Annotated in this window: 53 protein-coding genes and 1 pseudogene (1 of these 54 only partly in view); 30 read left to right on the top strand and 24 right to left on the bottom strand. The window is 64.2% G+C overall.

Going from position 1 to position 56,316, the window contains the following annotated elements:
* Positions 1-53: 53 nt before the first annotated feature.
* The gene (locus tag BG60_RS36935) at positions 54-278 is read right to left on the bottom strand and encodes a hypothetical protein (RefSeq protein WP_075583515.1); all 225 of its coding nucleotides are present in this window, start codon (positions 276-278) and stop codon (positions 54-56) included.
* On the opposite strand from BG60_RS36935, the gene BG60_RS17690 reads away from it, so the two are divergent.
* The 10 genes from BG60_RS17690 to BG60_RS17735 are packed head-to-tail and all read left to right on the top strand — an operon-like array spanning position 277 to position 9,475.
* On the top strand, positions 277-1,539 hold the full coding sequence (locus BG60_RS17690) for a molybdopterin-binding domain-containing protein (protein ID WP_008354327.1): 1,263 nt from the start codon (positions 277-279) through the stop codon (positions 1,537-1,539). The genes BG60_RS36935 and BG60_RS17690 overlap by 2 nt on opposite strands.
* The gene (locus BG60_RS17695) at positions 1,536-3,230 is read left to right on the top strand and encodes a formylmethanofuran dehydrogenase subunit A (protein ID WP_008354326.1); all 1,695 of its coding nucleotides are present in this window, start codon (positions 1,536-1,538) and stop codon (positions 3,228-3,230) included. The genes BG60_RS17690 and BG60_RS17695 overlap by 4 nt, the downstream gene beginning before the upstream one ends.
* A gap of 3 nt (positions 3,231-3,233) precedes the next feature.
* Positions 3,234-4,175, top strand: a complete 942-nt coding sequence (gene fhcD, locus BG60_RS17700; RefSeq protein WP_008354324.1) for a formylmethanofuran--tetrahydromethanopterin N-formyltransferase — start codon at positions 3,234-3,236, stop codon at positions 4,173-4,175.
* Positions 4,172-4,993, top strand: coding sequence for a formylmethanofuran dehydrogenase subunit C (locus BG60_RS17705; RefSeq protein WP_008354323.1), 822 nt, complete (start codon positions 4,172-4,174; stop codon positions 4,991-4,993). Before fhcD ends, BG60_RS17705 begins: the two co-directional genes overlap by 4 nt.
* Positions 4,994-5,039: 46 nt before the next feature.
* Positions 5,040-5,612 (top strand): cytochrome b, encoded by a 573-nt coding sequence (locus BG60_RS17710; RefSeq protein WP_008354322.1) that lies wholly within the window; start codon positions 5,040-5,042, stop codon positions 5,610-5,612.
* Complete coding sequence (gene pqqB / locus BG60_RS17715; protein WP_008354321.1) at positions 5,609-6,529, top strand: pyrroloquinoline quinone biosynthesis protein PqqB; 921 nt, start codon at positions 5,609-5,611, stop codon at positions 6,527-6,529. Before BG60_RS17710 ends, pqqB begins: the two co-directional genes overlap by 4 nt.
* A gap of 22 nt (positions 6,530-6,551) precedes the next feature.
* Entirely contained in the window at positions 6,552-7,298 is a 747-nt protein-coding gene (pqqC, locus tag BG60_RS17720; RefSeq protein ID WP_008354320.1) for a pyrroloquinoline-quinone synthase PqqC, read from the top strand.
* Complete coding sequence (pqqD, locus tag BG60_RS17725; RefSeq protein WP_008354319.1) at positions 7,295-7,603, top strand: pyrroloquinoline quinone biosynthesis peptide chaperone PqqD; 309 nt, start codon at positions 7,295-7,297, stop codon at positions 7,601-7,603. The genes pqqC and pqqD overlap by 4 nt, the downstream gene beginning before the upstream one ends.
* A 4-nt stretch (positions 7,604-7,607) precedes the next feature.
* Positions 7,608-8,804: a pyrroloquinoline quinone biosynthesis protein PqqE gene (gene pqqE / locus BG60_RS17730; RefSeq protein WP_008354318.1), complete on the top strand. Its 1,197-nt coding sequence runs from the start codon at positions 7,608-7,610 to the stop codon at positions 8,802-8,804.
* On the top strand, positions 8,801-9,475 hold the full coding sequence (locus tag BG60_RS17735; protein WP_008354316.1) for a response regulator: 675 nt from the start codon (positions 8,801-8,803) through the stop codon (positions 9,473-9,475). The genes pqqE and BG60_RS17735 overlap by 4 nt, the downstream gene beginning before the upstream one ends.
* Here BG60_RS17735 and BG60_RS17740 read toward each other — a convergent pair.
* The gene (locus tag BG60_RS17740; RefSeq protein ID WP_051079096.1) at positions 9,421-10,425 is read right to left on the bottom strand and encodes an ATP-binding protein; all 1,005 of its coding nucleotides are present in this window, start codon (positions 10,423-10,425) and stop codon (positions 9,421-9,423) included. The genes BG60_RS17735 and BG60_RS17740 overlap by 55 nt on opposite strands.
* 176 nt (positions 10,426-10,601) lie before the next feature.
* Here BG60_RS17740 and BG60_RS17745 point away from each other — a divergent pair, with 176 nt between their 5' ends.
* Positions 10,602-12,905 (top strand): TonB-dependent receptor, encoded by a 2,304-nt coding sequence (locus BG60_RS17745; protein ID WP_033535974.1) that lies wholly within the window; start codon positions 10,602-10,604, stop codon positions 12,903-12,905.
* 236 nt (positions 12,906-13,141) lie between these two features.
* Here BG60_RS17745 and BG60_RS17750 read toward each other — a convergent pair whose 3' ends face one another.
* From BG60_RS17750 to BG60_RS17760, 3 genes are all read right to left on the bottom strand, one after another.
* Positions 13,142-14,212, bottom strand: coding sequence for a beta-propeller fold lactonase family protein (locus BG60_RS17750; RefSeq protein WP_033535973.1), 1,071 nt, complete (start codon positions 14,210-14,212; stop codon positions 13,142-13,144).
* A gap of 172 nt (positions 14,213-14,384) precedes the next feature.
* A complete protein-coding gene (locus BG60_RS17755) occupies positions 14,385-14,912 on the bottom strand; it encodes a DUF3280 domain-containing protein (protein ID WP_235366178.1) in 528 nt (175 codons plus the stop codon).
* A gap of 53 nt (positions 14,913-14,965) precedes the next feature.
* Positions 14,966-17,161, bottom strand: coding sequence for a SulP family inorganic anion transporter (locus BG60_RS17760; RefSeq protein WP_008354311.1), 2,196 nt, complete (start codon positions 17,159-17,161; stop codon positions 14,966-14,968).
* Positions 17,162-17,406: 245 nt separating this feature from the next.
* On the opposite strand from BG60_RS17760, the gene BG60_RS17765 reads away from it, so the two are divergent.
* The 3 genes from BG60_RS17765 to BG60_RS17775 all read left to right on the top strand — a co-directional run bounded on the left by BG60_RS17765 (position 17,407) and on the right by BG60_RS17775 (position 18,703).
* Positions 17,407-17,730 carry a hypothetical protein gene (locus BG60_RS17765; RefSeq protein ID WP_008354310.1) on the top strand — a complete coding sequence of 108 codons (324 nt, stop codon included), beginning with the start codon at positions 17,407-17,409 and terminating at the stop codon, positions 17,728-17,730.
* An 11-nt stretch (positions 17,731-17,741) separates the two neighbouring features.
* Positions 17,742-18,113: a VOC family protein gene (locus BG60_RS17770; RefSeq protein ID WP_033535972.1), complete on the top strand. Its 372-nt coding sequence runs from the start codon at positions 17,742-17,744 to the stop codon at positions 18,111-18,113.
* Positions 18,114-18,454: 341 nt separating this feature from the next.
* Positions 18,455-18,703, top strand: a complete 249-nt coding sequence (locus tag BG60_RS17775) for a hypothetical protein (RefSeq protein WP_008354307.1) — start codon at positions 18,455-18,457, stop codon at positions 18,701-18,703.
* 6 nt (positions 18,704-18,709) lie between these two features.
* Here the strand turns inward: BG60_RS17775 and BG60_RS17780 are convergent, their stop codons facing one another.
* Both BG60_RS17780 and BG60_RS17785 read right to left on the bottom strand, forming a co-directional pair.
* Positions 18,710-19,303: a J domain-containing protein gene (locus tag BG60_RS17780; RefSeq protein ID WP_008354306.1), complete on the bottom strand. Its 594-nt coding sequence runs from the start codon at positions 19,301-19,303 to the stop codon at positions 18,710-18,712.
* A gap of 88 nt (positions 19,304-19,391) precedes the next feature.
* Complete coding sequence (locus BG60_RS17785; protein ID WP_174447733.1) at positions 19,392-19,712, bottom strand: hypothetical protein; 321 nt, start codon at positions 19,710-19,712, stop codon at positions 19,392-19,394.
* A 104-nt stretch (positions 19,713-19,816) separates the two neighbouring features.
* On the opposite strand from BG60_RS17785, the gene BG60_RS17790 reads away from it, so the two are divergent.
* The 3 genes from BG60_RS17790 (at position 19,817) to BG60_RS17800 (ending at position 22,573) form a co-directional block, all read left to right on the top strand.
* A complete protein-coding gene (locus tag BG60_RS17790) occupies positions 19,817-20,365 on the top strand; it encodes a phosphonate degradation HD-domain oxygenase (RefSeq protein ID WP_008354304.1) in 549 nt (182 codons plus the stop codon).
* A gap of 117 nt (positions 20,366-20,482) precedes the next feature.
* The gene (locus BG60_RS17795) at positions 20,483-21,892 is read left to right on the top strand and encodes a DHA2 family efflux MFS transporter permease subunit (RefSeq protein WP_033535971.1); all 1,410 of its coding nucleotides are present in this window, start codon (positions 20,483-20,485) and stop codon (positions 21,890-21,892) included.
* Positions 21,893-21,997: 105 nt separating this feature from the next.
* Positions 21,998-22,573, top strand: coding sequence for a transglycosylase SLT domain-containing protein (locus tag BG60_RS17800; RefSeq protein WP_008354302.1), 576 nt, complete (start codon positions 21,998-22,000; stop codon positions 22,571-22,573).
* A 91-nt stretch (positions 22,574-22,664) separates the two neighbouring features.
* Here the strand turns inward: BG60_RS17800 and BG60_RS17805 are convergent, their stop codons facing one another.
* Both BG60_RS17805 and BG60_RS17810 read right to left on the bottom strand, forming a co-directional pair.
* Positions 22,665-23,015: a hypothetical protein gene (locus tag BG60_RS17805; RefSeq protein WP_008354301.1), complete on the bottom strand. Its 351-nt coding sequence runs from the start codon at positions 23,013-23,015 to the stop codon at positions 22,665-22,667.
* Between the two features lie 111 nt (positions 23,016-23,126).
* Positions 23,127-23,444 (bottom strand): hypothetical protein, encoded by a 318-nt coding sequence (locus BG60_RS17810; RefSeq protein WP_033535970.1) that lies wholly within the window; start codon positions 23,442-23,444, stop codon positions 23,127-23,129.
* Between the two features lie 151 nt (positions 23,445-23,595).
* On the opposite strand from BG60_RS17810, the gene BG60_RS17815 reads away from it, so the two are divergent.
* Positions 23,596-24,303, top strand: a complete 708-nt coding sequence (locus BG60_RS17815) for a hypothetical protein (protein ID WP_241484865.1) — start codon at positions 23,596-23,598, stop codon at positions 24,301-24,303.
* A gap of 205 nt (positions 24,304-24,508) precedes the next feature.
* On the opposite strand, the gene rarD is transcribed toward BG60_RS17815, so the two are convergent.
* On the bottom strand, positions 24,509-25,486 hold the full coding sequence (gene rarD, locus BG60_RS17820) for an EamA family transporter RarD (protein ID WP_008354297.1): 978 nt from the start codon (positions 25,484-25,486) through the stop codon (positions 24,509-24,511).
* A gap of 374 nt (positions 25,487-25,860) precedes the next feature.
* On the opposite strand from rarD, the gene egtD reads away from it, so the two are divergent.
* Complete coding sequence (gene egtD, locus BG60_RS17825) at positions 25,861-26,829, top strand: L-histidine N(alpha)-methyltransferase (protein ID WP_033535963.1); 969 nt, start codon at positions 25,861-25,863, stop codon at positions 26,827-26,829.
* Here the strand turns inward: egtD and BG60_RS17830 are convergent.
* From BG60_RS17830 to BG60_RS17850, 5 genes are read right to left on the bottom strand one after another with little or no spacing between them, the layout of a single operon-like run.
* Entirely contained in the window at positions 26,826-27,122 is a 297-nt protein-coding gene (locus BG60_RS17830; protein ID WP_008354295.1) for an acylphosphatase, read from the bottom strand. The genes egtD and BG60_RS17830 overlap by 4 nt on opposite strands.
* A 48-nt stretch (positions 27,123-27,170) precedes the next feature.
* Positions 27,171-28,310, bottom strand: a complete 1,140-nt coding sequence (locus BG60_RS17835) for a hybrid sensor histidine kinase/response regulator (RefSeq protein ID WP_008354294.1) — start codon at positions 28,308-28,310, stop codon at positions 27,171-27,173.
* 22 nt (positions 28,311-28,332) lie between these two features.
* The gene (locus BG60_RS17840) at positions 28,333-28,929 is read right to left on the bottom strand and encodes a chemotaxis protein CheB (RefSeq protein ID WP_008354293.1); all 597 of its coding nucleotides are present in this window, start codon (positions 28,927-28,929) and stop codon (positions 28,333-28,335) included.
* Positions 28,930-28,931: 2 nt separating this feature from the next.
* Positions 28,932-29,777: a CheR family methyltransferase gene (locus tag BG60_RS17845; protein ID WP_008354292.1), complete on the bottom strand. Its 846-nt coding sequence runs from the start codon at positions 29,775-29,777 to the stop codon at positions 28,932-28,934.
* Entirely contained in the window at positions 29,774-32,920 is a 3,147-nt protein-coding gene (locus BG60_RS17850; RefSeq protein WP_081851862.1) for a response regulator, read from the bottom strand. The genes BG60_RS17845 and BG60_RS17850 overlap by 4 nt, the downstream gene beginning before the upstream one ends.
* A gap of 161 nt (positions 32,921-33,081) precedes the next feature.
* On the opposite strand from BG60_RS17850, the gene hpnA reads away from it, so the two are divergent.
* The 4 genes from hpnA (at position 33,082) to BG60_RS17870 (ending at position 38,868) form a co-directional block, all read left to right on the top strand.
* Positions 33,082-34,092: a hopanoid-associated sugar epimerase gene (gene hpnA, locus BG60_RS17855; protein ID WP_008354289.1), complete on the top strand. Its 1,011-nt coding sequence runs from the start codon at positions 33,082-33,084 to the stop codon at positions 34,090-34,092.
* 244 nt (positions 34,093-34,336) lie between these two features.
* Positions 34,337-36,583: an NADP-dependent isocitrate dehydrogenase gene (locus BG60_RS17860; protein ID WP_008354288.1), complete on the top strand. Its 2,247-nt coding sequence runs from the start codon at positions 34,337-34,339 to the stop codon at positions 36,581-36,583.
* Between the two features lie 150 nt (positions 36,584-36,733).
* Positions 36,734-38,245 (top strand): tetratricopeptide repeat protein, encoded by a 1,512-nt coding sequence (locus BG60_RS17865; RefSeq protein ID WP_008354287.1) that lies wholly within the window; start codon positions 36,734-36,736, stop codon positions 38,243-38,245.
* Positions 38,246-38,349: 104 nt separating this feature from the next.
* Complete coding sequence (locus BG60_RS17870; protein WP_008354286.1) at positions 38,350-38,868, top strand: hypothetical protein; 519 nt, start codon at positions 38,350-38,352, stop codon at positions 38,866-38,868.
* A gap of 10 nt (positions 38,869-38,878) precedes the next feature.
* On the opposite strand, the gene BG60_RS17875 is transcribed toward BG60_RS17870, so the two are convergent.
* Positions 38,879-40,081, bottom strand: a complete 1,203-nt coding sequence (locus BG60_RS17875; RefSeq protein ID WP_008354285.1) for a glycosyltransferase — start codon at positions 40,079-40,081, stop codon at positions 38,879-38,881.
* A 15-nt stretch (positions 40,082-40,096) separates the two neighbouring features.
* Here BG60_RS17875 and BG60_RS38255 point away from each other — a divergent pair, with 15 nt between their 5' ends.
* From BG60_RS38255 to hpnH, 3 genes are all read left to right on the top strand, one after another.
* The gene (locus BG60_RS38255) at positions 40,097-40,417 is read left to right on the top strand and encodes a hypothetical protein (RefSeq protein ID WP_152563215.1); all 321 of its coding nucleotides are present in this window, start codon (positions 40,097-40,099) and stop codon (positions 40,415-40,417) included.
* Positions 40,418-40,511: 94 nt separating this feature from the next.
* A complete protein-coding gene (ispH, locus tag BG60_RS17880) occupies positions 40,512-41,474 on the top strand; it encodes a 4-hydroxy-3-methylbut-2-enyl diphosphate reductase (RefSeq protein WP_008354283.1) in 963 nt (320 codons plus the stop codon).
* 13 nt (positions 41,475-41,487) lie between these two features.
* On the top strand, positions 41,488-42,642 hold the full coding sequence (gene hpnH, locus BG60_RS17885) for an adenosyl-hopene transferase HpnH (protein WP_008354282.1): 1,155 nt from the start codon (positions 41,488-41,490) through the stop codon (positions 42,640-42,642).
* Positions 42,643-42,708: 66 nt separating this feature from the next.
* Here hpnH and BG60_RS39555 read toward each other — a convergent pair.
* The 3 genes and pseudogenes from BG60_RS39555 to BG60_RS17895 form a co-directional block, all read right to left on the bottom strand.
* Positions 42,709-42,816 (bottom strand): annotated as a pseudogene (locus BG60_RS39555) (PIN domain-containing protein); the annotation flags it as partial.
* 79 nt (positions 42,817-42,895) lie between these two features.
* Complete coding sequence (locus BG60_RS17890; protein WP_008354281.1) at positions 42,896-43,090, bottom strand: YbdD/YjiX family protein; 195 nt, start codon at positions 43,088-43,090, stop codon at positions 42,896-42,898.
* Between the two features lie 11 nt (positions 43,091-43,101).
* Entirely contained in the window at positions 43,102-45,186 is a 2,085-nt protein-coding gene (locus BG60_RS17895) for a carbon starvation CstA family protein (RefSeq protein WP_008354280.1), read from the bottom strand.
* Between the two features lie 195 nt (positions 45,187-45,381).
* On the opposite strand from BG60_RS17895, the gene BG60_RS17900 reads away from it, so the two are divergent.
* The gene (locus BG60_RS17900) at positions 45,382-46,809 is read left to right on the top strand and encodes a cache domain-containing protein (RefSeq protein ID WP_008354279.1); all 1,428 of its coding nucleotides are present in this window, start codon (positions 45,382-45,384) and stop codon (positions 46,807-46,809) included.
* Positions 46,799-47,437, top strand: a complete 639-nt coding sequence (locus tag BG60_RS17905) for a response regulator (RefSeq protein ID WP_008354278.1) — start codon at positions 46,799-46,801, stop codon at positions 47,435-47,437. The genes BG60_RS17900 and BG60_RS17905 overlap by 11 nt, the downstream gene beginning before the upstream one ends.
* Before the next feature lie 27 nt (positions 47,438-47,464).
* Here the strand turns inward: BG60_RS17905 and BG60_RS17910 are convergent, their stop codons facing one another.
* Positions 47,465-48,082 (bottom strand): MlaC/ttg2D family ABC transporter substrate-binding protein, encoded by a 618-nt coding sequence (locus tag BG60_RS17910; RefSeq protein ID WP_008354276.1) that lies wholly within the window; start codon positions 48,080-48,082, stop codon positions 47,465-47,467.
* 213 nt (positions 48,083-48,295) lie between these two features.
* Between BG60_RS17910 and hpnN the strand changes: the two genes are divergently transcribed.
* Together hpnN and BG60_RS17920 are read left to right on the top strand one after the other, a co-directional pair.
* On the top strand, positions 48,296-50,956 hold the full coding sequence (gene hpnN / locus BG60_RS17915; protein ID WP_008354275.1) for a hopanoid transporter HpnN: 2,661 nt from the start codon (positions 48,296-48,298) through the stop codon (positions 50,954-50,956).
* Positions 50,953-51,927: an MlaA family lipoprotein gene (locus tag BG60_RS17920; RefSeq protein WP_008354274.1), complete on the top strand. Its 975-nt coding sequence runs from the start codon at positions 50,953-50,955 to the stop codon at positions 51,925-51,927. Before hpnN ends, BG60_RS17920 begins: the two co-directional genes overlap by 4 nt.
* Positions 51,928-51,971: 44 nt before the next feature.
* Here the strand turns inward: BG60_RS17920 and BG60_RS17925 are convergent, their stop codons facing one another.
* The 4 genes from BG60_RS17925 to hpnE all read right to left on the bottom strand — a co-directional run.
* The gene (locus tag BG60_RS17925) at positions 51,972-52,445 is read right to left on the bottom strand and encodes an acyl-CoA thioesterase (protein ID WP_008354273.1); all 474 of its coding nucleotides are present in this window, start codon (positions 52,443-52,445) and stop codon (positions 51,972-51,974) included.
* A 128-nt stretch (positions 52,446-52,573) separates the two neighbouring features.
* Positions 52,574-53,230 carry a phosphorylase gene (locus tag BG60_RS17930; RefSeq protein ID WP_051079095.1) on the bottom strand — a complete coding sequence of 219 codons (657 nt, stop codon included), beginning with the start codon at positions 53,228-53,230 and terminating at the stop codon, positions 52,574-52,576.
* 26 nt (positions 53,231-53,256) lie between these two features.
* Positions 53,257-55,236, bottom strand: coding sequence for a squalene--hopene cyclase (shc, locus tag BG60_RS17935; protein WP_034472252.1), 1,980 nt, complete (start codon positions 55,234-55,236; stop codon positions 53,257-53,259).
* Positions 55,236-56,316: the 3' portion of a hydroxysqualene dehydroxylase HpnE gene (gene hpnE / locus BG60_RS17940; RefSeq protein WP_008354270.1), read on the bottom strand. Its footprint extends 194 nt past the window's final position; 1,081 of the gene's 1,275 nt are visible here — the last part of the coding sequence; the start codon falls outside the window, past its right edge — the gene reads right to left on this strand; its stop codon occupies positions 55,236-55,238. The genes shc and hpnE overlap by 1 nt, the downstream gene beginning before the upstream one ends.

Genomic DNA, 56,316 nt, shown 5'->3' on the forward strand with positions numbered 1-56,316 from the left:
CCCGATGGGGCCTATGAGGGCACTCTTTAGGCAGCCCACGATGGACGAGAGGACTACCCAAATTGCGTGTGACCGCGGGCGTATCGGAAGCTGCTTTCTTTGCTTACTTTCTTTGCAGCAGCAAAGAAAGTGAGTGCCGCCCCGCACAGGGGCAATGCTAATAGACCGACACGAATACGGGATCCGGCGAAATCAAAAAGCGATAAGCAAAAGCGAAAAGCAAAAGCAAAAGCAAAAGCAACAAAACCGGCACAGACCTTGCTCGAAAGGTCGACCATGCCCGATACCTCCACCACGCCGAGCGCCCCGTCCGCGGCCTCAAAACCTTGGACCTGTCCGTTCTGCCCTTTACTATGCGACGACATCACGCTCGCACCCACCGCCGATCACCGCCTCGCAGCGCCGCACACCGCCTGCCCGCGTCTGGACGCCTCCCTTGCCCGCTTCGGTCCGAACGATGCAAGCCAGAAGCCCCAAATCGACGGGCAAGTCACCGACGAAAAGTCGGCGCTCTCGCGAGCCGCCGCGATCCTGTCGAACGCACATCGGCCGCTATTCGGCGGTCTCGCGACCGACGTGTCCGGCGCACGCGCGCTCTATGAACTCGCCGCGCAGTGCGGCGCGATCCTCGATCACCTCCACGGCGACACGCTCGCCGACAGCAATCGCGCACTGCAAGATCGCGGCTCGTTCTTCACGACGCTCTCCGAAGTCCGCTCGCGCGCCGATCTCATCGTCGTGTTCGCGTGCGAGCCGTCGCGACGCTATCCGCGCTTCTTCGAGCGCATCGCAAGCGAGGGCCGCGAGACAAAGTTTGTATTCATCGGATGTGACATCGATAAAGCCGCCAACGCCCAAGCCGAATCGATCCTCGCCAACGCCGATCCCTTCGACACACTCGCGCTGTGGTCCGCGCTCGTCGAAGGCGGCCGTCCGATTCCAACGCCCGAACTCGTCGCGCTGACCGAACGCATCAACGCCGCGAAGTACACGGCGGTGATCTACGAGCCCTCGGCGCTGCCGACGCAACACGCCGCGCTCGCGATCGAAGCGCTGCAACGCATCGTCAAGGCGATCAATCGCACCGCGCGCGCCGGCACGCTCGCCCTCACCAGCGACGACGGCGCCGCGTCCGTCAATCAGGCGATCACATGGCTGTCGGGCTTTCCGCTGCGCACGCGCGTCGCATACGGCTTGCCGCTCGATCACGACGCGCATCGCTATCGCTCGGAAACGCTGCTGCAGCGCGGCGAAATCGACGCGCTCCTGTGGGTGTCCAGCTTCGCGCCCGAGCCGCTGCCCGCATCGCTCGATGCGAACGTGCCCGCGATCATCCTCGCGCACCCATCGACAGCCGTCCCCGCGCGCCACGCGCCGACCGTGTTCATCCCCGTCGCGACGCCGGGCATCGACAGCGGCGGGCATCTGTTTCGCGTCGATACATCGGTGGTCGCGCCGCTCGCCGCCGCGCGCGATTACGCCTTGCCGACGGTCGCATCGATCGCATCGCAACTCGCGCAGGCAAGGAGGCCCGCATGAGCGTCACGCGCCTCAAAGGCGGCACGCTTTACGATCCGGCGAATGGCGTCGATGGCGAGAAGCGCGACATCCATATGCGCGATGGCCGCATCGTCGCCGATGCCGCGAACGAAAGCATCGACCGCGATTACGATGCGAGCGGCATGATCGTGATGGCGGGCGGCATCGATCTGCATTCGCACATCGGCGGCGGCAAGACGAATCTGTCGCGGCTGCTTCTGCCCGAGGATCATCGCGACGATCCGCGTGCCGTGCCCGATCGTCCGAACGAAGGCCGATACATGCGTCTGCCATCGTGCGGCGTGTGCGCGCCCGGCACGCTTGCCACCGGTTATCGCTATGCGGAAATGGGCTACACGGCCGCGTTCGAGCCGGCGATGATCGCGTCGAACGCGCGCCACGCGCATCTGGAAATGGGCGACACGCCGATCATCGATCACGGCGCCTACGTGATGATGGGCAACGACGAGCTCTTCCTGCAGATGCTCGCCGCGAAGGAAGACTTCGAACGTCTGCGCGATTACGTCGGCTGGACCATCGATTCGAGCAAGGCGCTCGGCGTGAAGGTCGTGAATCCGGGCGGCATATCGGCGTTCAAGTTCAATCAGCGTTCGCTGGATGTCGATGAAAAGCACGCGCATTACGGCATCACGCCGCGCGACGTGTTGAGCACGCTCACGCGCGCGCTCACCGAGCTGCGCGTGCCGCATCCGCTGCATGTTCACGCAAGCAATCTCGGCGTGCCGGGCAACATCGAATCGACGATCAGAACGATGGACACCGCCGATGGCCTGCCCATTCATCTGACGCATATCCAGTTCCATAGCTACGGCATGGAAGGCCCTCGCAAGTTTTCATCGGGCGCGCGCGCGATCGCCGATGCAGTGAACGCGCGGCCCAACGTGACGATCGATGTCGGCCAGATCATCTTCGGTCAGACCGTCACCGCATCCGGCGACACGATGATGCAGTTCAAGAACGCGCCGATGGCCCGACCGCGCAAATGGGTGCTCGGCGATATCGAATGCGATGCGGGCTGCGGCATCGTGCCGTTCAAGTACCGCGAACAGAGCTTCGTGAATGCGCTCCAATGGATCATCGGGCTCGAGATCTTTTTGCTCGTCGACGATCCGTGGCGCGTGTCGATGACCACCGATCATCCGAACGGCGCGCCGTTCACGAGCTATCCGCATCTGATCCGCTTGCTGATGGACAAGTCCTTTCGCGACGAACAACTCGACAAGCTGCACGCCGATGCGAAAACCGCGAGCGCGTTGAGCGAAATCACGCGCGAATTCTCGCTCTACGACATTGCGATCATCACGCGCGCCGGTCCCGCGAAACTGCTCGGCCTCACGGATCGCGGGCATCTCGGCGCAGGCGCGGCGGCGGACATTGCCGTGTATCGCGACGATGACGATCGCGAGCGCATGTTCACATCGCCTGCTTACGTGTTCAAGGACGGCGAGCTGATCGCGCGCGACGGCACGCTGCTCGCGACGCCCACCGGCGGCATCCATTACGTGCGCCCCGACTACGACCGCGCGATCGAAAAGCGCGTGCGCGAATTCACGCAGGCAAACCTCGCGACGCGCTTCGAGAACATCGCGATCGGCGACGATGAAATCTGCGCATGCTGCAACGGCGGGCGGCTGTTGCCCGTCGCATGCTTCGCTTCGAACGGGAGTTGACGCATGCGTATCAACGACACGCAGATCGACGACACCTTCGCCGAAGCCTTCCCGATGAAAGCGACGCGCCTCGTCATCACCGCGCATTCGTCGACGTGGGCGCGTCACGCGGCCAATTCGCTGACAGGCTTCGCGACGTCCGTCATCGATTGCGGCTGCGAGGCCGGCATCGAACGCGATCTGTCCGGCGATGAAACGCCCGATGGCAGGCCCGGAATCGCGGTGCTGATCTTCGCGATATCGTCGAAGGAGCTCGCCAAGCAGATCGCGCGGCGCGTCGGCCAATGCGTGCTGACGTGCCCGACGACCGCCGTCTATGGCGGCATCGATCCCGCCAACACACGCGCGCCGCTCTCCGACAACGCGCCGCTCGGCGCGGGCCTGCGCTTCTTCGGCGACGGCTATCAAATATCGAAAGTGCTCGACGGCACACGCTATTGGCGCGTGCCCGTGATGGACGGCGAGTTCGTCTGCGAGGAATTCACCGCGACGGTGAAAGCGGTCGGCGGCGGCAATCTGCTGTTTCTCGCGCGCGACATCGACAGCGCGCTCAATGCGGCCGAATCCGCCGTCGCCGCGATGCATCGGCTGCCGAACGTCATCACGCCGTTTCCGGGCGGCGTCGTGCGCTCGGGATCGAAGATCGGATCGAAGTATGCGGGCGCGACGGCGTCCACGAACGATGCGTTCTGCCCGACGCTCGTCGGCTTGTCGAAGAAGAGCGAGCTGACGCCGGACATCGCGTGCGTGCTCGAAATCGTCATCGACGGCTTGACCGATGCCGATGTCGGCGCGGCGATGACCGCGGGCATCGCGGCGGCGACGAAGATCGGGCGCGCCGGCGGCGTGCTGCGCATTTCGGCGGGCAACTACGGCGGCAAGCTCGGGCCGTACCATTTCAAGCTGCATGAACTGTCGAAGGATATCGACGGGAGCCGCGCATGAACGCCATCACGTTGCGCGTAAAAAATGCGCCGGGCTTTCGCGTCGACGGGTCGAAATTACTGCCCGCGACGCTGGCGGAGATATCGGCGACAGAACTGCCGCGCATCACGCTGCAAGGCGCGGGCGAAACGTGCGCGCTCGGCGATCTTTTCGACATCGCGCAGGAACCAAGCGATGCGCCCGCACTCACGATAGAAGGCGATGCGCCGTGGCTCGATCGCATCGGCGCGAACATGACCGAAGGCACGCTCGCGGTGCACGGCGCTGCAGGCGATTACGCGGGCATGAAGATGTCCGGCGGCGAGTTGAACATACGAGGCGATGCGGGCGCATTCGCCGCGTGCGAGATGCAAGGCGGACGACTGTCGATTCACGGCAACGCCGGCGAGTTCGCCGCAAGTGCGCTGCCCGGCGACATGGAAGGCATGACAGGCGGCACGCTCGCGATTCACGGCAGCGCAGGCGCGCGCCTCGCGGATCGCATGCGGCGCGGCACCGTGCTGGTCGCGGGCGATGCGGGCGATTTCGCCGCGTCGCGGCTCGTCGCGGGCTCGGTCTGCATCGGCGGGAAAGTGGGCGCACACTTGGGCTACGGCATGCGGCGCGGCACGGTGTTGCTGGCAAATGCGCCATCCCGCATTCCGCCGACGTTCACCGAAGGCGGGCGCGGCTTCGACGTCTTCTGGCTGCTGTTCACGCGCATGCTCGCGCGCGAGATCGCACCCTTTTCGCAGTTCGCTGGCAAGATATTGCCGCGACGCTACGCGGGCGATCTCGCCGTCGATGGACGGGGGGAATTGCTGATCGCCAATTCGTAGCAAGGAGATGAACAATGGACCGTTGGCACTTCCGGGGAGACACGCCATGAGCACCGCGCGGACATCAGCAACGTCGCGCGACGGCCGTATCGATGCCGCAAGCGAGCGTTACGCAGGCCCGATGATCGCGTTGCACTGGATAATTGCGATCGCAATCATCGCGATGCTGTGCATCGGCTTCTATATGGTCGGCCTGCCGCGCGGGTTGCCGTTCAAGTCGGACCTCATCAACTTCCACAAGTCGCTCGGAATCACCGTTTTCCTGCTGGTGCTGCTCCGCATCCTGGCACGTCTGGCTTATCGCCGGCCGCCTTTGCCGCCGATGCGAACGTGGCAACGCGCCGCCGCGAGCATTACGCAGGCTCTTTTATACGTTGGCATGGTGGCGATGCCGCTCACCGGTTATCTCGGCTCGTCGTTCAACAAGTTCGGCACGAAGTTCTGGGGCATCGCGCTGCCGCAATGGGGCTGGGACGACAAATCCATGCGGCAGATCTTCTTCGGCATTCACGAGTATCTGGCGTGGATCATGGCCGCGCTCGTCATCGTGCATTTTCTCGGCGCGATGAAGCATCAGTTGATCGATCGCGACGGTCTCTTGCGGAGGATGCTGCCTTGAAGATTCGCGTGCTCGGTTCATCGGCGGGTGGCGGCTTTCCGCAATGGAACTGCAACTGCCGCAATTGCGATGGCGTGCGGCGCGGCTCCATTCTGGCGCGTGCGCGCACTCAGTCGTCCATTGCTGTTACCGATAACGGCGAGGACTGGCTGGTCGTCAACGCATCGCCGGACATTCTTGCGCAGATCGCCGCAAACCCGGAATTGCAGCCCGCGCGCCGCGTGCGCGACACCGGCATCGCTGCCGTCATCACGATGGATGCGCAGATCGATCATGTCACCGGTCTGCTGATGCTGCGCGAGCGCGGCACGCCCTTGCCGCTCTATACGACGGACGCCGTGTGGCAGGACCTCTCGACGGGCTTTCCCATCACGTCGATTCTTTCGCATTACTGTGGCGTCGAGCACAGGCGCATCGCGCTCGATGGCGCATCGTTGTCCGTGCCTGAGCTGCCGCGCGTGGGCATCGACGCATTGCCTCTGTCGAGCAAGGCGCCGCCGTATTCGCCGCATCGCGATGCGCCGGAAACAGGCGACAACATTGGCCTTATGTTCACGAATCGCGCTTCGGGCAAGCGCGCATTCTATGCGCCGGGGCTCGGCGCGCTGGAGCCGCATGTGCTCGATGCGATGCGCGAAGCAGACTTGCTGCTCGTCGATGGCACCGTCTGGACCGACGATGAAATGATTCGCCTCGGCCTCACGAAGAAGACCGGCAAGGATATGGGCCATCTCGCGCAAACCGGCGCGGGCGGCATGATCGACGTGCTCGATTCGATCGATCGCGCGGGCGTGCGCAAGGTGCTGATCCACATCAACAACACGAACCCGATCCTCATCGAGGATGGACCTGAAAGGCGCATGTTGTCGGAGCACGGCATCGAGGTCGCGCACGACGGCATGACTTTCGAGCTGTGACATTCGCACTGGAGACCGTTAGATGTTCGACCCGATGCTCAACCCGACCACAGGCCCGATCTTCACGAAAGTGACAGACGAAGGCCCCGCGTGGACGCGCGACGAATTCGAAGCGCAGTTGCGCGCGAAGGGCACGGCGTATCACATTCATCATCCGTTCAACGTGAAGATGAACAGCGGCGGCTGCTCGAAGGAACAGATACGCGGCTGGGTCGCGAACCGCTTCTATTATCAGATCAACATTCCGCTGAAGGATGCGGCGGTGATGTCGAATTGCCCCGATCGCGACACGCGCCGCCGCTGGGTGCTGCGCATTCTCGATCACGATGGCTACGACGATCAGCCCGGCGGCATCGAGGCATGGGCGCGTCTTGGCGATGCGGTCGGCCTCTCGCGCGACGATCTATGGTCGCTCAAGCTGGTGACGCCGGGCGTGCGCTTCGCCGTCGATGCCTACGTGAACTTCGCACGGCGTGCGCCGTGGCAGGAGTCGGTGTGTTCATCGCTTACGGAGATGTTCGCGCCGCAGATTCACAAGGACCGGCTCGCGACATGGCCCGAGCATTACAAGTGGATCGAGCCCGAAGGGCTTTCGTATTTCCGCTCGCGCGTGTCGCTTGCGCAGCGCGATGTCGAGCACGGTCTCGAAGTGACGCTCGCGCATTTCACGACGCGTCAGGAACAGCAACGCGCGCTCGATATCCTGCAGTTCAAGCTCGATATTCTCTGGACCATGCTCGATTCCATCGAAAAGGCTTTTCCGCAATGAGCGATACGAACCCGACTCAACGCAAGCAGGAAGCCGTCGAAGCGCCGGACGATTCGTTGCATCCGAAACTAAAACGCCTCTTCCGGCTGCAATGGGAACCTGCGCAGAACGCGCATGTGCTGCTTTATCCGGAAGGCATGGTGAAGCTCAATCAGAGCGCATCGGAGATTCTTCTGCGATGCGACGGCACGCGCGATATCCCCGCGCTCGTCGCCGATCTGGAGCAGGCGTTCAATGCGACCGGCCTCGGCGACGACGTGCGCGCGTTCATCGCCGGCGCGCGTGCGCGAGGCTGGCTGGAGTAGCGTCATGACCGACTTGTCCGAACCGATTGCGAAGCCCGAGCACGAAGACGCAACCGTCGCGCCGCCGCTCTGGCTGCTTGCCGAGCTCACGTATCGCTGTCCGCTGCATTGCGTGTTCTGCTACAACCCGGTGAATTACGCCGATCACACGCGCGAGCTGGACACCGATCAATGGATCGACGTATTGCGTCAGGCACGCGCGCTGGGCGCCGCGCAACTCGGCTTCTCCGGCGGCGAGCCGCTCTTGCGCGACGATCTCGAAACGCTCGTCGGCGAAGCGCGGAAGCTCGGCTTTTATACGAACCTCATCACATCGGGCATCGGTCTGACGGAGAAGCGCATCAGTGCGTTGCAGGACGCCGGGCTCGATCACATACAGCTTTCGTTTCAGGACTCGTCGCAGGAATTGAACGACTTCCTTTCCAGCACGAAGACCTTCGACTACAAGAAGCGCGTCGCGAATCTCATCAAGGCGCATGGCTTTCCGATGGTGCTCAATTGCGTGCTTCACCGCTATAACCTGCCGCATATCGGACGCATCATCGACATGGCGCTCGCGATGGGCGCGGAGTATCTCGAACTCGCGAACACGCAGTATTACGGCTGGGCGCACAAGAATCGCGCGCAACTCATGCCGACCAAAGAGCAGCTCGACGAAGCCGAAGCGGTGGTCGAACGCTATCGCGGCGAGATCGGCGACCGGTGCAAGATCTTCTTCGTCGTGCCGGATTACTACGAGCGCAGACCGAAGCGCTGCATGAACGGCTGGGGCTCGGTGTTTCTCGGCATCGCGCCCGATGGCGCCGCGCTGCCGTGTCATACCGCGCGGTCATTGCCGGGCCTCACGTTTCCGAACGTCACCGATATGTCGATCAAGGACATCTGGTACGAGAGCGATGCGTTCAACCGGTTTCGCGGCTTCGGCTGGATGAAGGAGCCGTGCCGCAGTTGCGACGAGAAGGCCATCGACATGGGCGGCTGCCGCTGTCAGGCGTATCTGCTGACGCAGGACCCCGCGAATGCCGATCCGGTTTGCGACAAGTCCCCGCATCACGAGCGCGTGATCGAAGTCGTGCGCGCTGCATCGGCACGGCAGGAACCGCAAGAGCAACCCATCGTCTTTCGCAACGATGCGAACTCGAAGCGCATCGCGGCCGAGGCCTCCGGTAGTGGTTCAAAAGAAGGAGAAGACAAGCCATGACTGCCGATATCTCCGTGCTGCTGGTGGACGATCACGCCGTCGTGCGTGAAGGCTACAAGCGTCTGCTCGAACTGAGTCCCGATGTGAACGTCGCGGGCGAAGCGGCGGATGCAGCCGAGGCTTATCAGAAGTTTTGCGCGCTGCAGCCGGATGTCGTCGTGATGGATCTCGCGTTGCCGGGCGCAAGCGGCATCGAGGCGATGCGGCGCATGCTGGCGCGCGAGCCGCACGCGCATGTGCTCATTTTCAGCGTGCATGAAGAAGCGATCTTCGTGCGACGCGCGCTGGATGCGGGCGCGCGCGGTTATGTGACGAAGGCGAGCGCGCCCGATGTGCTCGTCGAAGCGGTGCGTTCGGTTGCGCGGCGCGTTTCGTATCTGAGTCCCGATGTGTCGCAAGCGCTTGCATTGCGCGCGAGCATTCAGGAAGGACGGCAGTTATCCGCGCGCGAATTCGAGGTGCTGAGATTGCTCGTGCAGGGTTATACGCTGCCGAGCATCGCGGAGAAGTTAGGCTTGAGCCAGAAGACGGTTGCGAATCATCAATCGGTGATCCGCCAAAAATTCGGCGCGGATAACGGCGTGCAGTTGGCACAGATCGCGAACCGCCTGGGGCTTCACTTCGTCGATTTCGCTTCGTCGGCGGTCGCAGGCAACGGCAGCCCCGCCTGAGCCGGCACGCGCGCGCAAAACAGAAAACCCGCGCCCGGCTCGCTCACGATCTGAAACTCGCCGCCGAGCGCTTCGACGCGCTCGCGCATGCCGATCAAACCGAGTCCCGTGCGCGGCTTCGCGAGATCGACGCCCGGGCCGTCATCGGCCATCGTCACGACAATTTCTTCCGGCGCGCGCGCCAGATAAATCTCCACGCGTGAAGTCCGTGCGAACTTCGATACGTTCGTCAGCCCTTCCTGCACGAGCCGATACAGCGTGATGTTGAGCGCATCGCTCAAATTGTCGAAATCGCCGTCGACAGCGAGCGTGAACGTCACATCGGGCAAGCGCTCGCGCCAGCCATCGACGCAATGTTCGAGCGCCGTCGGCAAGCCGAATTCATCGAGGCCGATGGGACGCAGCTTGCGAATCATCCCGCCGATCTCGCGATACACATGCGTCGCGCTTTGCATCAGCGCAAGCGACAGCCGATGAATCTCCGCCTCGCGCGTAGCCGACAAATCGCGGATACGCCCCGCATCGAGCGATATCGCGTTGAGGTATTGCCCGAGCTCGTCGTGCAACTCGCGCGCGAGATGACGCCGCTCGGTCTCCTGCGCGGCGAGCGCCTGATTCGCAAGGCGACGATTCTCCGCAAGCAGATGCTCGGCCTCTTCTTCGAGCGCGCGCCGTCTGCGCACTTCCGATTGCGCCTCGCGATAACGCCGCCACGCGAACCACGCGAAACCGATCGCGAGCACGACGAGCGTCGGCGGCAATTCATCGACTTGAAAGCGTTCGGCGCTGCGCGTCAGCCGATACGCGTACTCGCTGAAATCGAAACGCGCAAAGAGCGCGGCCGCGATCAGCGTCGCCGCGAGCACGCAAGCAAGGTCGCGCCACACCGGCGAGTGCGGCGCGCGGCGGTCGGCGTCTTTCGCGAAAGAGGGCAAGGATTCGGTCGGCATCGTGGAATGCATTCTACGCACGGCGTCATCGCGCCGTGCGGTGGGTGGAACGCAATTGGGAACGCTTCCCTGCGCGATCGGGAAAAGCTCCCGGTCCACGCGCGCTGTCTTATGCGACGCTTTCATCGAAAGAAACACGCTCGGCGCGTGAATCGAAATATAAAGAGGAGACGATGATGAAGAGCATGCCGCGCCTGCGCGCGCCCGCGCATCCGTTCAAACCCCGAGCGGGGCTGCGGCTCGTCTTCGGCGGCGCGTTCGCGAGCATCACTGTGGCCGCATGGGCGCAGACGCCGCCAGCCGATACGACGCCGACAACCGAACTGCCTTCGATCATCGTCGTCGGGACCACGCCGCTCGTCGGCGTCGGCACGCCGCTGGAGAAAGTGCCCGCGAACGTGCAAACGATCAAGGGCAGCGAGATCCAGGCGCAGCATTCGCCGACCGTCACGAACTATCTGGAGAAGAACGTCGCGAGCGTCGATACCAACGACGCGCAAGGCAATCCGTGGCAGACCGACATCAACTATCGCGGCTTCACTGCGTCGCCGCTGCTCGGCACGCCGCAGGGCTTGTCGGTGTTCATGGACGGCGTACGCATCAACGAGCCGTTCGGCGATGTCGTCAACTGGGATCTGATTCCGCAGGCCGCGATCCAGACGATGCAGATCATCCCCGGGTCGAATCCGACGTTCGGCCTGAACACGCTCGGCGGCGCGGTCGCGGTAACGACGAAGAACGGGCGCAGCAATCCGGGCGGCAACGTCGATGTCGGCTTCGGTTCGTTCGGACGCAAGTATGCGCAGATCGAGCAAGGCGGCGCGATCGGCGATCATCTCGACTATTACTTCACCGCGAACGTCACGAACGACAACGGCTGGGCCGATCACAACGCGAGCAAGCTGCGCCAGGCGTTCGGCAAGATCCGCTATACCGACGCCGACACGACGGTCTCCGTTTCGATGGGCGGCGCGGACAACACGCTGAACGGCTCGCAGACGATTCCGCGCTCGTTCATGGACAACTTCCGTCAGGCGTACACGTTTCCCGACACGAACGAGAATCAGGTCGGCTATCTGACGATCAACGCCGAGCACTACATCACGCCGAACGTGCAGTTGAGCGGCAACGCGTACTATCGCCACTATCGCAACAAGAACGTGAGTTCGAACGTCAACGACGATTTCGATCCGGACGGCGACGATGCCGACGAACTCACGCAAGCCTTCAACGACCAGTCGGTGATCGTGACGGACAGCTACGGCGCGAGCCTGCAACTCACCTTGCTCAACAGGCTCTTCGATCACGACAATCAATTGATCGTCGGCGCGGCGGGCGACTTCGCCAATTCGCATTTCACGCAGGCCGAGCAGCCAGCCGCATTCGAAGACAACCGCGCGACGATCGCCACGGGTCCGTTCGCACCGACGACCGACGCGAAGACGCACAACTCGAATCTCGGCATCTACTTCGAGAATACGTTCTCGTTCAACGAACAATGGTCGATGACGCTCGCCGGACGCTACAACTGGGCGAAGGCGACCATCGGCGACGAGAGCGGCGTGCAGCCGCTGCTCGACGGGAATCACACGTTCTCGCGCTTCAACCCGGCCGTGGGCTTCAACTGGAATCCGACGCCGAACTTCACCGCCTACGCGACGTACAACGAAGGCATGCGCTCGCCGACCGCAATCGAACTCGCGTGCGCGGACCCCGCCGCGCCGTGCTCGTTGCCCAATGACTTCATCGCGGACCCGGATCTTAAGCCGGTGATTTCGAAGACGTTCGAAGTCGGCGCGCGCGGGCGTCTCGGCAGTCATACGCAGTGGAGCGCCGCGGTCTACAGCACGACGCTCGACGACGACATCCAGTTCGTCAGCGCGCAAGGCGCGGGCAGCACGCTCGGCTATTTTCAGAACGTCGGCAAGACGCGACGGCAAGGTTTCGAACTCGCGGGCCGCACGCAATGGGGACCGGTGGGCATCGCGGCGAGTTATAGCTATGTGAACGCGACGTATCGATCGACGTGGACGGAAAGCAGCGCGAGCAATTCGAGCGCGGACGCCGATGGCAACATCACCGTGCATTCGGGCGACCGCATTCCGGGCATTCCGGCGAATACGGTGAAGATGCGCATCGACTACAACCCGTTTGCGCACTGGAACATCGGCACGAATCTCACGTATCGCAGCAATATCTTCGCGCGTGGCGACGAAAACAATCAGGACGTCAACGGCAGCGTCGCGGGCTATTTCCTGATCGATCTCGACACGACCTACAACGTGACCAAACAGTTGCAGGTCTATGCGACCGTGAAGAACCTGCTCAACAAGCGCTATGCGAACTTCGCGATTCTCGGCGAGAACTTCTTCGACGGGCCCAATCACACGTTCAACAACGGCGCGACGGTGAACGAGCAGTTTCTCGGCGTCGGTGCGCCGCGTGGCGTGTGGGTGGGGATGCGGTATGCGTGGAAGTGATATGACGTGATAGCGCGGCTCAATCCCGATACGACTTCCACGGAATGCCGCGCGCGTTGATGCCTTGCCAAAGCGCAGCCTGACAGCGAAGCCTGTCTTCCTCGCTGCGCGGATGCGTCCTGTCCCTCGCGCGCATTCGTCGTGATCGACGTTGCAATATGCGCAATGCCACGGCGCACGAATGGAAGTGGCCGCGCAATGCGGCCATTTCACACTCGGCAACGCCTCCTTGCCGCTCAACGCCCGACGATCGACCCCGCGCTCGGCGGATAAGTGACGATGCCCCACGCCAGCGGCAGATCGCCGATCTGCTTGACTTCCTTGTAGTCCGATCCGTCGAGCACGTACACCGCGTTCGAACGTCCGCAGGCCAGCAGCAGCTTCGAGCCGTCGGGCGTGAAGCTGAAGTGCCAGCAACGCTGACCGACAGGCACATCCTTCCTATGCTCGTAGGTCGAGCCGTCGAACACTTGCAAGGTCTTGTCACGCGATGCCGCGATCAGCAAGCGCTTGCCGGAAGGATCGAACGAAACGCCATACGGGCCCGTCTTCGTATCGACGGTCTTCACGGTCTTCAGGCTTTTGCCATCGAGCACGACGAACTTGTTCGCGTTCTCCAGCGTGACGACATACTGCTTGCCATCCGGCGACACCTTGATGCCGCGCGGACGCGAACCCTTGTCGAGGTTCACCGTGCGGACCGGCTTGCCCGTCCCGACGCGATACACCGACACCGTATCGTCACCCTCGTTCGTCACGAGGATCAGCTTGCCGTCCGGCGAGAACTCGACGCCTTCGGTCTCGTGCCCGCTCTTGACCGTATGCGTGATCTTCATGGTCTTCAAATCGACGATGGCGATCTCGGCGGGCGGCGAATTCGCGTCGTCGTCGTCCTTCTCCGGCTGGCCCGGTTTCGGCGGGCCGCCGCTTTCACCCGGCTCGTACGTCACATACGCATAGCCGCCGAACACGCGCACGAACTCGGGATTCTTGCCGATCTTCGCGCGCCGCGTGACCTTGCCCGTCGACGTATCGATCTCCGAGAGATCGCTCGTCGCCTTGTTCGCCACGTAAAGACGCGTGCCTTCCTTGTTGAGCGACAGCCCGCGCGGGCCGTCCTTGCCGACATCCCAGGTCGTCGCGAGCGCGAGCGTGTCGAGATCGATCACGCCGACGCCGGCGTTTTCGGTCGTCACGTAGGCGGTCGGCGCGGCGGCATGGGCGACGTTCGCCGCCAATGCAAACGCAAGCGATGTCGCGATCGCCGACGCGCAGGCAATGCGCGCCGCCTTGAATCTGACTTGCATGGTCGTCTCCAGCGGTTTCGATACCGATTGTTCGAGTTCGTGAGCGCACGCGCGCGACACGGCACGGCGCGCGTGCCGGCAGCCTCAACTTAGCCCAATCGGCGCGGCCGAGGCAACGGCATCGGCCGGGAGAAATTCCCGAATTCCGCTGGACTTTTCGCGTGGCGCCAATCTAGCGCGTCGCGGATGGATCGCTTGCAAGGAGATCGACGAGCGCCTTCGCGCCGCGCTTCCACGACAGGTCGGTGTTGCCGCGTATGTCGACGGAGCGTTGAAAGAGCATCGCGCCGCTGTTCGCGTCTTCGACGCGCAGGTTCATGTTGAGGATGAGATTGCTGATCTTCTGCACCCAGCACACGCCGACGCGCGATGTACCGAGTTCCTTCGCCACACGCAGTTCGCAGCCGTTGCACGCGTTCATGTCCTGCGTGCTTTTCAGCGTCGCGATGAGATCGCTGGCCTTCGCATTGTCGGCGACGCGAAAGAGCGCGCGCTCGCGCAAGTCGTCGCGAAACGCGCCGCTCAGCATCGCGAGGCGCGCGCTCTGAATGCGGTCGATTTCGGCGTCGTTGTAGGCGGCGTTATCGTCGATGAGGGTGCAGTCGAGCATCGCGATCGATTGCGGCGCGCTCTGGGCAAGCGCGCTCGTCATGACGATGGCGGGCGCAAGCGCGAGCATCGCGCGGACAGTGTGTGTCATGTTGAAGGCCCCGGCGTTGTGCTTCCCGGCAAAAGCAGATCGCATGCCTGTCATCACGACGCCGCGCGCAACGCTTCATCGGCGATGGCGAGCCGCGACGCCATCATCTTCACGACGAAGCGATGCCACTCCTGCGCGGTCAATGGATCGTCCCGCTCGATCTTGCGCAGCGCCGCGAGCGTGAGACGGCGCAGGCGCGCCGGTTCGTCGGCGACGACATCCGCGCTCCGTGGCGCATGCGTGTACACGGCCATCTCGCCGATGATCGTGCCCGGACCGAACGAGCGCAGCCGCACCGAACGGCCATCGGCGAGCGGCAGCGACACGGTCACGCGCCCTTCTTCGACGATGTAAAGCGCATCGCCCGCATCGCCTCGACGAAAGAGCGCCTCGCCCGCGCCGATATCGCATACGTCTAGGAACGCGGCCAGTCCCTGCAGCGCGCGCTCGCTGAAATGCGGCGCGAGCATCGCGCGGAAATCGCCGGCCGGCGCGCGCGGTTCGAGCGTGCGCGTCGTCGTGGCGAGCTGCTGCGCTTCGATCCATTCGAGGCCGGCGTCGAGCGTGTCGAACTCGTGGATGCCGAGCGAAAGCGCGCCCGTGCGCCCTAGCAGCGCGCGCGAGTTGCGCGGCAGAGCGGTCAGCACGAGATCCGCGCCGATCGCCGCGCACGCCTGACGCAGCTTCACGAATGCGAGCGACACGGACGCGTCCATGCCGTTGGTCCACGCGAAATCGAGCACGACATAGCGCACCGGACGCGGACCATGCGAGCGAATGCGCTCGCGGATGCGCTGCAACATCGAATTCGCCGAGCCGAAGAAAAGGAACCCTTGCAGGCAGACGCCGCAGATCTGATCGCCGCGATCGATCAGCAAGCGCGTTTCCTCGATGCTGCGCTCGACATTCGATGTGCGCGTGCGGCCGTCGAACTCCATGCGAACGCATCCCGCTCGACCATAGAGCAGCGCGAAGGTCACGCACGCCGCGACCACGCCCGCGACGACGCCCGCGATCACGCCATAGAACGCGATCACCGCGAGGATCAGCGGCACGAGCAGATACTCGTGCCACGTCAGCTTGCGATATGCGCCGACGAGCCAGTCCATCATCAGACGCAAGCCCATGTAGATCTGCATGCCGACGAGCACGGGCACCGGAAAGAGCGACACGAGATCGGGCGATGCGATCAGCAGGAAGAGGCACGCGAGCGCGGCGAACACGCCCGCCGCGCGGCTCGTCGCGCCGGCGCGCGCGTTGAGCATCGAGCGGTTATACGACTGATAGCCGACCATGCCGCCGAAAAGACCGCTCGCGATATTCGCGAGACCGGCCGCGCGCATCTCGCGATTGAGGTCGATGTCCTGGCCGGTGGCCGCGCCTAGCGCCGTCGAATTCATGATGATCGTGATCGCCGACACCGACGTGACGATGAGCGTCTCGGGCAAGTGCGCGACGATCGCGTGCCAGTCGATCTCGCCGCGCGCGAGCGACGACGGCAGATGCAACTCGGGAATGTGCAGCGCATGCGCCGGCACATGCTGAAGCAGGAGGCCCAAGTAGCGCGCATCGTCGGGCGAGATGCCGGCGACGCGCAACAGCACGTAGAAGAGCGCGATGCCGATAGCGAGCGTGATCGGCAATGCGGCCGCGTGACGCCAGGTGCGCGCGAGAATCGTCGCGAGTGCGCCGACGAAAAGCGCGGGCGCCCATGCAAGCCAGTGCAGTTGCGCGAGCTTAGGCAACGTGTGCCAATCGAGCGTGACGCCGGTCAGCACGCGAAACGCGCCCGCGATCAGAAGATAGCCGGTGCCCGCGAGAAACCCGCCCATCACCGGATAGGGAAGGAATTGCAGCGAACGGCTGCGTTTCGATGAACCGATCGCGAAGAGAATGAGGCCCGTCACGAGCGAGCACAGCGCGATGGCGACGAGCACCGTCAGCAGGATGACCGTGGGCGTGCCGCCGTTCGCGCGCACGCTGCTCGCGACGCCCGCCGCGACGCCGACGAGAAACGCCGTCGCGTTGCTGTCCGGCCCGCCTATGTTCATACGCATCGAGCTCGTCACCGCGATGACGAACGCAGTCACGATGCAGCTCACGAGCGCGGTGGGCACGCCAAGTTCGGCATAGCGCGCGAGATCGGCGCTGAAGATGAGCGTGCCGAGGCTCATCGCGTAGCACAGCATCATCAGCGTGGACACGGTGCCCGCGGTGATGTCGCCGACGAGCGCGGTCATGCGCGGCATCGCGCGGGCAAGGACAGTACGATGTGTCGTGGCTGGCTTCACCGCGCCTCCCGGATCGGGACAACGGCAGACGTATCCGCTTCAAGCAAGTGCGCCGGAAAGTATCCGCCGCGCGCGAAGACGCTGTCAATTTCCCGCGCCACACATACGCATTTCTTCTGACGCGAATGCGCTTCGCGGTGGCTTCATCGCGCCAACAGGAGTAACGTTGAATCGCGAGCGAACACTACACCAAGGAGGCGGTCATGCCTGACGATCCCGCTCAATGGCACGTTTTCGACTACGAAGGTTTCGAGATCCATGTGCAGCCGCAACTGAAGCCCACGCCCGAACATGCGCCGCCGAGCATGATGGAGCGCTACGTGTATGTCGGATATGTGTGCAGGCCCGGCGCGAACGCGAACACGCCGGGCGAAGCGGTGCACTTCCATGCCGACGGCGACGACGCCTACAAGCGCGCGCAGGACGCCGTGGACGATGCGCGGCATATCGGCAAGAGCATCGTCGATGGCACGCATCCGGATCTCTCGGTGCTGCCGCTCGTGTCGCATCAGCATCATCCGGGATGACGAACGACAGCATGGAAGAATCAAGCGACGAGGCACGCGTCGAAAGCGTGAGCGCGATTACGCTCGCGACGAACGACATGCCGCGCGCCGTGCGCTTCTATGAGGCGCTCGGTTTTCGCATCGTCCACGGCGGCGCGAACGAGGCCTTTACTTCGTTCGCGCTCGGCAGTTCGTTTCTCAATCTGACCAGCGAGACGCACGACCCGATTCGTTTCTGGGGCCGCGTCATCATCCATGTGTCCGATGTGGACGCGTTCTATCGGAAAGCAGTGGCACACGGCCTCGAGCCGCAATTCGCGCCACGCGATGCGCCCTGGAACGAGCGCTATTTCCATCTCACCGATCCGGACGGCCACGAACTCAGCTTCGCGCGCCCGCTCTGATTCGCACGACTCAGGCACGACGTTCGCTTTGAAACCAGTGACGGGTAACGTACGAATCGGCCATTTCATATGACCGATCGCGCACATACCCTCGCATCGCGTTGCAAGACGATGAGTTCAACAGCGCTACGCATCTTTCATCAACGGGCACGGCGAAAGACGCGTTCAAGCTCGCTGTTGCTATTTCGCCAAAACGGGCACGGCTCAGGATTTGAAGCGTAGAGTTCAAGTGCTTTGTCAAGAATGTGATGCGTCGCGGCAGGGGTTTCACTGATAGGGCTTCAATCATCGGCGTGTTCGGCCGTTATCCCTAACATGAAAGCCGCGTGCTGGAGACTGAAATGAAATGCGCGAACGAGCAGTCCCTTCGTTATCAGGTAGAAAAATGGCTCGCGCCGGGCAGCATGCCGGTGCATGTGAGGCAGTTCAGCCGCACGCGTGCCGACAGGCGGCGCTATGTATGCGTCGAGGCGTTGCACGGCGCGGTGTCGCGAGCGCTGTTCTTCTTCCGCCACGATGACGGGCACTGGTGCGTGTATCCGCCCGCACCGAAGCAAAGCAACATGCGCGGCGAAAGACTCGCGGCCTGAGGCGGTTCAGAAACGCAGGTTGTTGAGGAACTGGAACCACATCGCGCCGAGCGGATTCGACGCGTCGGCAGCCGCCGGTTCCTTCTCTTCTTTCTTCGCCGCGACCGGTTCTTCTTCGCGCTCTTTCTCTTTCGATTCTTCCCTCTCCTGACGCGATTCGTGCAGCGCGATCGCGCTATCCGCGATCTGACGCGCGGTCGACTCGTCGCATTGCGCGCCGAGCAGCACGCCGAACACGACGTCACGATTATGGCCTTGCGATGCAAAGCGCATCGCGAGCGATACGCGCTGCGCATAGAGCGCCTCGCGGGCTTCACGCTCCTTCGTTTCGCGCGCTTCGCGTTCGGCTTCTTCCTGCCGCACGCGCTCTTCCCAGCGGCGCATCTCTTCCGTGTAGATGCGGTCGTAGACCTCGCGTTGCGCGGGGTCGGAGAGAATCGCGTAGGCTTCCTTGATCTCGAGGAACTTCGCGCGGGCGACGTCTTCGTTGCCCACGTTGCGATCCGGGTGGCAACGCATCGCGGCCTTGCGATACGCGCGTTTGATTTCTTCTTCGGTGGCGTGCTCGTCCACGCCGAGCGTTTCGTATAACGTTGCCATCTTGCGTTCGGTGGGTGCGGGTCGTCGAGCATCCTAACACGCGAAAAACGGGGTCTTTTCGCGCGATGCGGCATTGCAACACGAACGGCTAGCGACCCGTGATCGCGCGTGCGGCCACGGCGCCTAACGAATCGAAGATGGCGCGCGCGGGCTTCAGATAGCGTGCGATATGCAGCCGTATGTTCACCACGCCCGCCACGAAAATAAGAAGCGTGATGAGCAGATAGTCGCGCCGCTCCGGTAGGAGGTGATAACGCGTATGCAGCAGCACGAACACGATCCACACGAACGCCGGCGCATGCAGCGTCCAATGACGCTGCGCGAAATGCCACGCGATGCGGCGCACATCGCGTCGTGAAGCGCGATCGAGGCCTGCGAGTTCGGGGCGTCGGCGGAAAGAGAAAGGCATGAGGTTCAACGCACGCTTTGCGTGCGCCATCATCGCGTCATAAAGCCTTGCGAGAATCGCGCGTCATTTCGCTCCAAGCATACCCGCCCGACCCTTTCCTTACGATGGCGCTTTCACTCGACGACATCCGTCATCTCTTCGATGAACACGGTTCAATCGCCTATAGCGGCGAGCCGGTCACGCAATTGCAGCACGCGTTGCAAAGCGCGACGCTCGCCGAGCAGGCGGGCGCGAGCCGCGAGCTGATCGTCGCGGCCTTGCTGCACGATCTCGGGCACCTGCTGAATCTGCAAGGCGAGACACCGAGCGAACGCGGCATCGACGATCTGCATCAGTACTTCGCGCTGCCGTTTCTGCGTCCGCTGTTTTCCGACGCCGTGCTCGAACCGATTCGCCTGCACGTCGATGCAAAACGCTGCCTTTGTGCGATCGATGCGTCGTATCACGCGCGGCTGTCGGCGGATTCGGTGCGCAGCCTCCAATTGCAAGGCGGCATATTCGACGATGAAACCGTGCAAGCCTTTCTCGCGAAGCCCTACGCGCGCGATGCCATCGCGCTGCGCCGATGGGACGATGAAGCGAAGGACGCGCGGCGCGTTACGCCCGCGCTGCCGCATTTCATGGAAATCGTGGCGAGCGTCGCGCTGAGTTAGGCGTCGCTGCATCGAAGAACGCACGTTCGCGTATCGCGCTAGACTGTGCGCCATGCGTCCATTCCCATTCGAAAGCGCCTTGCAACAAGCCTTCAGCGCGCATACGAGCGCCGCATCGTGAAAGGCGGCAACTTCCGCATCACCGCCGCCGTCGTCGCTTCGGCGCTCTTCATGCAAAACATGGACGGCACGATCGTCGCGACCGCCATCCCGGCGATGGCCCGCGATCTGAACGTCGACGCCGTTCATCTGTCCAGCGCGATCACCGCCTATCTCGTTGCGCTGACCGTCTTCATTCCCGCGAGCGGCTGGGTCGCCGACCGTTTCGGCGCGCGCCGCGTGTTCATGTGGGCGATCGCGACGTTCACGCTCGCGTCCGTTGCGTGCGCCGCGGCGATGAACCTGCCGCAACTGCTCGCCGCGCGCGTTGTGCAAGGCCTCGGCGGCGCGATGATGGTGCCTGTCGGCCGTCTGATCCTGTTTCGCGGCGTCAAACGCGAGGAACTGCTGCAAGCGACGACATGGCTCACGATGCCCGCGCTCGTCGGTCCGTTGCTCGGCCCGCCGCTCGGCGGCTTTCTCACCGACGCGCTCTCGTGGCGCAGCATCTTCTGGGTCAACGTGCCGGTCGGCGTCGCCGGTCTCTTTCTCACCTGGAAGTTATTGCCGCCTTCGCCGCCCGAAGAACGCACGCCGCCCGATCTGCGCGGCATGCTGATGTCGGGCGCGTCGCTGAGTCTGTTCATGATCGGCATCGAGAGCGCGGGGCGCGGCGTGCTGCCGGCCGGCGTGCCGTGGATTTGCGTCGCCGTCGGCCTGCTGCTCTTTCGCGCGACCGTGCTGCATTGCCGGCGCGCGCCGAATCCGGCCATCGACTTTTCGTTGCTTTCGATCCCCACGTTCCACGCCGCGACGGTCGCGGGCAGCCTGTTTCGCGCCGGCGCGGGCGCGCTGCCCTTTCTCGTGCCGCTGACGCTACAGACGGGCTTCGGCTACAGCGCGACGGCGAGCGGCCTCGTCACGTTCGCGAGCGCGCTCGGCTCGTTCTGCATGCGCCCGATGACGGCGCTCGCGCTGCGGCGCTTCTCCGTGCGGACCGTTTTATGCGCGGGCAGCGTCGTGTTCGCGGCCGTGCTGCTCGTCTGCTCGACGATGTCGCAGGCCTGGCCCGCCGCCGCGATCTTCCTGCTCCTGCTGCTCGGCGGACTCGGCCGGTCGCTGAGTTTCGCGACGATGGGCGCGCTCGCCTTCGCCGATGTGCCCAAGCCGCGCCTCGCCGCCGCGACCTCGTTCCAGGGCACCGCGCAACAGTTGATGAAGGCGGTCGGCGTGACGGTCGCCGCCGGCACGATTCAGGCGACGATGCTCGTTTCCGGCAGCGCGCATACCGAGCGCTGGCAACTGGCGTGCGGTTTCATCGTGACGGCGCTGGTCGTCCTGGCCTCGCTCCCGATGTTCGCGCGTCTCTCGGACGATGCGGGCGAAGGCATATCGGCGCCGGCTTCCAAGCGTGCCGAACGCACGTAATTCCTTCCGATCCGCGAAACAAAACATCAGATTTAAGACAAGTACATGATCCACAAGGCTTTTTTATGTGGCTATAATGCGATTCCGCTTTGATCTGGCCATCCGATGCGTCGTGTACTTGTCATCTTTGCCGCCCTTGCCCTCTCGCTGAACGGCGCGCCTGCCGCCCACGCACAGGACAATCCGCTCGCCGCCAGCAATCCGGTCGCGCAGTCCGCCGTCGCGCAAGACCCGAAGGCCGAGCAGGCAAGTCACAAGATTTCGGAAATGCTCACGCGCAAATTCGGCGTGGCGCGCCAAAAGGCGGAAACCATCGCTACGGCGGTCATGTCGTCCGCGTCGAAATATTCGCTGCCTCCGGCGCTTTTGCTCGCCATCATCTCGATCGAATCGCGCTTCAAGGAAACCGCCCGAGGGCCGAACAATGCAACGGGCCTCATGCAAGTGGTGCCGTCGGCGCACAAGAAACTGGTGCGCAACGTCGATCTGACGGATCCGGAAGACAACATCGAGACGGGCTCTGCCATCCTGCACGGCTATGTGAAGTCCGCTCAGGGCGATGTCGATGCCGCGCTGAAAAGCTACGGCGGTTCGCGCGCCTACGCCGAGAAGGTCAGCGTGCGCGCAAAGGCGTTCGAACCGGCCGCATCCGTCGATGCGGCGTCGGCGAGCGCTCAATAAGCTTTAATCTCGCGCGCCGCCGCCGGGCGGATGCCGCAACACGTCCCGAGGACGTCGCGGCGATCGCACCCGACTGCGCGCCGGCCTCGCTTCAATAAGCCTTCTTGGTGCCACTGCCGTCGGACTTCGTGCCGCCCGAATTCATGTTGCCGTTGTTCGGCGCACTGCGTTGCACCGTGCCCTGATCCTGGCTCATGCCGTTGGTCGCGTCGTTGCCCATGCCGCTCTTCGCGCCGGTGCCGGTCGTGCCATCCGCCGAGCCGCCCATTCCCGTTCCGCCCATACCGACGCCGCCGCCCTTGCCGCCCGCAGCCGAACCGGCGCCGGCCGAACCGTTGCCGCCTGCGCCCATCGAACCGCCGCCGCCCGCTTGCGCATAGACGCCGCCCGACAAGCCGAGTACCAGCGCGGAAATCACCAACTTCTTCGTAGTCGCGTTCATTGCAAGTCTCCCGAGTTTGCGTATCGGTCGTCGCGTATGTCGTGCAACGACCGTGTCCGCATTAGCGCAAGGGACGTGCCGCGAGTCTCATCGCGTCAGACGATCAGTGGATCAGTAGCCGCACGGCACGTACGCATTGCGATAGTTGTCGTAGCAGTAGCCAGGCGGCTGCGCCGGCTGCGCATAAACGGGCTGTGCGTAGGCGGGCTCCGCATACGCGGGTTGCTGATAGACGGGTTGCGCGTAAGCCGGTTGAGCATTGGCGACCGATGTGACCAGCGCACCGAGCACCGCTCCGCCGATCAGCGCGCCGACGATCGCACCGCCATCGCCGCCGTGGCCGCGGCCACCGCCGTGTCCGTGCGCCGAGGCTTGGCCCGCCATCGTCAGACTACCGATCATCAACAAGACAAGTGCTGTGCGTTTCATGAGCTTCTCCATTTCCCGTTTAGCCGGGTTCGTGGAAGTCATCTTAAGCAGACAGCTAAGAAATAACTGCATTACTTGGTAACCGCGCATTTCAACGATTACAAATAGGCTGATTCGTTCGGATTCCCAATCGTTAAAACCACAGTTACAAATGGAAGCGAATTCGCTACGACGTAACAGCTTTTTCAGCCGGTTCGGTAATGCAGATGCTCGCGCCCAAGCAATCCCGCCGCTTTTACCGCATGCCGTTTCATTTGCTCGCCACTGGTTACTGTTTGTCACCAGAAGAACGTCAACTGGATCGAAGCACCCGGCGTTTTCATCGTCAGCGCGGCGCACTGCGCGCCACGCGTCCTCGAATAAAAGATCAAGGGAGTTTCAAACCATGAAGAAGATCGTCGCTGCTCTCGCATCCGCCATGCTGGTCTCCACCGTATTCGCGCAAACCGCCGCCACCGACGCCGGCAAAGCGCAACTGAAGGCGAACAACGAAAAGGCCGAGGCGCAGGCGAGCGCCAACAAGAAGAAGGCCGAAGCACAGCACGACGCCGCGAAGGCGCAGGCATCGGCGAACGAGGACAAGGCATCGGCGCAAGCCGACGCCAACAAGGAAGCCGCGAAGGTAGCGCAGGCGACCACGCCGGAACAGGCTTCCGACGCTCGCGGTGATGCCGCCAAGGCACAGGCGAAAGCCGACAAGAAAAAGCACGCTGCACAAAGCAAGGCCGACAAGAAAAAGCAGGACGCAGCGAAGGATGCCAACGTGGCACAAGCGAAGGCCGACAAGGAAAAAGTCGAAGCACAAAACGACGCGAACAAGTCGGCCGCCGATGCGAAGGTCGACGCGGCGAAGAAGTAAGGGAGGCGAGCGTCCCTCGCATTGCGCATCGGGCATTGCATATCAACAAACCGGTGCGTTCGATTCAGGCGAGCCTTCGGGCTCGCCTTTTTACTTGCCTATGTTCTCGGATCAGCGCGGCACGCGTTTCGATGGCGTCGTGTTCGGGCTCGACCTCATGCGCGATCCGCACGACGCCCCCATCGAAACGCACGGGGCGCGCTGATCAATCCACGCGCTCGATTTCATCCGCGACGGTTTCATGCTCGACGCTCGCGTGATGCTCGCTCATCGGCATCGGCGATGCCTTTTTGCGCGAGCGCATCAGAAGACGCGCGCTATGCACGCCCGTCAGCACGACAGCGATCCAGATCGGCACATAAGTCCCGAGCTGGTGCGCTGAAAACGGCTCGCCGAGCAGCAGCACCGCCACGCCGACGAGCAGCACCGGTTCCACATAGCCAAGAATGCCGAATAGCGCGAGCGGCAGATGACGGCTCGCGCGCAGATACGACGCGAGCGCGATCGTGCTCAATGCGCCGAGTCCGGGAAGCAGCACGAGCCACAGATGCGGCGCGCCCGCGACCTCCGTGAACGCGCCGCGCGCGAACAGCATGAGCGCGGCGACGGGCGACATCAGCATGATCTCCACCGCGAACGACACGAGCGGGTCCGCGTTGAGCCGTCGACGCAACATGAAGTACGGCGGATAACCGAGCATCACGACGAGCGTCGGCCATGCGAACGCATGCGTGGCGATGAGCTCATGCGCAACGCCGACGGCCGCCACCGCGACGCCTGCCCACTGGAATCCATCGAGCCGCTCGCCGTAGTGAAAGCGTCCGAGCAGCACCATCGCGAGGGGAAGCAGGAAATAGCCGAGCGATACTTCGAGCGCGCGCCCGTGCAGCGGCGCCCAGAGAAAGATCCACAACTGCAGGCCGAGCAGCGCGGCCGTGATCGCGAACATCAGCAGCAGTCGCGGCGTTTTGGCGAGCCTCGCGACGAGCGCGCATAATTGCGGCCAGCGCTTTCTCACCGCGACCAGCGCGAGCGCGCCCGGCAATGTCCACACGATACGCCACGCGAAGATGTCGAGGCCGTCGAGCGGCGCGAGCCATTTCGTGTAGCCCGACATGAGCGCGAAGAGCGCGGAAGCCGCGACGGACAGCGCGATGCCGCGCGCGAGGTCATGCTGATTCATCGGGAAGTCGCTGCGCGTTGAAGGTGAATGCAAGCCGGACACAACGTGAACTGCGCATTCTAAACGCCGCGAGCGCTTTGTTTTCGGAACGCGCTTCAAAGAAAACTGCCGCGCGCGCCCGCTTTTTGCTTCCTTCATGCTTCGCATTCGGCATGAACTCTGCCGCGTGAACATTGTCTCTTGCGGTTGTCTTTTGCCGGTCATGTTGATCGGCGACCCTTGTCGGTCCGGCGCGTTCAGCCGGCCTGTCCCTCAGTCCGAGCGGCACACCGCGCGATCATCCGCCGCTCACGTCGAAGCATCCGCTGCAACAACGCGCCGTGCCATCGTTTCCCGGTGGCACGCGAAGAAAACGCCGCATCGATGGAGACGTCATGACTCAAGCTGCCCTTTCCCCCCGCTTCAACAATGCCTTCGCAGAGGCTGTGCACACAGGACTCAGCAAGCGTCCGCAGAAAGAACTGCCGTCGATGTATCTGTATGACGAAGTGGGTTCGGCCCTCTTCGAAGTGATCACCGCGCTGCCCGAGTACGGCGTGACGCGCGCCGAAGAGCGCGTGCTGAAGGACCACGCGACGGACATCGTCGCGGCGATGCCCGGCGACATTCAGGTCGCGGAACTCGGCAGCGGCAGCGGCCGCAAGACGCGCCGCATCCTGGAAGCGCTGTGTAAGAAGCAGCCGACCGCCTATCATCCGATTGAAATTTCGCGCACCGCATTGCAGTTGTGCCGGCGCGAACTGAGCGATATCGAGCGCGTGTCGATTGTCGGACATGAACGCGACTACCTCGCCGGACTCTCCGAAGTCAGCGCCAAGCGCAAGGACGGCGAAAGACTGCTCGTGCTGTTTCTCGGCAGCACCATCGGCAATTTCGCGCGGCTTGCGGCGACGAAGTTCCTGTGCTCGATTCGCGGCATGCTGCAACCTGGCGACGCGCTTCTGCTCGGCACCGATCTCATCAAGCCGCTGCCGGTGTTGATCGCCGCGTACGACGATCCGATCGGCGTGACGGCCGCGTTCAACCTGAACATGCTCGCGCGCATCAATCGCGAACTGGGCGGCGACTTTCCGATCGACGCCTTCGAGCACGTCGCGCGCTTCAATCCGGATGCGCGCAGCGTCGAGATGCATTTGCGTGCGAAGCGCGCGCTTTCCGTACGCGTGCGCGGCGCGGATCTGCGCGTGGACTTCCGCGAAGGCGAAACGATCTGGACGGAAAGCAGCCACAAATATGCGGCCGATGAAGTCGCGCCCATCGCCGCCGATGCGGGCTTCGAATGCACGCATCAGTGGCGCGACGAGGAATGGCAGTTCGCGGAGAGCCTGCTGGTCGCGCGTTAGTGCTGCTCGAAGCGCTCGTAGCGTTTCTCGATGTGGCGCTCCTCGCTGTGAAACTCGGTGACGCGGGCATGCGGCGGCCCGCGTCGCAGCCATTCGAGCATCAGATCGACCTGATTGGCCGCGCCCTGCACGACCGCTTCGACGGAGCCGTCATCAAGATTGGCGACCCAGCCGCGCACGCCCAGCGCGTGCGCCTTGCGCACCGTGTGATGCCTGAAACCGACGCCCTGCACGACGCCGCGCACACGCACGTAATAGGTTTCGATTCTCGTATCCAGATCCGGGCCCGGCATCGCGCTTACTCCTTTCCAGTGTTCATAAGCGCATTGTAGACACGCGCTTCAACTCAGGCGAAAGGGCTGCGCCATGTCGGCGTGTTCGCCCGAGCGCGGATGCGGCACGCGCGGCAGCCTCACTTCGAACACCGTGCCCGTTTCGGACGTCGAGCGCACGGATACGTCGCCGCCATGCATCTGCGCGATTTCACGCGTGATGTAAAGCCCCAGCCCGAGGCCGCTCGACTCGTTCTGACGCCGGCCCGATCGATACGGCGCAAAGATCGTCGGCAGAACGTCCGCGGGAATCTCGCCGGCGTTTTGCACCGCGATGGTGATGTCCTCGGCGTTGCCGTCGAGGCGCACTTGAATCGCCGAGCCTTCGTGGCCGTGCTGCAGCGCGTTGCCGATGAGATTCGAGAACACCTGCGACAGCAGATCGCCGTCGCCCTGCAACAGCGTGTCGCCCTGACGCAGCACGAAGATGCGCCCCTTGCCGACGCGCGCCTCGTATTCATCGACGATATTCTTCGCGAGCGTCATCAACTCGACGGCGCGCGGCTGCAGCGTCACGCGCCCGCCACGCAGACGCGCAAGGTTCAGCAACTGATCGACCATCCGCACCATGCGCATGCCGCTCGACTTGATGCGCGTGCCGATGTTCGCCACGTTCTCGTCCTGCACGAAACGCGCGAGATATTCCGCCGACGCGATGACCGCGGAAAGCGGCGTGCGCAGATCGTGACCGAGCACGGCCATCAGCATTTCGTTCGCATCGAGCAGTTGCTGCACGGTCGCGAGCTGCGTCGCGAGTTGCTGCTTCTGACGCTCCATCTGAATGAAGACATCGACCTTCGAATTGAGGATGCGCGAATCGAAGGGCTTGTAGAGAAAATCCACCGCGCCCGCTTCATAGCCGCGAAACGTGCGGCTCGCGTCCTGCGCCGTCGCCGTGAGAAAGATGATCGGCACGTGCGCGGTGCGCGGGCTGCCGCGCATCAGTTCGGCGAGCTCGAAGCCGTCCATGCCCGGCATGTTGACGTCGAGGATCGCGAGCGCGACTTCGTGCCTGAGCAGCAGCTCCAGCGCGGCGGGGCCCGACTCGGCCTTCAGCACCGACAGATCCGGCCGCGCGAGCGACGCTTCGAGCGCGGTGATGTTGTTGCGAATGTCATCGACGATCAGCACGTGGATGGGTTGCGTCATCTGGTGACTCCTTGCCTTCTTTTCATGGCTGCCGGCCGATGCATTGCGACAGCCGCAACGCCATTTCATCGAGCGTCAGTACTTCATTCACCGCGTCCTCAGCGATCGCCGCGAGCGGCATCGCCGGGGCCGAGGCCGTCTCCGGGTTCTGCGCCCAGCACGCGCCGCCCGCCTCGCGGATCGCGCGCGCGCCGCGGGCGCCGTCGTCGTTCGCGCCGGAGAGCACGATGCCGAGCAGACGTTCGCCATACGCATGCGCCGCCGATTCGAACAGCACGTCCACCGATGGCCGCGAGAAGCGCACCGGCGGATCGACCGACAGCGCGATCGCCGGCGCCGCGCCGCCTTCCGCCTCGACGAGCATGTGATATCCCGGCGGCGCGAAATACACGGTGCCGGGCGCGATCTCGTCCTTGTCGAACGGCTCTTCGACGGCCAGTTCGCAGCGCGACGCGAACAATCCCGGCAAGAGGCTCGGCTGTCCTTGCCGCACATGCACGACGATCAGCACGGGCAGCACGAACGTCTTCGGCAGCGCGGGCAACAGATGATTGAGCGCCTCGACGCCGCCCGCCGATGCGCCGATCACGACTGCTCCGATGCGATGCGCGTCGAACATCGTCACACCTTCTGGTAAAGCCGCTCGCGCGCATTGAAATCCGCGAAGCGGTCTGCATAGGTGGAAAAGCGCAGGCTTTCCTTGCTGCCGAGCCCGAGAAATCCGCGCCGCACGAGCGAATCGCTGAACAAACCGAGCGCGCGATCCTGCAACGCGCGATCGAAATAGATCAGCACATTGCGGCACGACACGAGATGCGCTTCGAGAAACACGCTGTCGGTCGCGAGACTGTGATCCGCGAACACGACGCGCGACTTGAGCGTCTGCGAGAACTTCGCCGCGCCGTACGCGGCGTGATAGTAGTCCGACAGCGAACGCTTGCCGCCCGCCGCCAGATAGTTCTGACTGAAGCTCGCCATGCGTTCCAGCGGATAGATGCCGCTCTCGGCCTGACGCAGCGCTTCGGCGTTGATGTCGGTCGCGTAGAACACGGTGCGATCCGCGATCTTCTCTTCGGCGAAGAGCACGGCGAGCGACCACAGCTCCTCGCCGGTGCTGCATCCCGCGACCCAGACCTTGATCGACGGATACGTCTGCAGAATCGGCACGACCTGCTCGCGAATCGCGCGAAAGTAGTGCGGATCGCGGAACATCTCGCTCACCTGCACCGTGAGGTACTGGAACAGCCGCGCGAACAGCGCCGGATCGCGCAGAATGCGCTCCTGCAAATGCGAGAGCGTCGGCAGGCCGAGATCGTTCACGGCTTGCGCGAGGCGTCTTCTCAGCGAACTCATCGAGTAATGCCGGAAGTCGTGCTGATAGCGCAGGTAGATCGCTTCCAGAATCAGCTTCAGTTCGATGTCGAACGTCGCTTCTTCGTCGTGACTGCCGTCGTTCGCCATGTTCATCGCTGCCGCAACCAAACCCGACATAAAGACACGAGCTTATCCACGTCGATGGGTTTCGATATGTAATCGTCCGCACCTGCCTCGAGACATTTCTCGCGATCGCTCGGCATCGCTTTCGCCGTCAGCGCGATGATCGGCAGACGCGCGTGCTCCGTGCGCTTGCGGATTTCGGTCATCGCGGTCAGGCCGTCCATTTCGGGCATCATGATGTCCATCAGCACGAGGTCGATATCGCTGCGGCGCGCGAGCGCTTCGAGCGCTTCGCGCCCGTTGCGCGCGATTTCGAGCGTGGCGCCGAGCGGCTCGATCACGCGCGACAGCGCGAAGATGTTGCGCACGTCGTCCTCGGCGAGCAGGATCGTGCGGCCTTCGAACACGTCGTCGCGCTGACGCGCCGCGCGCAGCATGCGCTGCTGCTCCGGCGGCAGCGCGCTTTCCACGCTATGCAGGAACAGCGTCACTTCGTCGAGCAGACGCTCCGGCGATTTCGCTCCCTTGATGATGATCGATTTCGAATAGCGGCGCAGGCGCTGCTCTTCTTCCTGCGACAGCAGGCGTCCCGTATAGACGATGACCGGCGGCGACGCGTGCCCGCCGCTCGTCGACACGCGTTCGAGCAGTTCGTAACCGGAGCCGTCGGGCAGCGCGAGATCCATCACGACGCAATCGAACGGCACGCGCTGCATCTCCTCGATGGCCTCCGCGATCGATCCTGCCTCGACGATGCCCACCGTGTCGCTCGCGAGCAGCGCGTGAATGCTCTGACGCAACGCCGGATCGTCCTCGACGACGAGCACGCGGCGCATGCCCTGCGACGAGCGCGCTTCGAGCTTGCGGATCGCGTGCGCCAGTTCTTCGCGCGCGCTCGGCTTCAGCGTGTAGCCGATCGCGCCGAGATGCAGCGCGACATCGGCGTGATCGGTCGCGGAGACGATGTGAATCGGAATGTGACGCGTGAGCGGATCGTGCTTGAGCCATTCGAGCACGGTGAGGCCCGACTGATCCGGCAGGCCGATATCGAGCAGAATGCCGTTCGGCTGCAGCGAACGCGCGAGCTCGACGCCTTGCGTGGCGGTCGCCGCGTGCACGCAGTCGAAATCGAGTTCGTGCGCGAGATCGTAGAGGATGCGCGCGAACGGCTGATCGTCCTCGATGACGAGAATCACGCGATCCGGACGCTTGCGGTCGGCGCGGTCGTCGGCGATGCCGAGCGGCTCCGGACTGACCATGGGCGCCGGCATCGGCTGTACCGGCGCAGGCGCAGGTGCAGGCGCAGGTGCGGGCGCGGGCGCGGCCATGGGCTGCGCTTCCCGCATGTGACCGATCGTATCGAGCTTCGCGGTGACGGTGCCTTCGTGCGCCGCGATCGGCAGCGTCACCGAAAACACGCTGCCCTGCCCAAGTTCGCTCGACACGGACACCGATCCGCCGAGCAGTCGCGAAAACTCGCGCGAAATCGACAATCCGAGGCCGCTGCCGCCGTATTTGCGGCTCGTGGTGCCGTCGGCTTGCTGGAACGCCTGGAAGATCATCTCTTGCTTGTCGCGCGCGATGCCGATGCCCGTGTCGCGCACATCGAAACGCAGCGCGTTGTCGCCGGCGCGCTCGACCGCGACCGTCACGCGGCCGCGCTCGGTGAACTTGAATGCGTTCGACAGCAGATTGCGCAGCACCTGCAAGAGCCGCTGGCTGTCGGTGACGAAGTATTGCGGCACGTTCTCGCCGTGCGCGGTGACGAATTCGACGCCCTTGTTCGCCGCGATGGGCGCGAACGATTGCTGCAACGTCTGCAGGATCGCATCGACGGATGTGTGCGCGAACTGCACGTCCATCTGTCCGGCCTCGACCTTGGACAAATCAAGAATGTCGTTGATGAGTGAAAGCAGATCGCTGTTCGACGAATGGATCGTCGCGGCGAAGCGCACCTGTTCCTCGGTCAGGTTGCCTTGCTTGTTGTCCTGCAAGAGTTTCGCGAGGATCAGCGAACTGTTGAGCGGCGTGCGCAGTTCGTGCGACATGTTCGCGAGAAACTCCGACTTGTACTGGCTCGCGCGCTCCATTTCCAGCGCGTTCGCGGTCAGTTCCTGCTGCGCCTGCATCAGCTCGGACTTTTGCCGCTCCAGATGTTGCGTGTGCTCTTCGAGCTGCACGTTGGTCTGTTCGAGCTCGGCCTGCTGCTGTTCGAGACGCGCCTGCGAATCCTGCAGCGCGCGGCCGCGCTCCTCCAGTTCCTCGTTCGACACGCGCAACTCTTCCTGCTGGACCTGCAATTCCTCGCTCTGGCGCTGCGTTTCTTCGAGCAGTTCGACGAGACGCGCGCGATACCGCGACGAACGCAGCGCCATGCCGATCGGTTCCGAGGCCATGTCGAGCAGCGCGCGGGTATCGTCGAAACGGCCTTCGTTGCCGACGAAGCCGAGTTCGATCGCGCCCACGACGTCGCCATCGGCGAGAAGCGGCGCGATCACGACGCGCGAAGCCGCCGCCGATCCCAGCGCCGAACCGGCCTTCAGATAGTGCGCGGACGCGTCGCGCAATTCGAGCACGCGCGCCTCTTCGACTGCCTGTCCGACGAGTCCCTGGCCGCGCGGTATCCTCGCTGGCGCGCTGGCATCGTCCGGCAGCGCCCACGACGCGACCCGCACGAGCGCATCGCCTTCAAGCGCGTAGACGACGCCGACTTTTGCATTCACGTACGGAATGATCGAACGCAGGATGCTCACGCCGATCGAAGCCGGAGACTGCTCGCCGCGCAATTTCTGCGCGAGTTGCACGATGCCCTGTTGCAGCCAGGTCGTGCGTTGTACGGCGAGCCGCGATTTGATATACAGATGCGCCACCGCTGCGAGCGCGAGCATGACGACGATGCCCATTGCGCGGTTGATCTGCAGCACGTCGCGGCTCGTGTTCGGATCGGTGGCGGCGAGTGCGTATCCTGCGAGCGTCAGCACGGTCGAGACGCCCGCCGTGACGATCGGCACGGCGGGGCGGTCGGCCCAGACGCAGAGCACGACGGGCAGCACGTAGAACACCCAGATCGCGATGCGGATCGGCGTGAGCACGTCGATGCAGAACACCACGGCGAGCGTGATTGCGATTGCGAGGTAAATCCAGGCGCTTAGGTTTCGAGTGTCTTGAGGCATCGCTTACCGGTTGTGTCCATGTTTTGCGCGGTCCTCGCGGCCGCGGCAGGCGAGGACCATAGCATGAGCCGCAAGCCCTTGTCACATCGGGCTTTGCAGCCTTTTTTCGGCGCGGCAATCGTTACAATCGAGGCCGCGCGGACGTTTTCAACGAGGTAAGAATGACTGATTTTTCCGGCTCTCGCGTGCTCGTCACGGGTGCTTCGGGGTTCGTCGGTTCCGCGGTCGCGCGGCTCGCCATCGAACGCGGTTTCGACGTGCGCGTGCTCGTGCGCAAGACCAGCCCGCGCAGGAACGTCGAATCGCTGGACGCGGAGATCGTCGTCGGCGACATGCGCGACGAAGCGTCCATGCGCGCCGCGCTCAGGGGCTGCCGCTTCCTGTTTCACGTCGCCGCCGATTACCGCATCTGGGCGCCGGATCCGGCCGAAATCGAACGCGCGAATCTCGAAGGCACCGAAGCGACGATGCGCGCGGCGCTGTCCGAAGGTGTCGAGCGCATCGTTTATACCAGCAGCGTCGCGACGCTCAAGGTGACGAGCTCGGGCGCGATCGTCGACGAGACGAAGCCGTCGGATGCGCAGAGCACCATCGGCGCATACAAGCGCAGCAAGGTGCTCGCGGAGCGCGCGGTCGAGCGCATGGTCGCGCAGAACGCGCTGCCGGCGGTGATCGTGAATCCGTCGACGCCGATCGGCCCGCGCGACGTGCGCCCGACACCGACCGGGCGCATCATCGTCGAAGCGGCGACCGGCAAGATCCCCGCGTTCGTCGATACGGGCCTCAATCTCGTGCACGTCGACGATGTCGCGAACGGGCACTTTCTCGCGCTCGAACGCGGCAAGATCGGCGAGCGATATATCCTGGGCGGCGAGAATCTGCCCTTGCAGCAGATGTTGGCGGACATCGCCGGATTCGTCGGGCGCAAGCCGCCGACCATCAAGCTGCCGCGCGGGCCGCTTTATCCGCTCGCGATCGGCGCGGAGCTGTTCGCGAAAGTGAGCGGAAAGGAGCCGTTCGTGACCGTCGACGCGCTGCGCATGTCGAAGAACAAGATGTACTTCACGTCGGCGAAGGCGGAACGCGAGCTGGGCTACGCCGCGCGGCCGTACGCGCAAGGTCTGAAGGACGCGCTGGACTGGTTCCGGGAGAACGGGTATCTCGCTGGATGAAGCGCCAAATCATTTCGTGAAACGTTCCGGCCATCGCGACGCGGCCGGAAGACAGCAACTCTTGTATAAGACTCGAAAAAAATTAAGTCATTGAATTCGCAAGAAAAACGCCCGTTTTGGCCAATTTCGCAAGCCGAAATTCACACGCGCGCCCTGCAAAATCAGGCAGAATAGCGGTTTGTTGCCGGAGGGGTGACGAGGCCGGCGGTTTTTTCCAACCTGTTTTCGGATGTCGAGACAAGCGATGAGTAATCAGCAACCCACCATCATCTACACCCTGACCGACGAAGCTCCGCTGCTCGCGACCAGCGCCTTTCTGCCGATCATCCGTGCCTTCACCGCGCCGGCGGGCGTCAACGTCGAGACGAGCGACATCTCCGTCGCGGCCCGCATCCTCGGCGAATTCCCCGAATTCCTGACCGACGAGCAAAAGGTCCCCGACAACCTCGCGAAGCTCGGCGAACTCACGCAGGACGCCGACACCAACATCATCAAGCTGCCGAACATCAGCGCGTCGCTGCATCAGCTGACGAGCGCGATCAAGGAACTGCAAAGCAAGGGCTACAAGCTGCCCGACTATCCCGAAGAGCCGAAAAACGACGAAGAAAAGGCCATCCGCGCGCGCTATGGCAAGTGCCTCGGCTCGGCCGTGAACCCGGTGTTGCGCGAAGGCAACTCGGACCGCCGCGCGCCGCTCGCCGTGAAGAACTACGCGAAGAAGCATCCGCACAGCATGGGCGAGTGGAGCATGGCGTCGCGCACGCACGTCGCGCACATGAAACACGGCGACTTCTATCACGGCGAAAAGTCCATCACGAACGATAAAGCCCGCGAAGTGCGCATGGAACTCGTGACGAAGCGCGGCGAAACCATCGTGCTGAAGCCGAAGGTCAAGCTGCAGGAAGGCGAGATCGTCGACAGCATGTTCATGAGCAAGAAGGCGCTCGTCGAGTTCTACGAAGACCAGATGCAGGATGCGTTCGACACGGGCGTCATGCTGTCGCTGCACGTCAAGGCGACCATGATGAAGGTCTCGCACCCGATCGTCTTCGGCCACGCCGTGAAGGTGTTCTACAAGGACGCGTTCGCCAAGCACGGCAAGCTCTTCGAAGAGCTCGGCATCAACGTGAACAACGGTCTCGTCGATCTGTACACGAAGATCGAAGCACTGCCGGAATCGCAACGCGATGAAGTCATCCGCGACATGCACGCGTGCCACGAGAAGCGCCCGGCGCTCGCCATGGTCGATTCGGCCAAGGGCATCTCGAACCTGCACGCGCCGAACGACGTGATCGTCGACGCATCCATGCCCGCGATGATCCGCGCGGGCGGCAAGATGTGGGGCGCCGACGGCCGTCCGCAAGACACGAAGTGCCTGATTCCGGAAAGCACGTTCGCGCGCATCTATCAGGAAATCATCAACTTCTGCAAGACCAACGGCGCGTTCGATCCGAAGACGATGGGCACGGTGCCGAACGTCGGCCTGATGGCGCAAAAGGCGGAAGAGTACGGCTCGCACGACAAGACGTTCGAGATCGCGGAAGACGGCACGGCGCGCATCGTCGACAACGCGACGGGCGAAGTCCTCGAAGGGCTGACGCAGGAAGTCGAGAAGGGCGACATCTGGCGCATGTGCCTCGTGAAGGACGCGCCGATCCGCGACTGGGTGAAGCTCGCCGTCACGCGCGTGAAGAACTCGGGCACGCCGGCCGTGTTCTGGCTCGACCCGTATCGTCCGCACGAAGCCGAACTCATCAAGAAGGTCGAGACGTACCTGAAGGATTACGACACGACCGGCCTCGACATCCAGATCATGTCGCAAGTGCGCGCGATGCGTTACACGCTCGAACGCGTGATCCGCGGCATGGACACGATCTCGGTCACGGGCAACATCCTGCGCGACTACCTCACCGACCTGTTCCCGATCATGGAACTCGGCACGAGCGCGAAGATGCTTTCCATCGTTCCGCTGATGGCGGGCGGCGGCCTGTACGAAACGGGCGCGGGCGGCTCGGCGCCGAAGCATGTTCAGCAGCTCGTGCAGGAAAACCATCTGCGCTGGGACTCGCTCGGCGAATTCCTCGCGCTGGCGGTGTCGCTGGAAGAGCTCGGCATCAAGAACGACAACGCGCGTGCGAAGCTCGTCGCGAAGGCGCTCGATTCGGCCACCGGCAAGCTGCTCGACAACAACAAGAGCCCGTCGCCGAAGACCGGCCAGCTCGACAATCGCGGCAGCCAGTTCTATCTCGCGATGTACTGGGCGCAGGAACTCGCGTCGCAGTCGGAAGACAAGGCGCTCGCCGAGCAGTTCGCGCCGCTCGCAAAGACGCTGGCCGAGAACGAGCAGAAGATCGTCGATGAACTCGCCGCCGTGCAGGGCAATGCGGTGGATATCGGCGGCTACTACAAGCCGGACGAGAAGAAGCTCGAAGCCGTGATGCGTCCGAGCAAGACGTTCAATGCCGCGCTCGAACAGGTGCGCGCGAAGTAAGTTGGGCTGGAGCGCGTTCTTTCGCGCTTCGGTGATGAAACCGGCATCGCCTTCGGGCATGCCGGTTTTTTTTTGCGCGCGCCGCATCCAACGATCTTTACAGACGCCGGTTCGCCTCTGCATACACTGTCCGCCCCGACAGGAAACCTCATGCAGAACGATCTCATCCAGCGCGCCAGTCGAGCTTATGCGGAGCACGCGTTTGGCATCGCCGTCGAATTGGCCGATGAAGCCATCGCCGAGAATCCGCGCAACGCCGATGCGCTTCATCTGCGCGGCCTGATCGCGCTGGCGCTGCGCAAGCCGGAAGACGCGCGAACGTGGCTCGCACGCGCCATCGAACTTTCCGCGCATCCGGGCTTTTGCAACTCGCTTTGCGTGACGCAGATGCACCTGCGCGATTTCCCGGCCGCGGCGCAAAGCGCGCGCCTCGGACTGCGCATCGCCGATGAGCGCTTTCCGGATTACGGCGACATCGCCCTGCTTTGGTTCAACCTCGGACTTGCGCTGCAACTCGACGAGCAGATGGAAGCGGCGGCGCAGAGTTATCGGCGAGCGCTCGGGCATCGGCCGGATCACGCGGCATCGCATAACAATCTGGGCGCGGTACTCAACCGTCTGGGCGATCTCGACTCGGCAATCGAGCATACGAAAGCCGCCATCGCGCTCGATCCGGACAACCTCGAAGCGCACAGCAATCTCGGCCATGCGCTGCTCGCGGCGGGACGCTACGACGAAGCATGGCCGCATTTCGAGCACCGTTGGGCAAGCTTTCAGACGGGCGGTCAGACGCTCGGCGCACGCGCGCCCGAGTTGCCGATTCCGCTCTGGCGCGGCGGCCCGCTTCCCGCCGGCGCGAGCCTGCTCGTGCTGCACGAACAAGGCTTCGGCGATGCGCTGCAATTCTGCCGCTACCTGCCGATGGCGCTGGAACGCTTCGCGCGCGTCGGCTATGTCTGTCCGGCGCCGCTGCGGCGGCTCTTCGAAGAATCGCTGTGCGCGCGCTGGCCGAACATCGTTCTCGTCGACGGAGACGCCGTCGATCTGTCCATGTGGACGCACCATTGCCCGCTGATGTCCTTGCCGATGTGTTTCGGCACGCGCATCGGCAATATTCCCGCGCCGACGCCCTATCTGCGCGCCAATTCGCAACGCGCGCGTTTCTGGGCGGAACGAATCGGCGAGCGCTCGATGCCGGCGGTCGGTCTCGTCTGGGCGGGCGGCCACACGCATTCGCGCGGCGACAAACGGCGCAGCATCGCGCCGGAAACGCTCGCGCCGCTGCTCTCGTATCGCGGCGTGCGATGGATCAGCCTGCAAAAGGCCGAGCACGCCGACAAGCAACTGCCGCCCGCGTTCGCCGGCCAGATCGCCGACTGGATGGACCGCGTCGGCGACTTCGCGGACACGGCCGCGCTCATCGACGGACTCGATCTCGTGATCGCGGTCGATACGTCGGTCGCGCATCTCGCCGCCGCGATGGGCAAGCGCGTCTGGCTGCTGAATCGCTTCGCGGGCTGCTGGCGGTGGCTGCGCGATCGCGACGACACGCCGTGGTATCCGGACATGCGCCTCTTCACGCAGACGAAGCGCGGCGACTGGACCGACGTGCTGACGCGCGTGCGCACCGAACTCGAAAACCTCGGCGAGCGCGTCGTCTGACACACGGTTGCGTGCATTTCGTTACAAGGTGTGGCGGTATCGGAGAAGTCCAGCGGGTAGAATCGGGGCCTCACTGCTAGCACGCACGTTACAGACACACTCGCATGAATCTACAAGACCAGCTCGGCGCGCTGGAGTCGAGCCTCGATACGCTCCTTCAGACCGCTGCCGCATCTGCGCGCTCATCCGCCGGCTCGCCTGCCGCTCCGCCCGCCGTATCGGACGAACCGCCCGCTTTGCGCGATGTGCGCGAACCGGTCGATGCCGACGCGCCCGCCGAACCGCCCGCGCTGAACGAGCCCCCGACGCTCGTCGTGTCGCGCCCGGAGCGCGATGCGGTCGAAATGACGATCGCGGGCAAGACGGTGAAGCTGAGCCCGGAAGGTGTGTCGGAACTGATCGAGGAATTGTCGAACGTGCGCGCGTCGATGTCGCCGGATCAGCCTGCGGGCATTGCACCGGGATGGCGCTTCGCCGCCACGAAGAATCCCGTCATGGCGACGCAGAAATACGCGAACGGCGACCGCCTGCTGGTCTTGCGCCACGCCGGGCACGGCTGGGTGCCGTTCACGTTCTCGCCGAACATGGTCATCGAGCTGTATGCCATGTTGACGAAGAAGTGAGAAGCCGCGTTTACGAACCTTCCTGCGTCGGCGCCTGCACGCGCGCCTTCCATTGCCCGCCCTTCCCGCTCCAGTACCGCACGGCCGAGCCGATCGTCGCGCTGACGTAGAACAACGCGACGAGCGGCAGGAGCGGCGCCCACAACAGCGATCTGCGGTAGTAGCGCAGCATCGGACCATAGGCGATGCACATCAGCGCCCACGCGGCGCATGCGGGCCACGCGCTCGCGCCGTATGCCAGCGCGAGCACCGGCGGCGCGAGATAGATCACCGCCATGCCGAGCACGGTGCCGGCAAGCAGCAGAGGCGAATAGCGCAATTGCGTGAACGCCGTGCGCGCGATCATGTTCCAGATGTCCCGCCAGCTATCGTACGGACGCAGCGACACGCTGTGCTCGGCGAGATCGAGGCGGATCGGGCGCGCGTCGTTGCGGCCCGCGCGATGCTTGATGCGCGCGGCGAGACTGCAATCGTCGATCAGTTCCTGCCGGATCGATTCGATCCCGCCCGCCTCCACGAGCGCCGAACGGCGCACCAGCATGCAGCCGCCTGCCGCGCCGGCGGTCGCCTTCTTCGCGTCGTTGACCCATTCGAACGGATAAAGCTTCGCGAAGAAGAAGACGAACGCCGGAATCAGCGCCTTTTCCCAAAGGGAATCGCAGCGCAGACGGACCATCAGCGAGACCAGATCGCGGTCTTCGAGAATCGTGCGCGCGACGAGTTGCGTGGCGGCATCGGCCGGATGGTGGATGTCCGCGTCCGTGAGCAGCAGGAATTCCGCGGGCAGGCCGAGCTTGTCGATCGCGCCGATGCCCTGCGACTGCGCCCACACCTTGCCCGACCAGCCCGGCGGCAGCGGCTGCGCGGTCAGGATCGTCAGACGGTCTTCGAGGCCGAGATCGCGGGCGGCGGCGAGCGCGACGTTCGCGGTGCCGTCGGTGCTGTGGTCATCGACGACGATCACATGGAACGCGCCCGCATAGTCCTGCTTGAGCAGCGAGCCGACCGCGCGGCCGATGACGTCGGCTTCGTTGCGCGCAGGCACGACGGCGACGAGCGCGGGCCATGCGCCGCGGCGCGCGATCTCGGCGTTGCCGACGGCGTGGATCGTCGTATCGGATAGCGCCGGCGCGGGTTGCGCGCGCCAGAATCCGCCGCGGGCGAACAGCAGCACGATCCAGATCAAGAAAGACAGCCAGGCGATCAATAGCATGAGTAAACGATTAGCTTGAAAACAGTGGCGCAGCCGATGGCGCGATCGACCCGGCGTTGCGCGAAAAATACACCAGGGAAACAGCGCGGCGAGCCGCTCCGCGAGGCCGCGCGGCAAGGGCGCGTGGCGCGGATCTCGACGCCATGCGGTCCGAAGCGTCCGACAGTTTACTGGGTTCTCAAAATCGCCGTATTTGCGTGTGCCGAAGCGCGTCGCGAAGTGAAGCGGGCATTGAGCACCCAAAAAGGGAACGCGTTAGAATACGCGGTCAACTTCGGCGCGCAGACCGATCCCACCGTGTCTTTTTTTCCGGTCTGCTTTCCCCGGCCTTCCTGACGCTTCCGAGCGTCGTTCGTGGCCAGGTCTTCGGGAAAGTGCGAGCTTCGCGCCGGCTAACCCGAGACCCGCGCCAGTCGGAGTTCGTTCGAATATGCGTATCATCCTTGCTCAACCCCGCGGCTTTTGTGCGGGCGTGGTCCGTGCGATCGAAATCGTCGATCGGGCCCTCGAACGGCATGGCGCACCGGTTTATGTGCGTCACGAGATCGTTCATAACCGTCATGTGGTCGACAACCTGCGCAGCAAGGGCGCAAAGTTCGTCGAAGAACTCGATGAAGTGCCGCACGGCGCGGTCGCGATTTTCAGCGCGCACGGCGTCGCGCAGAGCGTCGAGAAAGATGCGCGGACGCGCGGGCTCGACGTGCTCGACGCGACCTGCCCGCTCGTCACCAAGGTTCATGTGCAGGGCCGCCAGTATGTATCGCAGGGGCGCACGCTCATTCTGATCGGCCATGCGGGTCATCCGGAAGTCGAAGGCACGATCGGGCAGATTCCCGGCGTCGTCGTGCTGGTGCAGAGTGAAGCCGAAGTCGCGACAATGACGCTCGCGCCCGATACGCCCGTCGCCTATGTCACGCAGACGACGCTTTCCGTGGACGACACGCGCGGCATCATCGATGCCTTGCAGCGCCGCTTCACGGATATCGTCGGCCCGGACACGCGCGACATCTGCTACGCGACTCAGAATCGCCAGGCCGCCGTGCGCGAGCTGAGCACGCAAGTCGATGTGCTGCTCGTGGTCGGCGCCACCAACAGTTCCAATTCGAACCGCCTGCGGGAAATCGGCGCCGAGAGCGGCGTTCCGAGCTATCTCGTCGCGGACGGTTCGGAGATCAAGCCGGAATGGTTTGCCGACGTGCAAACGGTCGGCATCACCGCGGGCGCTTCGGCGCCCGAGGAAATGGTCAAACATGTGATCGATGCCCTGCGCGCGTTCGGACACGTCGAAGTCACGACGATGAACGGCCGCGAGGAAAAGGTCGAATTCAAACTCCCCGCGAAGCTCACTCAGCCGGTCGCCGCCGTTGCGGCAGCCGCGGTTCGCGAAGAATAAGGAGAGGACACAATTGTCTATCCCGATGCTCCAGAAGGCCCGCGTTGGCGCCTATATCTTCAAGCAACACCTGACGGGCACCAAGCGTTACCCGCTCGCGCTGATGCTGGAACCGCTGTTCCGCTGCAATCTCGCCTGTAACGGCTGCGGCAAGATCGACTATCCGGATCCGATCCTGAACCAGCGTCTGTCGCTGCAGGAATGCCTCGAAGCCGTCGACGAATGCGGCGCGCCGGTCGTGTCGATCGCGGGCGGCGAGCCGCTGCTGCACAAGGAAATGCCGCAGATCGTGAAGGGCATCATGGCGCGCAAGAAGTTCGTGTATCTCTGCACGAACGCGCTCCTGATGGAAAAGAAGATGGACGATTACGAGCCGAGCCCGTACTTCGTCTGGTCCGTGCATCTCGACGGCGATCGCGAGGCGCACGATCACTCGGTTTCGCAGCCGGGCACGTACGACAAGGCTGTCGCGGCCATCAAGGAAGCGAAGCGCCGCGGGTTCCGCGTGAACATCAACTGCACGCTGTTCAACGATGCGGAGCCGGAACGCGTCGCGAAGTTCTTCGACACGCTCGGTCCGATCGGCGTGGACGGCATCACGGTTTCGCCGGGCTATGCCTACGAGCGCGCTCCGGATCAGCAGCACTTCCTGAATCGCGAAAAGACGAAGAACCTGTTCCGCGAAATCTTCAAGCGCGGCAACAACGGCAAGAACTGGTCGTTCAGCCAGTCGACGCTGTTCCTCGATTTCCTCGCGGGCAACCAGACGTATCAATGCACGCCGTGGGGCAACCCGGCGCGCACGGTGTTCGGCTGGCAGAAGCCGTGCTATCTGGTCGGCGAAGGTTACGTGAAGACCTTCAAGGAACTGATGGAAACCACCGACTGGGACAAGTACGGCACGGGCAAGTACGAGAAGTGCGCGGACTGCATGGTCCACTGCGGCTTCGAGGCGACCGCCGTGATGGACACGGTGGCGCATCCGCTGAAGGCCGCGAAGATCGCGCTGTCGGGCCCGCGCACGACGGGCGCGTTCGCGAAGGATCTGCCGATCGACAAGCAGCGTCCGGCCGAGTACGTGTTCTCGAAGCACGTCGAGATCAAGCTGGAAGAGATCGGCCGCGCGCAGAAGAACAAGGGCGCCAAGACGGCGGCGGCGGTGAATTGAGCTTCGGTTGAACGGAGCGTGGAAAGGGCGAATGGCTTGGGTCATTCGCCCTTTTTGTTTTCTCTGCTACCGAATCGTCGTGACGTGTTCGTAGCTTCGAATCTGCCGGTCCTTGGTCACCAGCGGAGCGGATAGCGAACGCGCCGTCGCGACTATCATGCGGTCGGCTGGATCGCACCTCGCGCAGCGCCCAAAAAAAACGCGACGGCTCTCACCGTCGCGTTATCTTCAATCACCACCCAGCAGCATCAACTCAGCAGCACTTCCCCGCTCCCGACCCGTACCTCGCCTCCTGCCGCTCGCGGAAGAACTCCGCGTAGCTCATCACCGGCTTGTCGGGATGCGTCGTCTGCATGTGCGTGACATATGCGTCGTAATCGGGCATCCCGACCATCAGACGCATCGTCTGGCCGAGATACCGTCCTGCCTGCCGAAGATCGCTGAACATCGCTCGACTCCTTAGTGGCCCGCGCGCACCGCGGTGGAAGCGCCGGAAGGCATCGCTTCGAACGGCGTTTCGCGCACGGTCGGCTTCGCTTCGCGACGCGCCCGCAGCACGGCCAGCACGCCATATACCGCGATGCTCAACACCACGAAGATGAACAGGCCGGCAAGCGCCGCATCGACGTAATCGTTGAAGATGATGCGCTGCATCTCCGCGAGCGACTTCGCCGGCGCCATCACCTTGCCCGCGTCGTAGGCGTCCTTCAGCTTGCCGGCGTGCGCGAGGAAGCCGACCTTCGGATTCGCATCGAAAATCTTCTGCCAGCCGGCCGTCAACGTGCAGATGAGCAGCCACGCAGTCGGCACGAGCGTGACCCACGCATAGCGTTCGCGCTTCATCTTGAACAGCACCACGGTGCCGAGCATCAGCGCGATGCCCGCGAGCATCTGATTCGAGATGCCGAAGAGCGGCCACAGCGTGTTGATGCCGCCGAACGGATCGACCACGCCCTGATACAGGAAGTAGCCCCACGCGGCGACGCACAGGCCCGTCGCGACGAGGTTGGCCGGCAGCGATTCCGTGCGGCGCAGCGCCGGATGGAACGTGCCGAGCAAGTCTTGCAGCATGAAGCGGCCGGCGCGCGTGCCCGCATCGACGGCGGTGAGGATGAACAGCGCCTCGAACAGAATGGCGAAGTGATACCAGAACGCCATCATCGCCGGGCCGCCGATCACCTGATGAAGAATGTGCGCCATGCCGACCGCGAGCGTCGGCGCGCCGCCGGCACGCGCGACGATGGTCGTCTCGCCGACCGCCTTCGCCGTCGACGTCAGCATGTCGGGCGTCAGCACGAAGCCCCAGCCCGAGACGGTCTGCGCGACCGCTTCGGGCGTCGAGCCGAGCAGCGCGGCCGGGCTGTTCATCGCGAAGTAGACGCCCGGTTCGATCACGCACGCGGCGACGAGCGCCATGATCGCGACGAACGATTCCATCAGCATCGCGCCGTAGCCGATGAAGCGCATGTTGACTTCGTTGTCGATCATCTTGGGCGTCGTGCCCGACGAGATCAGCGCGTGGAAGCCCGACACCGCGCCGCATGCGATCGTGATGAAGAGGAACGGGAACAGATTGCCCGACCACACGGGACCCGTGCCATCGACGAACTTCGTGAAGGCCGGCATCTTCAGTTCGGGCGCGACGATGAGAATCCCGATCGCGAGGCCGAGGATCGTGCCGATCTTGAGGAACGTCGACAGATAATCGCGCGGCGCGAGCAGCAGCCATACCGGCAGCACCGACGCCACGAAACCGTAGCCGATCAGAATCCACACGAGCTGCACGCCGGTGAACGTGAAGTACGGCGCGAGCGTCGCGGATTCGGCGACTTGTCCGCCGTACACGATCGCGAGCATCAGACCGACGAAGCCGATGATGGAAACCTCGCCGATGCGTCCCGGGCGAATGTAGCGCGTATAGACACCCATGAAGAGCGCGATCGGAATCGTCGCGGCAACCGTGAACGTGCCCCACGGCGAATTCGTCAGCGCCTTCACGACGATCAGCGCGAGCACCGCGAGAATGATCACCATGATGAGGAACGCGCCGAACAGCGCGATCACGCCGGGCACGGTGCCGAGTTCCATCTTGATGAGATCGCCGAGCGAGCGGCCATCGCGGCGCGTCGAGATGAACAGGACGACGAAGTCCTGCACCGCGCCCGCGAACACCACGCCCGCGAGAATCCACAGCATGCCGGGCGTGTAGCCCATCTGCGCCGCCAGCACCGGGCCGACGAGCGGACCCGCGCCCGCGATCGCCGCGAAGTGATGGCCGAACAGCACGTACTTGTTGGTCGGCACGTAGTCGAGACCGTCGTTGTGACGAACGGCCGGCGTCATGCGCAGGCCGTCGAGCTGCAGCACTTTCGTCGCGATGAAGCGTGAGTAGAAGCGGTAAGCGATGAGATAGACGCAGACCGCCGCAATGACGATCCATAGTGCGCTGATCCGCTCGCCGTGCGCGAGCGCGATGGTGCCGAATGCGAACGCGCCCAGTAGCGCGAGCGCGATCCAGACCAGGAATCCGGAAGCCCGATTCATGGCGTCTCCTTAGTTATTGACCCTTCCGGGCCGATGATTGCGCCGTGATAGCGCATTGGGCGGTAGTATTCGCTTTCGCCCGGGCGCTTACAAGCGCATAACTACTTATGCGCGCTACGTGGCTTCACGTAGCGGAAAACCCTGTGTTTCCAGCAAGCGGCGCGCCGCGGCTTCGAATGTGAACACCCTGTATCGATGAATCTCAAGGCAAAGATTTTCCTGCTCGCGATCGTGCCGTTCGCGCTTGCGATCGGCGGCATCACCTACGGCGTGCGCCAGCAGGCGCAAGCGCTCGCAGCAGCGCAGCACGACACGACGCAGGCCGCGTACCTGTCGAGCAAGGAGATCGAACTGCGCCATTACGTCGAGATTGCGACGAGCGCGATCGCGCCTTATTACGACGCACCCGCCGACGATCCGCGCAGCAACGACGAACGCCGCCGCCTCGCGCTCGATGCGCTTCAACGTCTCGACTTCGGGCAGGACGGCTACTTTTTCGTCTACACGATGCGCGGCACGTCGCTGATGCATCCGCGCCAGCCGGATCTCGTCGGACGCGATCTCTGGCTCATGCGCGATCCGAACGGCGCGCTGACCATCCAGGAGCTGATTCAACAGGCGTCGAAAGGCGGCGGCTATGTGCGCTACGTGTGGCGGCGTCCGTCGACCGGACTGATCGCGCCGAAGCTCGGCTATGTCGTGCCGCTCGAACGCTGGGGCTGGATGATGGGCACGGGCATCTATCTGGAAGATGTCGAGACGACGCTCGCGCGCATCGATTCGCAGGCAGCCGGGAATATCCGCCGCACGCTCATGTGGATCGGCGCGATCGCGCTTTTCGGGCTCGCGATCATCGCGGTGTGCGGCGCGGTGCTCAACATCAGCGAGCACCGCAGCGCGGACGCGAAGTTGAAGCGCCTCGCGCGGCAAGTCGTCGATTCGCAGGAACAGGAACGCGCGCGGCTATCGCGCGAATTGCACGACGGCATCAGCCAGATGCTCGTCTCCGTGAAGCTGCTCCTCGAATCGGCGCTGGCGCGTTTCGAACGGAGCGCGGCGCGCGAACCGACCGCCGAAGCCGCGCTCGCGACGAGCCTCGGACGCCTTTCCGGCACGCTGCGCGAAGTGCGCCGCATCTCGCACGCGCTGCGTCCCGCGATGCTCGACGATCTCGGCCTCGCCGCCGCGCTCGAACAGCTCGCGCGCGAATTCGACGGACAGGACGGCCCCGAAGTGCGCTTCGAAGCGACCGCCGAGGGCAAGCCTTGTGCACCGCAACGCGCGACGCTGCCCGATCCCGTCAATACCGTGCTCTTCCGCATCGCGCAGGAAGCGCTGACCAACGTCGCGCGGCACGCGCAGGCTTCGCGCGCGGCGGTCACGCTCGATATCGCGACGCACGCCGTCACGCTCGACATCACCGACAACGGCCGCGGCTTCGACGCGCACGACGCGTTTTCCGATCCGGCGAGCGGCATCGGCCTGCGCAACATGCGCGAGCGGCTCGACACGCTCGGCGGCACGCTCGCGATCGACTCGCAGCCGGGCCGCACGTCGATCGTGGCGCGCGTACCGCTGCCGCTCGCCGCACCGAATCTTCAAGGACATACCGATGAGCGCTGAAATCGCCCGCATCATTCTGGTCGACGACCATCCGCTCGTGCGCGACGGCTTGCGCGCGCGGCTCGACTCCGTGCCGCATCTGCGCGTGATCGGCGAGGCCGGCAACGCGAAGGAAGCGCTCGCGCTCGCCGCCGACGAAGCGAATCCGCCCGATCTCGCGCTAATGGACGTCGGCATGGCCGGCATGAGCGGAATCGAACTCGCGGCGCTGTTCCACGAGCGGCATCCGGGTATCCGCGTGCTGATGCTGTCGATGCACGACAACGTGGAATACGTGAAGCAGGCGGTGCGCGCGGGCGCGAGCGGCTACGTGCTGAAGGATTCGCCCGCCGCCGAGATCATTCAGGCGATCGGCGCGGTGCTCGCCGGCAAGACGTTTTTCAGTGCCGGGCTGGCCGCGCGCATGATCCAGGCACAGTCGATGCAGACGCCGCTCGAACGCCTGACGCCGCGCGAACTCGACATTCTGGATGCGCTCGCCGAAGGCTTATCGAGCAAGCAGATTGCGCAGCAGCATGGGCTGTCGGTGCGGACGGTGGAAACGCATCGACAGAACATGAAGCGCAAACTGGATATCGACGGACAGGCCGAACTCATCAAATTCGCGGTGGAGCACCGCCGCACCTGAAGCCCGGCCCGCCCTGACAGAGGGCGATCAGCCCGCGGAACGGGCGTTATGCTCGGAAAGGAACTTGATGAGACCGTCGACGCCGCCCTTTTGCAGCTGACCGACGAATTGTTGCTGATAGACCTGGATGAGCCATGCGCCCATCATGTCGATGTCATAGATTTTCCAGCCCTGCGGGGTCTTCTGCAGGCGATAGCGCACCGGATTGTCGCCGCCCGTGGAAATGACATGTGATTCGACGACGGTGTCCTTCGCGTTGGCGTCGACGTTGGGCGCGTCGAACCTGAAGGTCACGTCCTGATCGCGGAGCTGCGCGAGCGATGCCGCGTAGGTGCGGACCAGCAGCGTCTGGAACTGGTCGTAAAGCTGCTTCTGCTGCTCGGGCGTGGCGGTCGCCCACGCCTTGCCGACCGCGATGCGCGTCGTGCGCTGGAAGTCGGTGGCGGGCAGGAAACGCGTCTCGACGAGTTGCGTGATCTTCGCCATGTCGCCGCCGCGCGCCTGCGGGTCGGCCTTCATGGCCTTGACCGTGCCTTCGACGGCATTCTTGACGACGGCATCGGGACTCGTTTGTGCGAATGCCTCGCCTGTGAAAGACATCGAGGCAAGGAGGAAAGCGAAGCAAATAGACAGATAGCGTTTCATGGCACCCGTTCTCTAATCAGGTTTGGTGGCGCGGGTAGTGCGGCCTTCGGACGTTGCAGGAGCGGCCAGGCGGCTGCGAGTCAGTATATCGACACCTTGCCAGCGTAACAGTTCAAGGACGGACCGTTCAGTGCGCCCGGTATACTTGCGCGGCATCATGCGATTCACGCGCTCGCGCGCGCAAAAATAACAGGCACTCCAGGTAACGTCTTCATGCTGACGTCCAACATTACTCGCTTCGTCACCCTCGCCATTCGCCGGCCGGCGTGGATTATCGCCGTTTCGCTGCTGCTCGGCGTGCTGTCCACGATTTATGTCGTCCATCACTTCAAGATCAGCACCGACGTCAGCCAGCTGATCGAGACGGAGCCGGAGTGGGCCGCGCGCAGCAAGGCCATCGAGGAAGCGTTTCCGCAGCGCGGCGCGGCATTGCTGATCGTCGTTCAGGCGCCCGCGCAGGAATTCGCCGATGCCGCCGCAAGCGCGCTCGCCGCCGCGCTCGCGAAAGAGCCGGAGCGCTTCAGGTCGGTGTCGCAACCGGCGGGCGGCGAGTTCTTCGAGCACAACGGACTGCTTTATCTCCCGACGGAGAAGGTCGAGCAGGTCACGAAACAGCTCGTGCAGGCGCGTCCGCTCATCAATACGCTCGCGCACGACCCGACGCTCACCGGCCTCGCGCAGACGCTCAACACCACGCTCAACCTGCCGCTGACGCTCGGACAGGTCAATCTCGGCCAGATGGCCGGCTTGCTCGGCAAGAGCGCGACCGTGCTCGATCGCGTGCTGGCGAATCAGCCGGCGGCGTTCTCATGGCGCGGCCTCGCGGATTCATCGCCGAACGATGCGCCCGGGCGCGCGTTTGTCACCGTGTTGCCGGAGTTGAACTTCAACGCGCTGAAGGCGGCGGCGGGCACCTCGGAAGAGATTCGCGCGAAGGCGGCGGAACTCGGCATCGACAAGAAGTACGGCGCGACGCTGCATCTGACGGGCGCGCAGCCGCTCGCCGACGAAGAGTTCGCGTCCGTGCAGGACGGCGCCGTGCTCAACGGCGTGCTGACCTTCCTCGTCGTGCTGATGATCCTCTGGGTCGCGCTGCGTTCCAAGCGCATGATCCTCGCGGTGTTCATCACGCTTTTCGTCGGGCTCGCGATCACGGCGGCGCTCGGACTCATGATGGTCCACGCGCTCAACATGATCTCGGTCGCGTTCATGGTGCTCTTCGTCGGACTCGGCGTGGACTTCGGCATCCAGTTCGGCGTGAAGTATCGCGAAGAGCGCTACAAGCACAAGCGGCTCGATGTGTCGCTCGCGGAAACCGCGCGCCATGTCGCGGTGCCGCTCACGCTCGCCGCCGCCGCGACCGCCGCGAGCTTCTTCTCGTTTCTGCCGACCGCGTATCGCGGCGTGTCGGAGCTGGGGCTGATCGCGGGCGTCGGCATGTTCGTCGCGTATGCCACCAACATGACGCTGCTGCCCGCGCTCATCAAGGTGTTCGCGCCGCCGGGCGAAGCGCAATCGCCGGGCTTTCCGGTTCTTGCGCCCGTCGACGAGTTCCTCGACAGGCATCGCAAGCCGGTGCTGATCGGCACGCTCGTCATCGTGATCGGCGCGCTGCCGCTGCTCTTCAATCTGCGATTCGACTTCAATCCGCTGCATCTGAAGGATCCGCACACCGAGTCGATGGCGACGCTCATCTCGCTGCAGGACTCGCCGGAAGGCGCGGTGAACGACGTCGCCGTGCTCGCGCCCTCGCTCGCCGATGCGGATGCCATCGCCGCGAAGCTGAAGAAGCTGCCGGAAGTCGGCAGCGCCACGACGCTCTCGTCGCTCATTCCCGGCGATCAGCCGAAGAAGCTCGAACTGATCGAGGCCGCCGCCGATCAGCTTTTGCCCGCGCTCGATCAGCAGACGGCCTCGCCCGTGACGGACGCCGTGCGCGTGGCGGCGTTGAAGCGCGTATCGAGCCAGCTCTCGCTCGCCGCCGACGAGCATCCCGGTCCGGGCGATAAGGAAGCGAAGCATCTGTCCGAAACGCTCGCGAAGCTGGCGCAAGCCGACGCCGCGACGCGCGATCGCGCCGAGCATGCGATGGCCGAGCCGCTGCGTATCGCGCTCGCGCAATTGCGCGCGCTGCTCACGCCGGCGGAGATCACGCGCGAAACGCTGCCGCCGCACATGGTCGCGTCGTTCGTGACGCCGAACGGCCAGGCGCTCGTCGATGTCGCGCCGAAGATTCCGCCTGGCGTCGATCCCAACGACGACGCGCTGCTCGCGCACTTCGCCGATGCCGTGCAGAAAGCCGAGCCGAACGCGATCGGCGGGCCGATCTCCGTGCGTCATTCGGCGGAAACGATCATCAAGGCGTTCGAGCAGGCGGCGCTCTATTCGCTGATCGCGATCGCGGTGCTGCTGTGGATCGCGCTGCGCCGTTTTGGCGACGTTCTGAGAACTTTGGTACCGTTGCTCGTTTCCGCGATCGTCACGCTGGAATTGTGCGTCGTCTTCAGGATGCCGCTCAACTTCGCGAACATCATCGCGTTGCCGCTCATGCTGGGCGTCGGCGTCGCCTTCAAGATCTATTTCGTGATGGCGTGGCGTTCCGGCCAGACCCGGCTGCTTCAGTCCAGTCTCACGCATGCCGTTATGTTCAGTGCGGCCACGACCGCGACCGCATTCGGCAGCCTGTGGTTTTCCCATCATCCGGGCACGTCCAGCATGGGACGGCTGCTGGCGCTGTCGCTCTTTTGCACGCTGATCGGTGCGGTGGTCTTTCAGCCGGTATTGATGGGCAAGCCGCGCAAGGTGCGCGCGGCGGCGCGCGCGAAGCTCAGGGCGGCGCAACGACATGACAACCTAAGAGGAATTGAAGAATGAAGTCGGGATCGACGGCTTTGACCGCTCGTGCTGTGCGTAAATTGGGCTTGAGTCTCGCGATTGTGGGCGCGCTCGCGACGACGGGATGCGCGACCGGCCCGGATCGCAATCCGAAGGATCCGCTCGAACCGATGAACCGCAAGATCTTCACGTTCAACGACACGCTCGATACCTATGTCGCCAAGCCGGTCGCGCAGTTCTACGTCGATTACACGCCGAGCCCGTTCCGCACGGCCGTCAGCAACTTCTTCTCGAATCTCGGCGATTTCTCCAACTTCGCGAACAACCTGCTGCAGTTGAAGATCACCGATGCGACGCAAGATCTGATGCGTATCGCGATGAACTCGGTATTCGGCATCGGCGGTCTGATCGATATCGCATCGCCGGCGGGTCTGCCGAAGCATCATCAGGATTTCGGGCTGACGCTCGGGCACTACGGCATGCCATCGGGACCGTATTTGGTGCTGCCGCTGCTCGGCCCGAGCTCGTTCCGCGACTCGACGACGTGGCTCGTCGACTGGCGCGTGAATCCGTTGAGCTATTCCGATGCGGAGATTCGCTGGCCGCTCTTCGGCCTGAACTTCGTGAGCGCGCGGGCCGACCTGATCGGCGCGACCGATCTGCTTTCCGCTGCCGCCCTCGACAAATACGCGTTCGTGCGCGACGCGTATACGCAGCGGCGTCAGTATCTGCTGACGGGCGGCGGCGCGAGCTCGCTGCCCGACTACGGCGACGAAGGCGCATCGGCGCCCGAAGGCGCGAGCGCGCCGGGCGAAACCGGCGGCGGCAGCACGGAGCAAGGCTTGCCGACGTATGTGGATCCGGGCGCGGCGGCATCGCCGGCCGGTGGCGTCGGCGGGAAATCGCCTGCGCCGGGAGAGAATGCGCCGAAGACTCAGCCGTCGGCGAGTTCGAGCAAGGCGCAGGGATTGCCGCAGTACGACGATCCCGCAGCGCAGCCTGCGAAGTGACGAGCTCGTAAAACGAAACGGGCGCTTCGGCGCCCGTTTTCTCTTTAATGTGCGGCTTCTTCCGCGACTTCTTCGAGCAAGTCGTCGCCCGACACTTTCGGCGCTTCGACGACGCCCTGATCGCGGCGATAGGCTTCGAACAATTCATCCGCGTAGCGAATTTGCGTCCGGCCGTGCGGCGAGGGCTCGCCCTGTTCGTTCAGATTGACGAACACCATCTTCTCGACGGTCAGAATGCTTTTTCGCGTGATCTTGTTGCGCACTTCGGCGCGCAGTGTGATCGACGTGCGGCCGAATTGCGTCGCGGTGATGCCGAGTTCGATGATGTCGCCCTGCCGCGCCGAGCTCACGAAGTTGATTTCCGACATGAACTTGGTCACGACGCGCTGATTGCCCAGCTGCGAGATGGCGTAGATCGCGGCTTCTTCGTCGATCCAGCGCAACAGGCTGCCGCCGAAGAGCGTGCCGTTCGGGTTCAGGTCTTCGGGCTTGACCCATTTACGGGTGTGGAAATTCATTTGCGGTCCCTCGCTTTCATTGCTGCGCGCGTCGCGGAGTTCCTGTAGACGCGCGCTCGATCAGGGTTTTCCCTGATTATACCGAGATGAGGGTTAACCCGCAGAAAGCAAGGGATGAGACCGAAGCGTTATGCCACCGCCAACGCCCGCGCCGATTCCATCGCGTGCCGCGCCTGCACGAGCGTCGCGCGGGCGGCGCGGGCATCGGATGCAAGGCGCAGAAGCGCGCCCAACTGCGCCGGATCGCGGACCAATTCGCGCAAAATCGGACCGATCGCCGTCGTGCCGTCATCGCGCAAACCGGCCGTCGCGGCGGTCGGCAACGTTCGCCACGCGGGATCGACCACGGCGCGGCACACTGCGAACGGCAAGCCGCGCGCCGTCGCGATGGCCCCGGCGATATGCGATTCCATATCGACGGCCAGCGCGCCCGTCGACGAATGCAGCGAGCGCTTTTCCGCCTCGGTCTTGACGGGCGCCGTGACGCCAGCCGTCTTGCCGCGCCGCGTGACGCGCTCGACGGGCGTGCCCGCGAACGCATCGACGATGCGCGCCGACCACGCCGCATCGGTATGCAGCTCGCCGAAAGGACCGCACACGCTGTCGGCGACGATCAGCGCGCCCGGCTTCAGATCCGGTGCGAGCCCGCCCGCCGTGCCGAAGCTGACGATTCCCGAACAGCCGCGCGTGAGCGCATCGGACAGCGCGCGCTCGAGCAGATCGGCGCGCGCCGCGAATACGACATCGACGCCGCGTCCGCGCACGATCTTCGCCTCGAACGCCATGCCGGTCACGGCGACGACGGGCGCGTTCACATCGCCGCCGTCACGCGCGTGAGCCCGTCGCGCGTCAGATTGCGATAGCGCGCGAGCGCCCACAGCGGGAAGAACTTGCGATAGCCGTGGTATCGCAGATAGAACACGCGCGGAAAACCGGTCGCGGTGAAGCGCGTTTCATCCCACAGGCCGTGCTTTTGCTGCGTCTTCAGCAGATAGCCGACGCCGCGCGCGACCGCTGGATGCTCGACGAGACCGGCCGCCATCAGCCCGAGCAGCGCCCACGCCGTCTGCGACGCGGTGCTCGGCGCCTGCTCATAACCGCGATAGTCGAGCTTGTAGCTGTCGCCGTCCTCGCCCCAGCCGCCGTCGTCGTTCTGGATGCCGATGAGCCAGTCCGCCGCGCGCTTCATGCGCGTGTCCGTCGGCGCGACGCCCGCCGCGTTCAGCGCGGACATCGCCGACCAGGTGCCGTAGATGAAATTCATGCCCCAGCGCCCGTACCAGCTTCCGTCGCGCTCCTGATCTCGCACGATGTACTCGAACGCGCGACGCGCCGGCTCGCTGTTCAACGACGTCTCGCCGAGTTGCGCGAGCATCGACAGGCAGCGCGCGGAAACGTCGACGGTCGGCGGATCGAGCAGCGCGCCGTGATCCGAGAACGGGATGTTGTTCAGGTAAAACTGCGTGTTTTCGGGCTCGAACGCGCCCCAGCCGCCGTCGCTGCTCTGCATGCCGACGACCCATTCACGCGCGCGCGCAATCGACTCGCCGTACAGCGCCGTGCCGTTTTCGCGATCGGCGCGTTCCATCGCCATCGCGACGACGGCGGTGTCGTCGACATCCGGATAGTGCGGGTTCGCGAACTGGAACGCCCAGCCGCCGGGCCGCACGTCCGGGCGGCGCGAAACCCAGTCGCCGCGCACGTCGAGAATCTGCATTGGCACCAGCCAGTCGAGGCCGCGCCGGACCGCCGCGCGCGCCTTCGGCACGCCGGTTTCGAGCAGCGCGTGCGCCGCGAGCGACGTGTCCCACACCGGCGACAGACACGGCTGGCAATACGCTTCGCCGTCGTCGGCCGGGTCGATGACGAGCAGCTTGTCGAGCGACTTGCGCGCGATCGCGCGGTTCGGATGCTCGGGCGGATAGCCGAGCACGTCGTACATCATCACCGAGTTGGCCATCGCCGGGAAAATCGCGCCGAGGCCGTCCTCGCCGTTCAGCCGCTCGTCGACGAAACGCACGGCTTCATCGATCGCGCGTTCGCGGCCGGCTTTCGGCAGAAGCGGATCGGCGACGCGCAGAATCGAATCGACCACGCGGAAAAAGGCGAACCAGCCGCGGCTCTGGTGCCCGGCGCGCGACGGCATCCCGGTATTGACCGGCGGGTTCGTGAACACTTCGTCGATACGCACGCCGCGCGGATTGCGGGCGCGCGGGCGCTTGGCGTTGAGCACGAGCATCGGCACGATCACCGTGCGCGCCCAGTACGACACCTTCGACAGATGGAACGGGAACCACATCGGCAGACGCATGATCTCGACGGGCATCATCGGCACCGCGCGCCACGACACGACGCCGAACAGCGCGAGCAGGATACGCGTGAACACGTTCACTTTCTCCGCGCCGCCCGCGGCGAGGATTGCTGCGCGGGCGCGCTCCATGTGCGGTGCGTCGGGCGAATCGCCGATCATCTTCAGCGCGAAATACGCCTTCACGGTCGCGGAGACATCCATCGCGCCGTCGGTGAAAAGCGGCCAGCCGCCGTCCTCGCGCTGAATGCGGCGCAGATAGCGGCCGATCTTCGCTTCGAGCTTTTCGTCGGCGGTCTCGCCGAGATAGTGGACGAGCAGCACGTATTCGGCGGGAATCGTTGCGTCCGCTTCGAGTTCGTAGAGCCAGTAGCCTTCCGGATGTTGCGCCGCGAGCAGCGCATCGGTGGCGTGGTTGACGGCGGCGTCGAGCGGCGCGCCCGAAACCTGCGCGCCCACGGCCGAAAGGGATAAATCGTTCATCAGCGTTCCATCGATTGATTCAACAGCGCATCCGCGGCCTTCTGGCCGGAGCGGATCGCGCCTTCGATCGTCGCGGGCAGGCCGGTCGCCGTCCAGTCGCCCGCGAGCGTGAAATTGCGCCAGCGGGTGCGCGTGGCGGCCCGCAAGCCTTCCTGCGCCGGCACGGCGGCAAACGTCGCATGTTCATCGACGACGACTTGCCAGGGCGGCGTCGGCACGGCGGGCATCCGCACGGCCTTCGCCGCTTCGCGCCAGACCGCCTGCGCGAGCTCTTCGTGCGGCGTCGCGAGCCATTGGCCGGCGCTCGACAGCGTGACCGAGAGCCGTCCGTCGGCCGCGAAAAGCCGGTCCGACATGCCGTTGACGAGACACGTCAGCGGCTCGAAGCCCACGGGTGCATCGACGGCAAAATGCACGGTGACGATCGCGCGCGATGCGTCCGGCGCGCTCAACCCCGGCACGAGGCGCCGGGCCGCATCGGGCGGCACGGCGAGCACCACGCCGTCGCCGGGCGCGAGCGTCAGCGGGTCTGCGCCGTCGAAAGCGAGCGAGCTTACACGCTCCGTCGAATCCGTGCCGGATACCCCGACGGCCGCGACGCGCGAGCCGAGCCGGATCTCCGCGCCGCCGTACTGCAAGAGCCGCAGCGCGGGCTCGACGAACGCGTGCGACAACCCGCTTCTCGCGATGAGCGGACGGCACGCCTGGCCGCCTTGCGCGACGGTTTCGCGCAGCAGGCCGGCCGCGAGTTCCGCGCTCGCCTCGGACGGATCGGCGTTGAGCATCGCGCGCAAGAGCGGGCGCGCGAGCAGGTTCCATACGCGATCCTTGCGCCGCACGCATTCTTCGACCGTGCGGCCCGGTTTCGCCCACAGGAGCGGCAGAAACGGCAGGTAGTCGGCCGGCTGCGTGCCGGGCACGCGCGCGTCGGCATCGAAGATCCAGCGCGGCAGGCGTCCGGACGACATGCGGATCGTCCACGCGTCGCCGCTCGCGACATCGAAAAAAGGATAGTCGGGCTGCGTCGGGCCGATCAGCGTATCGGTTGCGCCGATCGCGCGCAGGTACGCCATCGTCGAT

Source organism: Caballeronia zhejiangensis, assembly GCF_000698575.1.
GTDB classification, from domain to species: Bacteria; Pseudomonadota; Gammaproteobacteria; order Burkholderiales; family Burkholderiaceae; genus Caballeronia; species Caballeronia zhejiangensis.

Bases quoted from the DNA above. Each gene is read 5' to 3' on its own strand.
- BG60_RS17830 (WP_008354295.1), bottom strand. From the start codon at position 27,122: ATGCCGGGCCCGGATCTGGATACGAGAATCGAAACCTATTACGTGCGT.
- BG60_RS17925 (WP_008354273.1), bottom strand. From the start codon at position 52,445: ATGAATTTCCACACCCGTAAATGGGTCAAGCCCGAAGACCTGAACCCG.
- BG60_RS17770 (WP_033535972.1), top strand. From the start codon at position 17,742: ATGGAAGAATCAAGCGACGAGGCACGCGTCGAAAGCGTGAGCGCGATT.
- BG60_RS17745 (WP_033535974.1), top strand. From the start codon at position 10,602: ATGAAGAGCATGCCGCGCCTGCGCGCGCCCGCGCATCCGTTCAAACCC.
- shc (WP_034472252.1), bottom strand. From the start codon at position 55,236: ATGAACGATTTATCCCTTTCGGCCGTGGGCGCGCAGGTTTCGGGCGCG.
- BG60_RS17865 (WP_008354287.1), top strand. From the start codon at position 36,734: ATGCAGAACGATCTCATCCAGCGCGCCAGTCGAGCTTATGCGGAGCAC.
- BG60_RS17840 (WP_008354293.1), bottom strand. From the start codon at position 28,929: ATGTTCGACGCGCATCGCATCGGAGCAGTCGTGATCGGCGCATCGGCG.
- BG60_RS17790 (WP_008354304.1), top strand. From the start codon at position 19,817: ATGGCGCTTTCACTCGACGACATCCGTCATCTCTTCGATGAACACGGT.
- BG60_RS17775 (WP_008354307.1), top strand. From the start codon at position 18,455: ATGAAATGCGCGAACGAGCAGTCCCTTCGTTATCAGGTAGAAAAATGG.
- BG60_RS17900 (WP_008354279.1), top strand. From the start codon at position 45,382: ATGAATCTCAAGGCAAAGATTTTCCTGCTCGCGATCGTGCCGTTCGCG.
- hpnN (WP_008354275.1), top strand. From the start codon at position 48,296: ATGCTGACGTCCAACATTACTCGCTTCGTCACCCTCGCCATTCGCCGG.
- BG60_RS17690 (WP_008354327.1), top strand. From the start codon at position 277: ATGCCCGATACCTCCACCACGCCGAGCGCCCCGTCCGCGGCCTCAAAA.
- BG60_RS17835 (WP_008354294.1), bottom strand. From the start codon at position 28,310: ATGACGCAACCCATCCACGTGCTGATCGTCGATGACATTCGCAACAAC.
- rarD (WP_008354297.1), bottom strand. From the start codon at position 25,486: ATGAATCAGCATGACCTCGCGCGCGGCATCGCGCTGTCCGTCGCGGCT.
- BG60_RS17910 (WP_008354276.1), bottom strand. From the start codon at position 48,082: ATGAAACGCTATCTGTCTATTTGCTTCGCTTTCCTCCTTGCCTCGATG.
- BG60_RS17760 (WP_008354311.1), bottom strand. From the start codon at position 17,161: ATGCCGCGCATGACCGCGCTCGTCGGCGACATCACCGCGGGCACCGTG.
- hpnA (WP_008354289.1), top strand. From the start codon at position 33,082: ATGACTGATTTTTCCGGCTCTCGCGTGCTCGTCACGGGTGCTTCGGGG.
- pqqE (WP_008354318.1), top strand. From the start codon at position 7,608: ATGACCGACTTGTCCGAACCGATTGCGAAGCCCGAGCACGAAGACGCA.
- BG60_RS17860 (WP_008354288.1), top strand. From the start codon at position 34,337: ATGAGTAATCAGCAACCCACCATCATCTACACCCTGACCGACGAAGCT.
- pqqC (WP_008354320.1), top strand. From the start codon at position 6,552: ATGTTCGACCCGATGCTCAACCCGACCACAGGCCCGATCTTCACGAAA.
- BG60_RS17740 (WP_051079096.1), bottom strand. From the start codon at position 10,425: ATGCCGACCGAATCCTTGCCCTCTTTCGCGAAAGACGCCGACCGCCGC.
- BG60_RS17850 (WP_081851862.1), bottom strand. From the start codon at position 32,920: ATGCCTCAAGACACTCGAAACCTAAGCGCCTGGATTTACCTCGCAATC.
- BG60_RS17750 (WP_033535973.1), bottom strand. From the start codon at position 14,212: ATGCAAGTCAGATTCAAGGCGGCGCGCATTGCCTGCGCGTCGGCGATC.
- BG60_RS17810 (WP_033535970.1), bottom strand. From the start codon at position 23,444: ATGAAACGCACAGCACTTGTCTTGTTGATGATCGGTAGTCTGACGATG.
- BG60_RS17890 (WP_008354281.1), bottom strand. From the start codon at position 43,090: ATGTTCAGCGATCTTCGGCAGGCAGGACGGTATCTCGGCCAGACGATG.
- BG60_RS17805 (WP_008354301.1), bottom strand. From the start codon at position 23,015: ATGAACGCGACTACGAAGAAGTTGGTGATTTCCGCGCTGGTACTCGGC.
- BG60_RS17780 (WP_008354306.1), bottom strand. From the start codon at position 19,303: ATGGCAACGTTATACGAAACGCTCGGCGTGGACGAGCACGCCACCGAA.
- BG60_RS17875 (WP_008354285.1), bottom strand. From the start codon at position 40,081: ATGCTATTGATCGCCTGGCTGTCTTTCTTGATCTGGATCGTGCTGCTG.
- BG60_RS17845 (WP_008354292.1), bottom strand. From the start codon at position 29,777: ATGAACATGGCGAACGACGGCAGTCACGACGAAGAAGCGACGTTCGAC.
- BG60_RS17735 (WP_008354316.1), top strand. From the start codon at position 8,801: ATGACTGCCGATATCTCCGTGCTGCTGGTGGACGATCACGCCGTCGTG.
- pqqD (WP_008354319.1), top strand. From the start codon at position 7,295: ATGAGCGATACGAACCCGACTCAACGCAAGCAGGAAGCCGTCGAAGCG.
- ispH (WP_008354283.1), top strand. From the start codon at position 40,512: ATGCGTATCATCCTTGCTCAACCCCGCGGCTTTTGTGCGGGCGTGGTC.
- BG60_RS17710 (WP_008354322.1), top strand. From the start codon at position 5,040: ATGAGCACCGCGCGGACATCAGCAACGTCGCGCGACGGCCGTATCGAT.
- BG60_RS17930 (WP_051079095.1), bottom strand. From the start codon at position 53,230: ATGGCGTTCGAGGCGAAGATCGTGCGCGGACGCGGCGTCGATGTCGTA.
- BG60_RS17920 (WP_008354274.1), top strand. From the start codon at position 50,953: ATGAAGTCGGGATCGACGGCTTTGACCGCTCGTGCTGTGCGTAAATTG.
- BG60_RS17705 (WP_008354323.1), top strand. From the start codon at position 4,172: ATGAACGCCATCACGTTGCGCGTAAAAAATGCGCCGGGCTTTCGCGTC.
- BG60_RS17895 (WP_008354280.1), bottom strand. From the start codon at position 45,186: ATGAATCGGGCTTCCGGATTCCTGGTCTGGATCGCGCTCGCGCTACTG.
- BG60_RS17800 (WP_008354302.1), top strand. From the start codon at position 21,998: ATGCGTCGTGTACTTGTCATCTTTGCCGCCCTTGCCCTCTCGCTGAAC.
- egtD (WP_033535963.1), top strand. From the start codon at position 25,861: ATGACTCAAGCTGCCCTTTCCCCCCGCTTCAACAATGCCTTCGCAGAG.
- BG60_RS36935 (WP_075583515.1), bottom strand. From the start codon at position 278: ATGGTCGACCTTTCGAGCAAGGTCTGTGCCGGTTTTGTTGCTTTTGCT.
- BG60_RS17870 (WP_008354286.1), top strand. From the start codon at position 38,350: ATGAATCTACAAGACCAGCTCGGCGCGCTGGAGTCGAGCCTCGATACG.
- BG60_RS17755 (WP_235366178.1), bottom strand. From the start codon at position 14,912: ATGACACACACTGTCCGCGCGATGCTCGCGCTTGCGCCCGCCATCGTC.
- BG60_RS17695 (WP_008354326.1), top strand. From the start codon at position 1,536: ATGAGCGTCACGCGCCTCAAAGGCGGCACGCTTTACGATCCGGCGAAT.
- BG60_RS17785 (WP_174447733.1), bottom strand. From the start codon at position 19,712: ATGCCTTTCTCTTTCCGCCGACGCCCCGAACTCGCAGGCCTCGATCGC.
- BG60_RS17905 (WP_008354278.1), top strand. From the start codon at position 46,799: ATGAGCGCTGAAATCGCCCGCATCATTCTGGTCGACGACCATCCGCTC.
- BG60_RS17765 (WP_008354310.1), top strand. From the start codon at position 17,407: ATGCCTGACGATCCCGCTCAATGGCACGTTTTCGACTACGAAGGTTTC.
- BG60_RS17815 (WP_241484865.1), top strand. From the start codon at position 23,596: ATGGAAGCGAATTCGCTACGACGTAACAGCTTTTTCAGCCGGTTCGGT.
- fhcD (WP_008354324.1), top strand. From the start codon at position 3,234: ATGCGTATCAACGACACGCAGATCGACGACACCTTCGCCGAAGCCTTC.